Origin of the sequence: Bradyrhizobium sp. 33ap4 (assembly GCF_032654765.1) — a bacterium.
In the GTDB taxonomy this organism is placed as follows: Bacteria; Pseudomonadota; Alphaproteobacteria; order Rhizobiales; family Xanthobacteraceae; genus Bradyrhizobium; species Bradyrhizobium australafricanum.
This window is the reverse complement of the sequence record NZ_JAUMTJ010000034.1, coordinates 52,778-99,328: the sequence shown is the minus strand read 5'-3', so window position 1 is coordinate 99,328 and position 46,551 is coordinate 52,778. Positions and strand designations below refer to the sequence as shown.

General features: G+C 64.7%; 46 protein-coding genes and 1 pseudogene. 27 read left to right on the top strand and 20 right to left on the bottom strand.

What is annotated here, in order from left to right:
* Window positions 1-238 precede the first annotated feature (238 nt).
* Window positions 239-2,206 carry a hypothetical protein gene (locus Q2M23_RS25495; protein ID WP_375166471.1) on the bottom strand — a complete coding sequence of 656 codons (1,968 nt, stop codon included), beginning with the start codon at window positions 2,204-2,206 and terminating at the stop codon, window positions 239-241.
* 104 nt (window positions 2,207-2,310) lie between these two features.
* Window positions 2,311-3,387 carry a YbhN family protein gene (locus tag Q2M23_RS25490; protein ID WP_316397433.1) on the bottom strand — a complete coding sequence of 359 codons (1,077 nt, stop codon included), beginning with the start codon at window positions 3,385-3,387 and terminating at the stop codon, window positions 2,311-2,313.
* A 586-nt stretch (window positions 3,388-3,973) separates the two neighbouring features.
* Between Q2M23_RS25490 and Q2M23_RS25485 the strand changes: the two genes are divergently transcribed.
* Both Q2M23_RS25485 and Q2M23_RS25480 read left to right on the top strand, forming a co-directional pair.
* A complete protein-coding gene (locus Q2M23_RS25485; protein WP_410469763.1) occupies window positions 3,974-5,392 on the top strand; it encodes an MFS transporter in 1,419 nt (472 codons plus the stop codon).
* A gap of 147 nt (window positions 5,393-5,539) precedes the next feature.
* Entirely contained in the window at window positions 5,540-7,942 is a 2,403-nt protein-coding gene (locus Q2M23_RS25480; protein ID WP_316397432.1) for an EAL domain-containing protein, read from the top strand.
* 14 nt (window positions 7,943-7,956) lie between these two features.
* Here Q2M23_RS25480 and Q2M23_RS25475 read toward each other — a convergent pair whose 3' ends face one another.
* On the bottom strand, window positions 7,957-8,391 hold the full coding sequence (locus Q2M23_RS25475) for a hypothetical protein (protein ID WP_016840859.1): 435 nt from the start codon (window positions 8,389-8,391) through the stop codon (window positions 7,957-7,959).
* 44 nt (window positions 8,392-8,435) lie between these two features.
* Here Q2M23_RS25475 and Q2M23_RS25470 point away from each other — a divergent pair, with 44 nt between their 5' ends.
* Window positions 8,436-9,083 (top strand): hypothetical protein, encoded by a 648-nt coding sequence (locus tag Q2M23_RS25470; RefSeq protein WP_410469762.1) that lies wholly within the window; start codon window positions 8,436-8,438, stop codon window positions 9,081-9,083.
* A gap of 86 nt (window positions 9,084-9,169) precedes the next feature.
* The gene (locus Q2M23_RS25465; RefSeq protein ID WP_316397430.1) at window positions 9,170-9,526 is read left to right on the top strand and encodes a hypothetical protein; all 357 of its coding nucleotides are present in this window, start codon (window positions 9,170-9,172) and stop codon (window positions 9,524-9,526) included.
* Between the two features lie 90 nt (window positions 9,527-9,616).
* On the opposite strand, the gene Q2M23_RS25460 is transcribed toward Q2M23_RS25465, so the two are convergent.
* A complete protein-coding gene (locus Q2M23_RS25460) occupies window positions 9,617-10,960 on the bottom strand; it encodes a PLP-dependent aminotransferase family protein (RefSeq protein ID WP_229159674.1) in 1,344 nt (447 codons plus the stop codon).
* 183 nt (window positions 10,961-11,143) lie between these two features.
* Between Q2M23_RS25460 and Q2M23_RS25455 the strand changes: the two genes are divergently transcribed.
* Window positions 11,144-11,380, top strand: a complete 237-nt coding sequence (locus Q2M23_RS25455) for a DUF1127 domain-containing protein (RefSeq protein WP_057016744.1) — start codon at window positions 11,144-11,146, stop codon at window positions 11,378-11,380.
* Between the two features lie 267 nt (window positions 11,381-11,647).
* Window positions 11,648-14,188 (top strand): EAL domain-containing protein, encoded by a 2,541-nt coding sequence (locus Q2M23_RS25450; protein WP_316397427.1) that lies wholly within the window; start codon window positions 11,648-11,650, stop codon window positions 14,186-14,188.
* Between the two features lie 124 nt (window positions 14,189-14,312).
* Here Q2M23_RS25450 and Q2M23_RS25445 read toward each other — a convergent pair whose 3' ends face one another.
* Both Q2M23_RS25445 and Q2M23_RS25440 read right to left on the bottom strand, forming a co-directional pair.
* The gene (locus Q2M23_RS25445; protein WP_410469764.1) at window positions 14,313-15,953 is read right to left on the bottom strand and encodes an arylsulfatase; all 1,641 of its coding nucleotides are present in this window, start codon (window positions 15,951-15,953) and stop codon (window positions 14,313-14,315) included.
* Between the two features lie 13 nt (window positions 15,954-15,966).
* Window positions 15,967-16,905 (bottom strand): formylglycine-generating enzyme family protein, encoded by a 939-nt coding sequence (locus Q2M23_RS25440; RefSeq protein ID WP_316397424.1) that lies wholly within the window; start codon window positions 16,903-16,905, stop codon window positions 15,967-15,969.
* Window positions 16,906-17,441: 536 nt separating this feature from the next.
* Between Q2M23_RS25440 and Q2M23_RS25435 the strand changes: the two genes are divergently transcribed.
* Together Q2M23_RS25435 and Q2M23_RS25430 are read left to right on the top strand one after the other, a co-directional pair.
* Complete coding sequence (locus Q2M23_RS25435) at window positions 17,442-18,887, top strand: porin family protein (RefSeq protein ID WP_316397422.1); 1,446 nt, start codon at window positions 17,442-17,444, stop codon at window positions 18,885-18,887.
* 86 nt (window positions 18,888-18,973) lie between these two features.
* Window positions 18,974-20,059, top strand: coding sequence for a transporter (locus tag Q2M23_RS25430; protein ID WP_316397420.1), 1,086 nt, complete (start codon window positions 18,974-18,976; stop codon window positions 20,057-20,059).
* A 401-nt stretch (window positions 20,060-20,460) separates the two neighbouring features.
* Here Q2M23_RS25430 and Q2M23_RS25425 read toward each other — a convergent pair whose 3' ends face one another.
* Window positions 20,461-20,886 (bottom strand): universal stress protein, encoded by a 426-nt coding sequence (locus Q2M23_RS25425; protein ID WP_016840840.1) that lies wholly within the window; start codon window positions 20,884-20,886, stop codon window positions 20,461-20,463.
* Between the two features lie 157 nt (window positions 20,887-21,043).
* Window positions 21,044-21,586 carry a histidine phosphatase family protein gene (locus Q2M23_RS25420; RefSeq protein WP_316397418.1) on the bottom strand — a complete coding sequence of 181 codons (543 nt, stop codon included), beginning with the start codon at window positions 21,584-21,586 and terminating at the stop codon, window positions 21,044-21,046.
* Window positions 21,587-21,681: 95 nt separating this feature from the next.
* Between Q2M23_RS25420 and Q2M23_RS25415 the strand changes: the two genes are divergently transcribed.
* From Q2M23_RS25415 to Q2M23_RS25395, 5 genes are all read left to right on the top strand, one after another.
* On the top strand, window positions 21,682-23,178 hold the full coding sequence (locus tag Q2M23_RS25415; RefSeq protein WP_316397417.1) for an FAD-binding oxidoreductase: 1,497 nt from the start codon (window positions 21,682-21,684) through the stop codon (window positions 23,176-23,178).
* 75 nt (window positions 23,179-23,253) lie between these two features.
* Window positions 23,254-23,754 carry a peptide-methionine (R)-S-oxide reductase MsrB gene (gene msrB, locus Q2M23_RS25410; protein ID WP_316397416.1) on the top strand — a complete coding sequence of 167 codons (501 nt, stop codon included), beginning with the start codon at window positions 23,254-23,256 and terminating at the stop codon, window positions 23,752-23,754.
* 183 nt (window positions 23,755-23,937) lie between these two features.
* Window positions 23,938-25,770: a flagellar hook-basal body complex protein gene (locus Q2M23_RS25405; RefSeq protein ID WP_057016673.1), complete on the top strand. Its 1,833-nt coding sequence runs from the start codon at window positions 23,938-23,940 to the stop codon at window positions 25,768-25,770.
* Window positions 25,771-25,816: 46 nt separating this feature from the next.
* A complete protein-coding gene (flgK, locus tag Q2M23_RS25400; protein ID WP_316397415.1) occupies window positions 25,817-27,694 on the top strand; it encodes a flagellar hook-associated protein FlgK in 1,878 nt (625 codons plus the stop codon).
* 7 nt (window positions 27,695-27,701) lie between these two features.
* Window positions 27,702-29,585 carry a flagellar protein gene (locus tag Q2M23_RS25395; protein ID WP_316397413.1) on the top strand — a complete coding sequence of 628 codons (1,884 nt, stop codon included), beginning with the start codon at window positions 27,702-27,704 and terminating at the stop codon, window positions 29,583-29,585.
* 137 nt (window positions 29,586-29,722) lie between these two features.
* Here Q2M23_RS25395 and flbT read toward each other — a convergent pair whose 3' ends face one another.
* Window positions 29,723-30,154 carry a flagellar biosynthesis repressor FlbT gene (gene flbT, locus Q2M23_RS25390; RefSeq protein ID WP_316397411.1) on the bottom strand — a complete coding sequence of 144 codons (432 nt, stop codon included), beginning with the start codon at window positions 30,152-30,154 and terminating at the stop codon, window positions 29,723-29,725.
* Window positions 30,155-30,381: 227 nt separating this feature from the next.
* Complete coding sequence (locus Q2M23_RS25385) at window positions 30,382-30,534, bottom strand: hypothetical protein (RefSeq protein ID WP_159109478.1); 153 nt, start codon at window positions 30,532-30,534, stop codon at window positions 30,382-30,384.
* Here Q2M23_RS25385 and Q2M23_RS25380 point away from each other — a divergent pair.
* The 3 genes from Q2M23_RS25380 to Q2M23_RS25370 all read left to right on the top strand — a co-directional run bounded on the left by Q2M23_RS25380 (window position 30,515) and on the right by Q2M23_RS25370 (window position 32,657).
* A complete protein-coding gene (locus tag Q2M23_RS25380) occupies window positions 30,515-31,690 on the top strand; it encodes a flagellin (RefSeq protein ID WP_410469761.1) in 1,176 nt (391 codons plus the stop codon). The two genes, Q2M23_RS25385 and Q2M23_RS25380, sit on opposite strands and share 20 nt — an antisense overlap.
* Before the next feature lie 207 nt (window positions 31,691-31,897).
* Complete coding sequence (gene flaF, locus Q2M23_RS25375; protein WP_016846762.1) at window positions 31,898-32,263, top strand: flagellar biosynthesis regulator FlaF; 366 nt, start codon at window positions 31,898-31,900, stop codon at window positions 32,261-32,263.
* A gap of 28 nt (window positions 32,264-32,291) precedes the next feature.
* Window positions 32,292-32,657 (top strand): hypothetical protein, encoded by a 366-nt coding sequence (locus Q2M23_RS25370; RefSeq protein WP_016846761.1) that lies wholly within the window; start codon window positions 32,292-32,294, stop codon window positions 32,655-32,657.
* A gap of 18 nt (window positions 32,658-32,675) precedes the next feature.
* Here Q2M23_RS25370 and Q2M23_RS25365 read toward each other — a convergent pair whose 3' ends face one another.
* The 4 genes from Q2M23_RS25365 to Q2M23_RS25350 all read right to left on the bottom strand — a co-directional run bounded on the left by Q2M23_RS25365 (window position 32,676) and on the right by Q2M23_RS25350 (window position 35,226).
* Window positions 32,676-33,062, bottom strand: a complete 387-nt coding sequence (locus Q2M23_RS25365) for a hypothetical protein (protein ID WP_316397406.1) — start codon at window positions 33,060-33,062, stop codon at window positions 32,676-32,678.
* A 160-nt stretch (window positions 33,063-33,222) separates the two neighbouring features.
* Window positions 33,223-33,726 (bottom strand): hypothetical protein, encoded by a 504-nt coding sequence (locus Q2M23_RS25360; RefSeq protein ID WP_057016670.1) that lies wholly within the window; start codon window positions 33,724-33,726, stop codon window positions 33,223-33,225.
* A gap of 19 nt (window positions 33,727-33,745) precedes the next feature.
* Window positions 33,746-34,102, bottom strand: a complete 357-nt coding sequence (gene flgJ / locus Q2M23_RS25355) for a flagellar assembly peptidoglycan hydrolase FlgJ (RefSeq protein WP_028337696.1) — start codon at window positions 34,100-34,102, stop codon at window positions 33,746-33,748.
* Complete coding sequence (locus tag Q2M23_RS25350) at window positions 34,102-35,226, bottom strand: flagellar basal body P-ring protein FlgI (protein ID WP_316397405.1); 1,125 nt, start codon at window positions 35,224-35,226, stop codon at window positions 34,102-34,104. The genes flgJ and Q2M23_RS25350 overlap by 1 nt, the downstream gene beginning before the upstream one ends.
* 268 nt (window positions 35,227-35,494) lie before the next feature.
* Between Q2M23_RS25350 and Q2M23_RS25345 the strand changes: the two genes are divergently transcribed.
* Window positions 35,495-35,908 carry a flagellar assembly protein FliX gene (locus Q2M23_RS25345; protein ID WP_316397403.1) on the top strand — a complete coding sequence of 138 codons (414 nt, stop codon included), beginning with the start codon at window positions 35,495-35,497 and terminating at the stop codon, window positions 35,906-35,908.
* Between the two features lie 51 nt (window positions 35,909-35,959).
* On the opposite strand, the gene Q2M23_RS25340 is transcribed toward Q2M23_RS25345, so the two are convergent.
* Window positions 35,960-36,346, bottom strand: coding sequence for a winged helix-turn-helix transcriptional regulator (locus Q2M23_RS25340; RefSeq protein WP_168854996.1), 387 nt, complete (start codon window positions 36,344-36,346; stop codon window positions 35,960-35,962).
* Between the two features lie 104 nt (window positions 36,347-36,450).
* On the opposite strand from Q2M23_RS25340, the gene Q2M23_RS25335 reads away from it, so the two are divergent.
* From Q2M23_RS25335 to Q2M23_RS25325, 3 genes are all read left to right on the top strand, one after another.
* The gene (locus Q2M23_RS25335) at window positions 36,451-37,062 is read left to right on the top strand and encodes an NAD(P)-dependent oxidoreductase (RefSeq protein ID WP_316397402.1); all 612 of its coding nucleotides are present in this window, start codon (window positions 36,451-36,453) and stop codon (window positions 37,060-37,062) included.
* A gap of 210 nt (window positions 37,063-37,272) precedes the next feature.
* Window positions 37,273-37,638, top strand: a complete 366-nt coding sequence (gene dksA, locus Q2M23_RS25330; protein WP_170991616.1) for an RNA polymerase-binding protein DksA — start codon at window positions 37,273-37,275, stop codon at window positions 37,636-37,638.
* 238 nt (window positions 37,639-37,876) lie between these two features.
* Entirely contained in the window at window positions 37,877-38,683 is an 807-nt protein-coding gene (locus Q2M23_RS25325) for a phytanoyl-CoA dioxygenase (RefSeq protein ID WP_316397401.1), read from the top strand.
* A 30-nt stretch (window positions 38,684-38,713) separates the two neighbouring features.
* On the opposite strand, the pseudogene Q2M23_RS25320 reads toward Q2M23_RS25325, so the two are convergent.
* Window positions 38,714-39,120: pseudogene (locus tag Q2M23_RS25320) on the bottom strand (winged helix-turn-helix transcriptional regulator).
* Between the two features lie 116 nt (window positions 39,121-39,236).
* Between Q2M23_RS25320 and Q2M23_RS25315 the strand changes: the two are divergent.
* A complete protein-coding gene (locus tag Q2M23_RS25315) occupies window positions 39,237-40,265 on the top strand; it encodes an SDR family oxidoreductase (RefSeq protein ID WP_057016666.1) in 1,029 nt (342 codons plus the stop codon).
* Window positions 40,266-40,373: 108 nt separating this feature from the next.
* Entirely contained in the window at window positions 40,374-41,159 is a 786-nt protein-coding gene (locus Q2M23_RS25310; RefSeq protein WP_057016665.1) for a 2-keto-4-pentenoate hydratase, read from the top strand.
* Window positions 41,160-41,271: 112 nt separating this feature from the next.
* Here the strand turns inward: Q2M23_RS25310 and Q2M23_RS25305 are convergent, their stop codons facing one another.
* On the bottom strand, window positions 41,272-42,024 hold the full coding sequence (locus Q2M23_RS25305) for a carbonic anhydrase (protein ID WP_316397398.1): 753 nt from the start codon (window positions 42,022-42,024) through the stop codon (window positions 41,272-41,274).
* Between the two features lie 781 nt (window positions 42,025-42,805).
* On the opposite strand from Q2M23_RS25305, the gene Q2M23_RS25300 reads away from it, so the two are divergent.
* The 5 genes from Q2M23_RS25300 to Q2M23_RS25280 all read left to right on the top strand — a co-directional run bounded on the left by Q2M23_RS25300 (window position 42,806) and on the right by Q2M23_RS25280 (window position 45,012).
* Window positions 42,806-43,129 (top strand): ArsR/SmtB family transcription factor, encoded by a 324-nt coding sequence (locus Q2M23_RS25300; protein ID WP_016846748.1) that lies wholly within the window; start codon window positions 42,806-42,808, stop codon window positions 43,127-43,129.
* Window positions 43,126-43,557, top strand: a complete 432-nt coding sequence (locus Q2M23_RS25295; RefSeq protein ID WP_057018633.1) for an SRPBCC domain-containing protein — start codon at window positions 43,126-43,128, stop codon at window positions 43,555-43,557. Before Q2M23_RS25300 ends, Q2M23_RS25295 begins: the two co-directional genes overlap by 4 nt.
* A gap of 198 nt (window positions 43,558-43,755) precedes the next feature.
* Complete coding sequence (locus Q2M23_RS25290) at window positions 43,756-43,989, top strand: hypothetical protein (protein WP_076825666.1); 234 nt, start codon at window positions 43,756-43,758, stop codon at window positions 43,987-43,989.
* 59 nt (window positions 43,990-44,048) lie between these two features.
* Window positions 44,049-44,480, top strand: a complete 432-nt coding sequence (locus tag Q2M23_RS25285) for a DUF1801 domain-containing protein (RefSeq protein WP_076825664.1) — start codon at window positions 44,049-44,051, stop codon at window positions 44,478-44,480.
* A gap of 34 nt (window positions 44,481-44,514) precedes the next feature.
* Window positions 44,515-45,012 (top strand): GNAT family N-acetyltransferase, encoded by a 498-nt coding sequence (locus Q2M23_RS25280; protein WP_076825662.1) that lies wholly within the window; start codon window positions 44,515-44,517, stop codon window positions 45,010-45,012.
* Window positions 45,013-45,042: 30 nt separating this feature from the next.
* On the opposite strand, the gene Q2M23_RS25275 is transcribed toward Q2M23_RS25280, so the two are convergent.
* From Q2M23_RS25275 to Q2M23_RS25265, 3 genes are all read right to left on the bottom strand, one after another.
* Window positions 45,043-45,363, bottom strand: a complete 321-nt coding sequence (locus Q2M23_RS25275) for a hypothetical protein (protein WP_050387610.1) — start codon at window positions 45,361-45,363, stop codon at window positions 45,043-45,045.
* A 251-nt stretch (window positions 45,364-45,614) separates the two neighbouring features.
* The gene (locus tag Q2M23_RS25270) at window positions 45,615-45,908 is read right to left on the bottom strand and encodes a hypothetical protein (protein ID WP_028337177.1); all 294 of its coding nucleotides are present in this window, start codon (window positions 45,906-45,908) and stop codon (window positions 45,615-45,617) included.
* A 96-nt stretch (window positions 45,909-46,004) separates the two neighbouring features.
* The gene (locus Q2M23_RS25265) at window positions 46,005-46,337 is read right to left on the bottom strand and encodes a hypothetical protein (RefSeq protein ID WP_375166679.1); all 333 of its coding nucleotides are present in this window, start codon (window positions 46,335-46,337) and stop codon (window positions 46,005-46,007) included.
* Between the last annotated feature and the right edge of the window lie 214 nt (window positions 46,338-46,551).

Sequence of the window (46,551 nt, the reverse complement as noted above, 5' to 3'; positions counted from 1 at the left end):
CGTTGAATCTCCCTTAATATGCGATTCTCAACCCTCCAGATCGCGGCTTTCTGACTCAGTAAGACTAAGGCGCGATGGGATTGGGTTGAATCGTCATCGCGCTTTAGTTCTTTGTTTGAGCATGATCTTTTCGGAAAACCGCTTCGCACTTTTCCGGATCATGCTTTAGCACTTCTCTCTGGCTAACGCTCCGATCTGTGCGCGCTCATGCTCCGCTCTTGCGTGGCAGCGTGAGCGTTCAGCGCTGTCCCGTCGGTGCAATCGGCATCGGCAGTGGCGCGACCGGCTCGGTAATCACCTCGGGCACAGCGGTGTTCAACTGCAGCACGGTGGCGGCCGCGGGGACCGCGGCATCGGCCATCGCCGCATGGCCTTCGGCGCTCGGATGCACCGCGCCGCCATACACCGCCGACAGGATGCCCCATGTCGCGTCGTGGATGTCGCTTGGCTGCATCGAGGACGGCAGGCCCTGCGGGTAGGTCATCGCCGTGAAGTAGCTGTCATTGGCGTCGCGGATCCAGCGCGCGCGCGGCAGGTAGGCGCGGTATTCGCCGGCGCTGCGGCCGCATTTGAGCGGCTGGTTGGCGGCGGCGACAATGTCCGACACGAAGCTGTCGCCATTGGCGGCAAAGCAGTCGCGGTCGAATTCCGGATCGGTCGACGCACGTGCGCAGAAGCCATGGCTCGCAAACGCGTCCTGATGCGCATCGACGAAGGTCATGCGGTCGGCCTGCGGATTGCGGCAGATGATGCCGGACTGGCACTGCGCGATCGCCTTGAGCTGCGGCAGGAACTCGTTCTGCACGAAGCTCGAGACCGACGCGAGGCGGTTGGGATCCGCGTTGAACGAGGGATGGATCTCGAAGCCGGCGCGGCCGCCGGGGCAGGGCGCGCCGCCATTGGCCAGCGCCGGATTGGCATAGGCCGTGTAGATCACGTGCGAGAGATCGCCGCCGACCAGCGGCTTCAGCGCGTCGCGCAGCTTGGCAAAATCGGCCGGCAGGTCGCGCGCCAGCGCCGAACGGGCATCGTCGACGCTGGCCATCGAGCCGCCGCGGCTGAACAGCGTGCGCTCGGTCGGCGTGTCGACGATCACGTTGGCGACGAGGCCGGAGAAGTAGATGTCGTTGGCGCCGATCGACAGCAGCACGAGGTCGAGGGTGCGGTCGGGCTGACGGCGCTTGGCGGCGGCGAGTGCCGTGCGCAGCTCCGCGATCTGGCCGTTGACGGTGCCCGAGCAGGTGTTGGCTGTCTTCGTCGGCAGGCATTCCCGCGCCTGCTGCGAGCCGAGCAGGCCGTCGGCGATGCTGGCGCCGGTGCAGGCCAGCGGCAGATAGGTCACCGCGATGTGCGGATATTGCACGGCGAGCGCGAGCGCGGTGCGGGTCTGGTAGCTGTACAGCGACCGGTGACAGGCCGAGTTGAGCCAGAGCGCGCTCTGGCGTTGCCAGTTGGTCAGGGTGTCCGGTGCTTCGCAGGCGCGGCCGCCTTTGTAGCCGGCGCGGCTCGGCCGGTAATATTGCGCCCCGCCGAGATAGGAGCGGAAGCAGAAGCCCTCGTCGGAGAGCGCAATCGCGCGGTCGGGATTGCCCTCGCCGGATGCGATGCTGTCGCCGAGGCCCGCGATCAGCAGGTCGCGCACCTCGATCTGCGTCGCCACACGCTGGTTGGCGTCCGAGCCGCTTGCGACGTCGACGGTCGCGACCGTGGTGCGGCCGTAGCGGACGCGCAGGTTGATCGGCTCGGCGCAATCGAATGTCGAGGATTGCGGCCCGTCGCCGTCGTCGAACGACCAGGCACAGGTCGCGCCGACCGGAACCGGGCCGGTGAGCCGCACGACGATCGGATGATCGATCGGCGTCAGATAGCTTTCCTTGACGTTGTCGCGCGTGCAGGGCTCGCTGACGCGGCCCTGCAGGTCGATGCAGAGCCGGTTCACGGTGTTGCGCGCCCAGCCGCGGCCGTCGCTTTGCAGTTCCAGCGTCTGTTCCGAGGCCAGCACGGTGCGGCCAAGCCCGCTTTCGACATGCAGGCGGAAGTCGCGTTCCTCGCGGAACAGGCGGAAGCGGTTGCGGACCTCCCAGGAGATCTGCAGCTGGTTGTCCTGCGCGTCCGCGGCCGATGCGAACACCGCGGCCAGCGCGCTGCCGAGCAGCACGCTGCAGACCGTCACCCGAAACGAAAATCGAACCAAAAAGCCAATCATGGCGCGGTTTGACGCGAGCGGTACGGCGAAAATAAGAGAAGCGGCCGCGAGGATCGAAAATCCGGGGTCGAGGGGCCCGCACAGGGGGCCGATAACGTTGTCCGTTACCGTTTCAGCTGCCTGACCCGCTGCTGCCGGCTTTCGATCGGTTGCCGCACGGTCGCCGAAGCCGTGCAGGCTTGGCTTAGTCGTTTCCGCTCTTGCCAGGGCTGCACCACGTTGAGCCAGAGCTCGCGCATGCCCATGATCGAGATCGAAATCCCGAACGGGATCAGGAAGTAGAGGATGCGGAACACGACCAGCGTCGCCAGCAATTGTTCCTTGCTGAACTCCGGCAGCGCCACCAGCATCGCGGCATCGAACACGCCGATCGAGCCGGGGGCGTGGCTGGCGAAGCCGAGCAGCGTCGCCAGGATGAACACGACCGCCAGCGAGACGAAGTCGATATGCGGCTCGGTCGGCATCAGCAGGTACATTGCGAGCGCGCAGAAACCGAGATCAACCACGCCGATCAGGATCTGCAACAGCGTCAGCTTGGCCGAGGGCAGCACCACCTTCCAGCCGTTCTGGCCGAGCTCGCGGCGCTTCTCGCCGGTCAGGAGCCAGACGAAATAGGCGCCGATGCCGGCAAGGCAGCCGAGCGCGATCAGCCGGTTCATCGCCGGCGGCAGCAGGTCCATCGCCGACGCCGCCGCCGGGTGCCAGGCCATGCCGAAGCCGAGCACGAACAAATTGCCGAGCCAGAAGGTCAGGCCCGACAGAAAGCAGATCTTGGCGACGTCGATCGCGGAGAGGCCATAATCGGAATAGATCCGGAAGCGGATCGCGCCGCCGGTGAAAACCGTGGCGCCGATATTGTGGCCGATCGTGTAGCTCGTGAAGCTCGACAGCGCTGCGATGCGGTAGGGGACATGGATCTTGCCGATCGTGCGCAGCGCGAAGAAGTCGTAGAAGGTCAGCGTGCAGAACGCCCCGACCACGCAGAGCGCCGCCAGCGCGATCCGGTGCGGCGCGATGTTGGTGAGCGCGGAGAGAATGATGCCGGTATCGACGCCCTTCAGAGTGTGAACAAGCGACGTGATCGCGAACGCGATGATCAACACACTCGCGGCGATCCCGAGCCGTTTCCAGCCGATCTTTTCCTTGAAACCACGCCCGAGCGTGGTCAGCAGCCGAAGCATTCATCCTCCCGGCGGGGCGGCAAATTTCAGTGGGACCCGATCACGGACGGCGACGGGGGACGGGCAAACGCACCGTACGCGATGACCCATAAGGCAAAACCGATGCGTTGTGCAGCCCTTGACAAGCCAACCTTCGGCCCTCGTCCAGCGTCATTGTCATATTGGCTACATATGTTCTCGCTCTGCGAAATGTGAGTCGCAGGACCGCGATGGGGCCACTGCATGTTCCGCCGTTTCAGGCGGTTTCGCCGGCTTTTTTGCCGATTTTGCGGCCGTCCCGGCGTCGATGCGGGTTCATTGGCGCGAAGCGAATGGACGATATGCGTCAGCATGGGGACGGCTGAGCCGGCTGTGAGTTTACCAAAGTGTGAAGTCGGCGCGCGCATGCGCATGATCCGCCCTGCGCTCGGGCCGGTGAGCCGCGCGAGGGCGGTCCGTAGGTCTATTGAGGCAAAACGCCGCGCAAGCGGGCCGCCGTCGGACAGATCGGCCAGGCACGCGATTTCACACTTCGATCCGTGGCGAAGTGTTGCGGCGAAACGAAGGCCTATGTCTCGCATTGGTTGCCGAGAGCAAGGACAAGACCATGCAACAGACCTCCCTGAACGTCCGGCACATGCCGGACCGCCGCGCTGCATCGCATCGGCAAACGAGCGGGCTCGCGGCGACGTTGACGCTCGCCGCGATGAGTCTCGGCTATGGCGTCGTGCAGCTCGACGTCACCATCGTCAACACGGCGCTCAACGCGATCGGCGCCTCGCTCGGCGGCGGCGTTGCCGAACTGCAATGGGTGGTCAGCGCCTACACGATCGCCTTTGCGGCCTTCATCCTGACCGCGGGCGCGCTCGGCGACCGGATCGGCGCCAAGCGCATCTTCATGGCCGGGTTTGCGATCTTCACCGCGGCATCGGTTGCCTGCGCGGTCGCGCCTGATGCGACGACGCTGATCGCCGCCCGCTGCGTTCAGGGGCTGGCCGCCGCCATCCTGGTGCCGAACTCGCTGGCGCTGCTCCGCCATGCCTATGAAGACGAGAAGGCGCGGGGACGGGCGGTCGGTGTCTGGGCCGCGGGCGCGAGCCTTGCGCTGACCGCCGGCCCGTTCGTCGGCGGCGGACTGATCGCGCTGGTCGGCTGGCGCGCGATCTTTCTGGTCAACCTGCCGATCGGCCTCGCCGGCTTGTGGCTCGCCTGGCGCTTTGCCAGCGAAACCACGCGTCATCAGCAACACCGGCTCGATCTGCCGGGGCAGGTCGCGGCGATCGCCGCGCTCGGCACGTTGGCCGGCGCGCTGATCGAAGGCGGCACGCTCGGCTGGGGCAACCCGTTCGTGATCGCAGGCTTCGCTCTCGCCGCCGTCTTCTCCGTGCTGTTCGTCTGGCGTGAGTCGCGCGCGCCGCAGCCGATGCTGCCGCTCTCGCTGTTCCGCCACCGGATGTTTGCCCTGACCTCGCTGGTCGGCCTCCTGGTCAATGTCGCGTTCTACGGCCTGATCTTCGTGCTCAGCCTCTACTTCCAGCAGGTCAACGGGCTGTCGGCGTTCGCCACTGGCCTCGCGTTCGTGCCGATGCTCGGCGCCGTGCTGCCCGCCAACCTGATCGCACCGCATGTCGCGGAGCGGATCGGCGCGCCGGCGACAATCGCGCTCGGCGCCGCTCTCTCCGCCACCGGATGTCTTGCGCTGCTGTTCATCGGCCCCGGCACCAGCTACCTCGCGATCTGCCTGCAATTGCTGGGCATGAGCGGCGGCCTCGGCCTGCTGGTGCCGCCCCTGACATCGGCGCTGCTCGGCAGCGCCGAGCCGCAGCATGCCGGCATCGCGGCCGGGGTGTTGAACGCGACCCGGCAGACCGGCAGCGTGCTCGGTGTCGCGCTGTTCGGCTCGATGGTCAGCCGGTCCGCGGCCTTCATCACCGGCCTGCATGCGGCCCTCGTCATCTCCGCCGGCGTGTTGCTGGCGGCGGCTGCGCTGATCTGGATCGGCGCATGGTCACAGGCTCGGCGCTGAGACGAACCGCAGCGAGGCATCTCCGCGTTGCCCTGACCCGATCGCCTGCATTCAAGGCTTCTTGACCATGCGTGGAACCTTGCTGCGGTGCGGTTACCGTTCCTACACGAATGCGTCTGTTCTTATAGGTCCATAAAGGGGGCCTATATGTATCGCGTTCTGACCTGTCTCACTTTGGAACATGACTGGCGGTTGGTCGCCCTCGGCGGGGTGATCTGCCTGCTCGCCAGCGCCGTCGCGATCAGCCTGTTTCACCGTGCCCGCGCTGCGCAGGGGCGGGCCCGCGAGATCTGGATCGGCCTCGATGCGGCGGTCGGCGGTTGCGGTATCTGGGCCACCCATTTCGTTGCCATGCTGGCGTACGATCCCGGCATCGAGGCCGGGTACAACATTCCCATCACGCTGCTGTCGCTGGTGCTCGCGGTTGCGATCCTGGCCGTCGGATTGGCCGTCGCCACGCTCGATGGACGCTGGCAGACGGTTGCGGCCGGTGGCGCGATCGTCGGCGCCGGTGTCGCGGCGATGCATTACACCGGCATGCTCGGGCTGGAGCTGCCCGCGCGCATCGTCTGGTCGCCCGGCATCGTCGCCTCGTCGATCGCGTTCGGAAGCCTGTTCGGCGCGCTCGCGCTCGTCGTTGCCACCCGTGGCGAACGTTTCGGCACCACCGCCGCCGCGACCGGTCTTCTGACCGTCGCGATCGTCTCGCATCATTTCACCGCGATGGGCGCGGTGACGCTCGTCCCGGATCCGACCATCGTTTCCGGCGGACTTACGGTCTCGCCGCGCGTGCTCTCGTTCATGACCGCCGTTGCGGCCTTCGCGATCCTCGGCCTCTCGCTGATCGCCTCGATCCTCGACCGTCGCGCCAAGACCGAACTTCACAAGCAGAAGGTGGTGCTCGATACCGCGCTCGAGAACATGTCGCAGGGGCTGTGCATGTTCGATGCCGACGGCCGCATCATGCTGTTCAACGAGCGCTACAGCGAGATGATGGGGCGCAGTCGCATACCGCTGCAGGGACGCCTGCTGATCGATGTCCTGCAGGACCTCCATTCCATCGGCGAGTGGGACGGCGATCCCGAGGAGTTCTGCAATGCTCTCGTCGCCGAGGCAAAGGCCGGCCACAGCGCGACGCGGATCGTCAGCCGCAACGAGCGCGCGATCCGCGTCGTCGACCAGCCGATGAAGGGCGGCGGCTGGGTCGCGACCTTCGAGGACATCACCGAATGGCAGCAGGCACAGGAGCAGATTTCGCACATGGCGCGGCATGACGCGCTGACCAATTTGCCGAACCGGACGCTGTTCCGCGAGCAGCTCGAGAAGGCCTCGAGACTGGCCAAGCGTTCCGACCAGCTGGCCGTGCTCTGTCTCGATCTCGATCATTTCAAGGAAATCAACGACACGCTCGGACATCCGATCGGCGACGCGCTGCTGCGCGAAGTCGCGCGCCGGCTCGGCGAATGCGTCACCGAGCACGACACCGTGGCGCGGCTCGGCGGCGACGAATTCGCCATCGTGCAGTTCTGCAGCAATTGCGAGCCGTCCGTCGTGTCGTCGCTGGCAAGTCTCGTGGTCGAGCGGATCGCTGCGCCCTACGAGATCGGCGGCCATCAGCTCGTGATCGGCGTCAGCATCGGCATCTCGCTCGCGCCCGAAGACGGCAAGGATCCCGACGAATTGCTGCAAAAGGCCGATCTCGCGCTGTACCGCGCCAAGGCCGACGGCCGCGGTACCTATCGCTTCTTCGAGACCGGGATGGATGCGCGTGCGCAGGCGCGCCGCCTGCTGGAGCGCGACCTGCGGCTTGCGCTCGAGCATGACGAGTTCGAGGTCTACTACCAGCCGATCCGCGATGTCGCGGGCGATCGGATCGTCGCCTTCGAGGCGCTGGCGCGCTGGAACCATTCGCTGCGTGGCCTGATCGCGCCGAACAATTTCATTCCTGTCGCCGAGGAAACCGGGCTGATCGTTCCGCTTGGCGAGATCGTGTTGCGCAAGGCCTGCGCGGATGCCGCGGGCTGGCCCGAGGCCGTCGCGGTTGCCGTCAATCTCTCGCCGGTGCAGTTCAAGAACCCGAACCTGGTGTCGTCGGTGAAGGCGGCGCTGGAAGCATCGGGCCTGTCGGCGGACCGGCTTGAGCTCGAGATCACCGAATCGGTGCTGCTGCAGAACAGCGAGGCGACGCTCGCGGTGCTGCATGAGCTGCGCGGCTTCGGCGTCCGCATCTCGCTGGACGATTTCGGCACCGGCTATTCCTCGCTGAGCTATCTGCGCAGCTTCCCGTTCGACAAGATCAAGATCGACCGGTCCTTCGTCACCGACCTTGCGACACGCGAGGACTCGATGGCGATCGTGCGCGCGGTCACCGGCCTCGGCAAGAGCCTCGGCATCGTCACGACCGCCGAAGGGGTCGAGACCGATACCCAGTTCGACCTGCTGCGTCGGGAGGGCTGCACGCAGGCGCAGGGCTATCTGTTCAGCCCGCCGCGGCCGGCAGCCGACGTCGCCAAGATGTTGCGCAGGACGCCGGAACGGTCGGTCGCCTGAGTTGGAGGGCTAGCTCAGCTCTTGCGCAGGGCAAAATAGGCGCCGCAGAACGCCATCACTGCGCCGAGGCACAGGGCGGCAAGGCCGGCGAGCACGGCGGAAATGGTCGAGACCGTGCTCGGCGCCGACGCGGCCTGGCCGGCACCGGCCAGCATCAGCACGCCGACGACGATCAGGAAGTTACGCATCCGCTGCGGGATCTGGCCGGCCACCGCGCTGTGCATCAGATTGGCGGTGAAGTAGCCGCCCGAAAATCCGACGGTCGCGATCAGCCACCACGCAATCGCGGCGCCCGCCGGCATGAACTCGTGGCTGTCGGAGCGCCACAGGCCGCCGAGATCGAGCCCATAACGCGCGCCGAGCATGTGCACGGCAAGCGCCAGCAGCACGCCGGATATCATCGCGCCGCCGAGGATGAGGTAGCGCGGAAAATAGGTCGTCTCAGGCATGGCTCGCTTGTAGGATAGCCGTGACGTCCCGCGCAAGCGCGTGGATGGATTTGGACGGGTGGAACGGCGGCTTGCCAACAACGTTGCAGGATCGATCGGAGGCAGGCGAGGGCTCGCCGCTGCGCTATGCCTACAAGGCCTCATTGATCGGCTCGGCGCACCAGTTCGAGCTGACCGAGGACGGGCTGGCGTGGCGGATCGCCGGCCGGTCGGGCGTGTGGGACTATGCCGACATCTCCGCGGTGAAACTGTCCTATCGCCCGGTCTCGATGCAGCAGCAGCGGTTTCGCGCCGACATCGACAACGCCAAGGGCGGGCGGATCGCGATCCTCTCGACCACCTGGCAGACCGCGACGCTGGTGGCGCCGCAGGGCCATCTCTACCGCGACTTCATCGTCGAGCTGCATCGCCGGATGCAGGCGGCGGGCAGCAACGCCAGGCTGGTCGGAGGCCTCGGACCGAAGACGTACACCGCCGCGCTGACGCTGCTGGCCTGCCTTGCGGTGGCAATGATCGGATTGCTGCTGACGGCGCTGCTGACCTCGAACTGGATGGGGGCGCTGTTCCTGGTCGGCTTTGCGGCGCTGTTCACTTGGCAGGTCGGCGGTTTCGTCACGCGCAATCGGCCGCGGCGCTACAGCTTCGATCAATTGCCCGATGCGCTGCTGCCGAAGGCGGTTCGCAATCGGTGAAGCGGTTCGCGCGGCCGGACTGTAAGCGGGTTGTAAGCAACGCGCTGTAAACTCGGCGACGGATTTGCTTTTGGCTGGAGCGTCAGATGACAATCCGGACCCCATTTTTGGCTCTGTGCCTTGTGCTTCTGAGCATCCCGCCGGCTCTTTCCAAGGGCAGCGTGGGCAACAAACATGATCCGCTTGATCACAATCACGTCGACAATCTGCCGCCCGACGTGCGGCGATACGTTGCCGGAATTTGCAAGGGAACGCCGGTCGCGCAGCACGACTTTGCGACCTACTCGCCGCAAGAAAAGCGCTGGCGGATAAACCTCGAATATCTGCAGTGCGGCGTGATCGGGGAGTATCGCAAAGGCAACCAGTGCATGGATGTGGACTTCGTAGCCGAGGGCGCGCATTTTCGTGTCGTGAGAAAGACGTATGCGGCCTGTGGCTTTTGATGCCCTGGCGCTCACTGGAAATGGGCCGCTGCGAGTGCCACTCCTATCCAATTCTGGACTGCGGCGCTGCTTCGGAGTGAACGTGCGATGTCACTCCGTCGAGTCAAAATCCTCTTCGGTCGCGCTCAGCATTCCCGCCAGTGTCCGCAGGCCGAGGTCGAGTTGCTCCATCGGCGGTGCGGCCAGTGCGAGCCGCACCGCATTGGGCGCGTGCCCCGGCGTGGCGGCAAAGGTCGTCGACGGCGTCAGCGCGATGTCGCGGCGCGCCGCGGCGGCGACCAGTGTCTGCGAGCGCCAATGCGGCGGCAAGGTCAGCCAGAGATGATACGACTTCGGATTGGTCTGGATTTCGAAATCGGCCAGATGCTTGGCCGCCAGAAGCTGGCGGCGGCCGGCATCGATCCGTTTCAGCCGTGACAATTCGGCGGCGGTGCCGTCGGCCATCAGCCGCTGCCCCGCGGCGAAGGCGTAGCCCGACGCGGTCCAGCCGCCCGAGCGCACCGCGGCCATGATGCTCTCGCGCAGCCGCGGCGGCGACACGATGAAGCCGAGCGCGAGGCCCGGCGCGACCTTCTTCGACAGGCTGTCGAGCACGATGCAGCTGTCGGGCGCGAGCGCGGCGAGCGGCGCCTCATCGTCGAGGAATCCGTAGACGCCGTCCTCGATGACGATGAGGCCGAGCTTCTCCACCACGCGCAACAGCTCGGCGCGGCGCTCGGCCGGCATGGTGATGCTGAGCGGGTTCTGGATCGTGGGCTGGACGTAGATCGCGGACAGGTGCGCCTCGCGATGCGCCTTCTGCACCGCATCCGGTCGCACGCCGTGTTCGTCCATCGCGAGCGGCACCAGCGAGATGCCGAGCCGCGCCGCGATGCCCTTGACGAACGGGTAGGTCAGCGCCTCGACGCCGCAGCGTCCGCCGGGCGGCACCACGGCGGCGAGCGCGGCGGCGATGCATTGCCGGCCATTGGCGGTGAACACGATCTGGTCGGGATTTGGCGTCCAGCTTTTGCGCGCCAGAAATTCCGAGGAGATGGTGCGTGCCGCCCGCGTGCCAAAGCTGGTCGCCGGCCGCAGCGCGCCCTCGAGCACCTCGGGCCGCTCCAGTCCTTCGAGGCTCTTGGCGATCATCGTCGCCTGGTGCGGCAGCAACGGATAGTTGAACTCAAGGTCGATGCGGGCGCCGCGCGGCTCGGTCGGGGCCGTGATGCCGCGGCGTGCCTCGCCGGACACGAAAGTGCCGCGGCCGACTTCACCGACTACCAACCCGCGCCGCAACAGTTCGGTGTAGACCCGGCTCGCCGTCGAGACGGCGATGTTGCGGTCATAGGCGAAATGACGCTGCGGCGGCAGCCGGTCGCCCGCCTTCAGCGCGCCGCTGGCGATCTCGGCGGCCACCGCATCCGCCAGCTTCAGATATTCGAACCTCGACATTATTGCACCGAGAGCAATGTTTTACTTGCTCCGAGCAATGTACCGGATCATTTAAGAGGGAACAAGCCCATGATTGCACCGAGGAGTGCGCAAGCAATCCGAGGTCCCGGCGGCGCAGGCGCTGAAACAGCATTTGCGTCAACGGCGTAGCTTTTGTCTATGGGCAGCGAAGGAGAGATGACAATGTCAGCGATATCCTCAGCCGCCGCAGCGCCCGCGCGGCCTAGTACATTGGGCGGATTGCTCCGATTGCTCCGAGTGTGGGGCGATGCGCTCGCGACCTATTGGGTGCGCCGCGAGGCGATCAAGACGCTGCGCCAGCTCGATGACCGGGCGTTGCGCGATATCGGACTCTCGCGCTGCCAGATCGAGACCGCCGTCACCGGCGACTTCGACCTGGAGCTGGTGCGGATCCGTTAAGATGCCGGTGCTGCGCTAATGCATGATCCGGAAAAGTGCGAAGCGGTTTTCCAAAAAGGTCATGCTCAAACAAAGAGCTAAAGCGCGATGACGATTCAACCCAATCACGTCGCGCCTTAGGGCCGGGCGCCGACTGCCGGTTGCAGAATTCACCGAAACTACACCAAAGAAGCGGAAGAGCTCCATCTCGTCACCGCCGTCGCTCCAAGGTTGTGACGCTCTATGCTAGCCTGTTAGCTGCGTACGCTAGCGTTGAGTTGGGGACCGATGGCCGCTCGCAAATTGTCGCAAGGGCAGGCCCCGACCCGGGAAGCGCGTCGCCGCTGGCATGAGGAGCGATCGCTGCGCTGTGCGATCCGGTTGGCCCGCATGGGCTACTGGGAGTCGCAGAGTGCCGCCGCGACCGATCTCTGGATATCGCCCGAGCTCGCCGCCTTCTACGAATTCGACACCGCCGACGGCTACATCCCCATCGCCACGGTGCGTGAGCGCTATTTGCCTGAAAGCCGGAAGCTCCTGGAGGCGCATTACGCGGCCTGCTGGGCGGAGGGGCGGCCCTATGCGGTGCGCGCGAGACTCCGCAGTTTCGATGGCAGCCTGCTCGACTGCGTGGTGCATGGCGAGCCGGAATTCGACGCGGACGGCCAGGTTCGACGCGTGTCCGGCATCGTCCGCGACGTCACGGAGGAGACCTCCGCGCTGCGGCGCCTGGCGGAGAGCGAGCAACGGCTGGCCGATTTTGTCTCGACCGCCTCGGACTGGTGCTGGGAGAGCGACGCCGAGCATCGGCTGCTGCCCTATCCCAAATCGCTTGCCGGCAATGCGGCGTTCCAGACGGTGGCCGCTGGCAGGAAGGCGCGCTGGGAGCTGACTTATGCGCCCGAGGACGGCGAGGCGATGGCGCGGCACCGGGCCGATATGGAGGCCCATCGCCCTTTTCGCGACTTCACCTATACGCTGATCGGCAAGGACGGCTCGCGCGTCAGTATCTGCACCAGCGGCAAGCCCATCTTCGCCGATGACGGCAGCTTTCTCGGCTATCGCGGCACCTCCAGCGACATCACCCAGCTCAGGGCGGCCAAGGCGCTGCTCGACCAGCGCACGCGGGCGCTGGAGGAGGCCCACCGCCTCGGCAAGATCGGCACCTGGAGCTTCCGGCTGGACAGCGGCCGCACGATCTGGGCGCCCGAACTCTACCAGCTTCTCGGCTTGCCCGACACGTTCGAGCCGACCGATGAGAACATGAGGCCCTATTTCCTGGACGGCGACGCCGACCGCTTCCGGGATGTGCAGAAACGGGTGCTGCGCACCCGCCGGACCGAGGCCACCGACCTGCGCATCCTGCACGCGGACGGTATGCCCCGCGATCTGGCTGTGATCTGCAAGGCGGAGGTTGCCCACGACAAGGTCATCGGCATCATCGGCACCGTGCAGGACGTCACCGAGCGCAAGGAAGCCGAGCGCCAGCTCGAGCAGCTCGCCTACAGCGATCCGTTGACCGGCCTTGCCAATCGCGCGCTGTTCACGCGCCAGCTCGCCGCCCTGACCGAAGGCTGCGCCCGGGGAGGCCGGACTGGTGCGCTGCTGCTCATCGACCTCGATCGCTTCAAGGAGGTCAATGATTCCCTCGGCCATGCCGCCGGTGACGAATTGCTGATCAAGGTGGCGGCTGCGTTGCGGCAGGACTTGGGGCCGCGCGCCTTCATCGCCCGGCTCGGCGGCGACGAATTCGCCGTGCTGGCGGATGGATGCGACACGTCCGACGCCGCGCTGACCGGGCTTGCCGATCGGCTCGTCGGCAAACTGTCCGGCCCCGTCGATCTCGCCGAGGGCGAGGCCTCGGTCGGCGCCACCATCGGCATCGCCCGCCTGCCGGAGCACGGCGCGACGGCGGAGACCGCCGTGCGCAACGCGGACCTCGCGCTCTACATGGCCAAGGAGGCCGGGCGCGGCCGGGCGCAACTGTTCGAGCCGGTCTATGCGCAGGCGGTCGATGAACGGCTCGATCTCGGTCGCCATTTGCGCCACGCGGTGGAGGCCGGCGCCCTCGAGGCCCATTACCAGCCGCAGGTGGACCTGAAGACTGGCCGCGTCTCCGGCTTCGAGGCGCTGCTGCGCTGGGCCCATCCCGAGCGCGGGCCGATCTCGCCGGCGGAGTTCATTCCGATCGCCGAAAGCTCCGGCCTCATCGTCGACCTCGGCCTGTGGGTGCTGCGCGAGGCCTGCCGGCAGGGCCGCGCCTGGCTGGATGCCGGGCTGCCGCCGCGCTCCATCTCGGTCAATGTCTCGCCGGCGCAGATCTGGAGCGTGGATTTCGAGACCGCAGTCGCGGCCGTGCTGGCGGAGACCGGCTTTCCGGCGAAGCTCCTCTGTCTGGAGCTCACCGAAAGCCTGTTCGTGGATCATACCGAGCAGCGGATCAGTCGCACGCTGACGGCCCTGTCGGGTCTCGGCGCCCGGCTGGCGCTCGACGATTTCGGCTCGGGCTATTCCTCGCTCGGCTATCTGACGCGCCTGCCTTTCGACTGCCTGAAAGTGGACCGGGCCTTCGTGGACGGCATTTCCACCGCGCCGGAGAAGCGCAAGCTGCTGGGCGGCATCATCGCCCTGTCGCACGGGCTCGGCATGACGGTCGTGGCGGAGGGCGCCGAATTGTCCGCCGAACTGGACGTGCTCGGCGGGCTCGATTGCGATGTGGTGCAGGGCTTCGTGTTTTCCCCGCCCATCGCCGCCGACAAGGCGCCGCTGGTCGCCGCCAGTATCGAGCGCGAGGTGCGTCGGATGCAGCCGCAACGGAATCGCCTCTAGGCGAACACCGCTCTTGGCCCGCTCCACTCCCGGAAGCGGATTTCGGTAAACCGACCTGCGATATCGAAAGGCTGAAGGAGACGGTGTTGGGCGGCATGGACGCCGCCCAACACGATCATGAATCTCATTTTGCCATTGCCGTCCTGGCGGCCTCGATTTTCGCCTTCACGGCATCGAGGTTGAAGCTCGCGCCCTTCTGCATCGGCGGAAACTCGATCGCGGTCATGGCCAGCTTCTCGACCTCCTGTTGAACGAACACGAAGCGCCAGAACTCATATTTGAACCAGTCGAAGTATTGTTGGGCGCCGTCTTTGGTCCCGCTCTCGGGCCAGCCCGTTCGCTCGAACGGATCAAGGCGGAGGTTGATCAGGTAGGGGACGTCAACTTTGGTTTTTGCACCTAGCCAGCCAGCGGGCTGGTCGATGAAGCGATACTTGTAGTCGTCGATGCGCACGGCTCCCAGCTCGCTCTCGCCGAAGTACCAGATTTCGTGTCGATTCGACGGCCCCTTGCCGGTGATCATGTCCATCTGATTATAGCCATCCAGATGGCACTTGTAGTTGCGATCCCCGATTTGCTTGCCCTTCTTCAGTTCCTCGGCAATGTTCGGATTGCCGGCAGCCGCCAGCAAGGTCGGGAACCAGTCCAGACCGGAGATGATGCCGTTCTCGACCTTGCCCGCCGGCACCTTGCCCGGCCAGCGGATCATCGCCGGCGCGCGGAAACCGCCTTCCATGACCGTACCTTTGCTCTGCGCGAAGGGTGTCTGTCCGCCATCCGGCCAAGTGAAGACCTCGGTGCCGTTATCCGTGGTGAAGATGACAATGGTGTTGTCATCCACGCCCATGTCCTTGAGTTTTTTCATGACGAGGCCGACATCGTCGTCGAGCTGCGCCATGCCGGCTTCATGAATCGACCAGCCGTTCTTGGAGTTGCGCATCGCCTCGTACTTCGGCGACAAATGCGTGACGATGTGCATGCGGGTCGGATTGAGCCACAAGAAGAACGGCTTGTTATCGGCCTTGGCCCTTTCAATGAACGACAAGGCGAAGTCTCGGATCTCATCATCCACCGTTTCCATCCGCTTGGGATAGAGCGTTCCGGCGTCTTCAATCCTCTGCTTACCGACCTTGCCCCAGCGGGGATCCACGGTGGCGTCGTCCACATTGGTCGCCCATGAATGGATCATGTTGCGCGGGCCGACCTTGTTCAACAGCTCCTGCGGATAGGCAGGGTGAGCCGGATCTTCCATCGCGTCGAGGTGATACAAATAGCCGAAGAACTCGTCGAAGCCGTGCACGGTCGGCAGAAATTCGTTCTTGTCGCCAAGGTGGTTCTTGCCGAATTGGCCGGTGGCATAGCCCATGCCCTGGAGCGCGGTGGCAATGGTCACAGCCTCCGCCGGCAAGCCTGTGGGGGCGCCGGCCTGGCCGACCGTTGTCATGCCGGTGCGGATCGGCAGCTCGCCGGTGATGAAGTTGGCGCGGCCTGCGGTGCAACTCGCCTCGGCGTAATAATCGGTAAACAGCATGCCTTCTGCGGCGATCTTGTCGAGGTTCGGCGTCCTGCCGGCCATCATGCCACGATGGTAAGCACCGATATTCCAGATGCCGATATCGTCCCCCATGATGACGACGATATTGGGCCGCTGGCCGCTCGGTGCCTGCTGCGCCTGGGCCAGTGCCTTTTCGACCGATGCGGCGGCGCCTAATGCGGATGCCGCCGCCAGGCTTGTCGTCGCGAGCAAAACATTTCGACGGCTCATATCGCGTGAGGCGTTATCCTGGTCGTCGCTCATCACTTGCTCCCTTCCTTATGATGCATCGAAAGCCAACATGGCTCGTGGACGTGTCCACCGCTTCCGCATGGCGCGCAGCCGGGCGATAGCGACGGCAGTAGTTCGGCGCGCAGAGATGCGAGCCGCCTTTGAGAACCTTGCGGGGAATCTTGATCTTGGGCAGAGACGGATCGTGGCTGTCTTGCTCTCGCCCGCCGCGTGGATCCTGAGGAACGCAACACGCCTTGGCCGCGTCGGGCGCATGCCTGGTGGACCACCAATCGGTGGTCCACTCCCAGATGTTGCCGATCATGTCATGAAGGCCGTAGCCGTTCGGCGGGAACGCCATCACCGGCGAGGTGCGCGCGTGACCATCGTCAGTAAGATTCTGGTATGGAAAAACACCTTGCCAGGTATTAGCCATTGGCCTGCCGCCGGGCATCAGCTCGTCGCCCCAGGCGAACTCGGCGCCGTCGAGGCCGCCGCGCGCGGCAAACTCCCATTCGGCTTCGGTCGGCAAGTCCTTGCCAGCCCATGTCGCGTAGGCCTCGGCATCGCGATAGGCAATGTGGACCACGGGATGATCGTCGAGGCCGCTGATCGAACTGCGGGGGCCATATGGCCGGCGCCAGTTGGCGCCAAATTTGAAATTCCACCATTGCGACCAGTCGCGCAAATCGACCGGACGCTTCGGCGGCGTGAAAACCAGCGAGCCTGCCTTGAGCATGTGCGGCAGTGCGCCTGGATAGTCCTTTGCGTCAGGCCGCGTCTCCGCTGACGTCACGTAGCCTGTTGCGTTGACGAACTTGCGGAAATCGCGATTGGTGACCGGCGTCCGGTCCATCCAGAAGCCGCTCACCGAGACGCGATGGACCGGCGCCTCTTCGGCATAGTGCCGGTCTGAGCCCATGCGGAACGTGCCGCCCGGAATCCAGACCATACCCCCCTCACTGGGCCCATCCGACAAAGATACGCCTGCCGCAACGCCAACGTCGTGCATGGGCTACTCGCAGTGAACGAGTTTCAAAATTACGAGCGTCGCCCCCAGGAATCTCTCGGCAGCTTCCTAGCGTCGATTCTGCCGGGGAGGAGCGCGGCTTAACACCTTAGTTGGTCAACATGACAATCGAACATCTGACGCGGTGGCACGTTCGCAGCGGCACAACCTTCTTATATTGATCTAGATCAATCGAGCCAGGTCGCCTTTTCCTTGTCGGGAGCCCTGAGGACTATGCAAAAAGTGCAAGGGCTGTGGCGTCATGGATACAACCCTTCAATAAACCTCCGGCTGTACGCAAGTATGCCGATTTCGCATGGACGGACGGCGGCGTCAGCTTATTCTTTCCGAGTTTCTACCCCGCCGGAGCGATGGCGGGCTCGCGAGCGTCGGGGATCGGCGATGCGGTGCTTTGGACCGGGTTTGGGACGCAGATTTTTTTCGCAGTGGCAGCATCATTCCCCTTTTGGGGAGGCTCCATGAAATCATTCCTTGCAAGCGTTGGTCTGTTTGCAGTCTGCGTGAGTCTCACAGCGCGTGCCGCAGACTTGCCGGTGAAGGCTCCGCCCGCTTTACCGCCACCCTACAATTGGTCGGGATTTTATCTCGGTGCAAATCTCGGTGGCTCGTGGACGAGCGGCAGCCTGCCTATTTCTGGTAACAACTTGTATGGCGGCATCACCGAATTCATCGGTGGTGTTCAGGCCGGCTACAATTTTCAAGCCGGCCATCTCTTGCTTGGTGTGGAAGGGGATTTCGATGGGGCGACTTTTGGTCATCCCGTACTTCCGACTCCGGCTCTCGGCTCGGTGAGGCCGAATTGGATCGGAACGGTGGCAGGCCGCGTCGGCCTCGTCGAGGATCGTTGGCTTGGCTACGGCAAGTTTGGCGGTGGCTGGGTGCAGAGCACTGCCTCGTTGAATTTTCCCGGCGTCACTTGGCAGGGCTCCAACACGAGCTCTGGCTGGCTGGGCGGCGTGGGCATCGAGTACGGCTTTAAATCGCATTGGACGATCAAGCTCGAATACGATTACATTGGGCTGGGACACTGGACTTCGGCCACGGTCCCGGCGATCCCCCTGAACCGCGACCTCCAAATGGTCAAGTTCGGTGCGAACTATAAGTTCGAGAGCGGGCTTCCCGATACGGTCGCGCCGGCACGTACCGTGCATTCTGCCGTGCGCTCCGAAGGCTCCGAAGGCGAAGACCTAGCCAAGAAATCGCAGAACCCTATCGCCGATATGGTCAGCGTTCCGTTCCAAAGCAACACGAATTTCAACGTCGGGCCGTACAACCGCACCCAGGAAGTTCTCAACATTCAGCCGGTCATTCCGCTGCGCATCAACGCGGACTGGAACGTGATCTCGCGCACCATCATGCCCGTGATCAGTCAACCTAGTCCGCTTTTTAACAACAACACGAATGGAATTGGGGACATTACTCAGCAGTTCTTTTTCACCCCCGCCCATCCTGGCTCTCTAATCTGGGGCGTCGGTCCCGTCTTTACGGTGCCGTCCGCGACCGATCCGATTCTCGGAACCGGTAAGGTGTTGTTCGGTCCGACCGCCGTTGCCCTCGTAACGCCCGGACATTGGGTGATCGGCGTACTGGTTAACAATCAGTGGTCAGTTGGCGGCAATCCGTTGCGGCCGCCCGTGAACGAGTTTCTCGCGCAGCCGTTTGTCAACTACAACATGGCGCACGGGTGGTACCTGACAAGCTCACCAGTTATTACCGCGGACTGGCTGGCGGCGCCGGGTCAGCAGTGGACCGTACCGATCGGTGGCGGCTTTGGTCGAATCTTCAAGCTCGGCGACCAGCCAGTGAGTGCAAATATAGCCGGCTATTACAACGTCGTTCGTCCAACCGGCGCGCCAAACTGGCAATTGCGAGCCCAATTGTCTCTACTGTTCCCGGAGAGATAGAAGCCGTCTGCAACGAGTGAGATTCGGAAAATTTCTGGTCGTGCAACCTCGGTCCGTTACAGGCCGTGGAGGGTGGGAGATCCGCGATGAAGGGCAGGAAATCGATATCGAGGACTAGTTTCGTTTTGCGGTTGGGCGCGGCGGCAGTCGCCGCCTTACTTGGGCTCCCCATTGATGCGGCTCGCGCCGATGAAAATGGCATCAGCTTTTGGATACCCGGATTTTTTGGCAGCCTCGCGGCTGTTCCTCAGCAGGCGCCGGGCTGGTCGGTGAGCACGGTTTATTATCACACCTCTGTTTCCGCCGGCGGTGACGTGGCGCGGTCGCGCGAAATCACGCTTGGTCGCTTTCCCGCGAATCTGACGGCCAACGTGAACGCGAGCGTCAATGCGAATGTGAACCTTGGACTTGTCGCCGGGACCTACACCTTTGCAACGCCGGTGCTGGGCGGTCAGGCCTCTGCCAGCCTGTTGGCGACCTACGGCTCCAACTCCACGTCGCTGGCGGGATCGCTCGTCGGGACATTGACGGGACCGGGCGGCGGCACGTTCCCCTTCTCCCGGTTTGACAGCATCGACAGCTCGCTCATTGCATTCGGCGACCTGATCCCGCAGTTCGCGCTGCGCTGGAATGCCGGTGTCAACAATTACATGACGTACGTTACCGCCGACCTTCCGGTCGGCGCCTATCAGTCGGGCCGCCTGGCGAATTTGGGGATTGGGCACTGGGCGGTCGACGCGGGCGGCGGCTACACCTATTTCGATCCAAAGACCGGGCATGAATTTTCGACGGTGCTGGGATTCACCTACAACTTCGTCAACCCCTCCACCCAATATCAAAGCGGCGTCGACATGCACCTCGACTGGGGCGCATCGCAGTTCCTGACCAAGCAGTGGCAGGTCGGCCTCGTCGGTTATCTCTATCAGCAGCTCGGCTGCGACAGCGGCTCCGGCGATCGCGTCGGCTGCTTCCGGTCGCGCGTGGCCGGCGTCGGCCCGCAGGTCGGCTACATTTTCCCGGTCGGAGACATGCAGGGATACCTGAACCTGAAGGGCTATGGCGAATTCGCCAATGAAAATCGGCCAGCAGGCTGGAACGTCTGGCTGACGTTCAATCTTCAGCCCGCGGCGCCAACGCCGCCGACATCCACAAGGCCGAGATTCACGAAATAGCAATAGCGGTGACGCTGCCACCGGTGCCGTGCTGAAGGCTCAATCTGGCGCGGCGGTAGCGACGCAATCAGCCAATGGATACTCCGCGAGCGTGCGGACATGTCCGGGTTGGGGCCCTGGTTGGATTAAAGCAGGCTGAGATTAGATTAGGCTGCGACCGCAAATAGGGCGCGTCCCGTCTCCCGCCTGGCGGCGAGGGGGACGCGGGAGCGATTTCGGAATACTAGAAGAATATCCCTGAGTTGCCCGACGTGTCAAGTTGTCTGGTCGGGCGTGTCTGGTCGGGCGTGCCTGGTCGAACGTTACCTGGTCGAACGTCGGCCGCCGCCGGCTACTTTGCATGGGGTTGTTTTCGATATTTTGGCAGCGCCGCCTGCGGCGGCCCCGTAACTCATCCCGCTTTAGTGCCGCACCACCAGCACCGAGCATTTGGCGTAGCGCACCACGTGCCCGGCATTCGAGCCGAGGAAGTAGGTGCGCATCGCCGGCCGGTGCGAGGTCATCACGATCAGGTCGGCCTTCATGGTCGCGGCCTCTTCGAGGATCTCGTGATAGATGCCGCCCTGGCGGACCACGCCCGAGATGCGGGAGGGTGCGATGCCGGATTCGCGCGCGACGATCGCAAGCGCCTCTTCCGACGTCTCACGCTGCTGGCTGTCGAAATCCGCCGGCACGTATTCGGCGAGCATCACTGGCGTCATCGGCAGCACGTTGAGCAGACGCACCGTCCCGTTCCATGTTTGCGACAATGTTGCAGCTGTTGCGATCGCCGGTTTCGCCAGGTCGGTATCGGCGAGGTCGATCGGAACGAGAATGGACTTGTACATCTGCGCCTCCTGTCCGCGATTGGTCTGGAGCCGTTTGGTCCCTGTGCCCGGGACGCGCGCCTTCTTTTTCTTGAAGTCGGTCTGGTATCGACGCGAACCGGTCCCCCTGTCGCGCAGACGTCAATATAGCATGGCGGCGCGGCGCTGTCCGCTTGCGTCAGCTGCGCGAGGCCTGCTTCAACAGTTTAGGGCTGACGAACAGGACGAGCTTGCCGCGCCGGAACGAGACGTCGTTCCAGTCGTCGGTCGCGAAGTCGAAAACGGCGAGCCCCGAGGTCGGCAGATTGTCGCCGAGCGCGCGCTTTGCGGCCTCGTCGCCGCTGCCGGTCAAGGTCAGCGCGAGCTCGTGCATGCCGGGGTTATGGCCGATCAGCATCAGCCGCTTCGGATCGGTGACCGAAGCCATCCGGATCGCGGTCAGCAATTGCGCCGGATCGGCGCCGTAGAGGTCCGGCACGAATTCGACTTTCGGCGCATGCCCGGCGCCCTTCAGCACCTCGCGCACGATCTCCCAGGTCTGCCTGGTGCGGACCGCCGGCGAGACCAGCGCCAGATTGGGCAGGGGTGGATGACGGGCGATCCAGCCGCCGATCTCCGCCGCGTCGCGGTGGCCGCGCTCGTCGAGACGGCGGTCCTGGTCGTGCCCCGAAGGCGCGTCGTGTTCGGTTTTGGCGTGACGCAGCAGCAGCAAACGGCGCATGGACTTCCATTCTCGATTCGGTCAGGTCGAATTAATTCTACAGGCTCATGCCCTGGACAAGGTGACAAGCGCCGCAGCGGTCCGTAAGAAACGCCATGAGCGAGAGTTCCACAAGTGCGGCGGACGGCCCCGATCAGGCGGCCTCGCCGTTCCGCGACCGTCTGGCGTTCGACCTCGACGTCGACATTTGCGTGGTCGGGGCCGGGCTGGCCGGGCTGACCGTGGCGCGTGAGGCGGCGCGGCTCGGTGCGAGCGTTGCGGTGCTCGAGGGCCGCCAGATCGGCTGGAACGCCTCCGGTCATCATCTCGGCACCGTGATGCCGGGATTCGGCCTGCCGATATCAGATGTGATCGAGCGCGTCGGCCTCGACGATGCCCGCGAATTGTGGGCGCTATCGAAGGAGGGCGCCGATTATGTCCGCGCCACCGCTACCGAGGATTTGATCCCGGGCATCAAGCCGAGCGACGGCGCGCTGGAAGTCTCCAATGTCGATGTCGGCGAGGCGCTGATCGGCCGTCTGCAGACGCTGGGCGAGGATTTCGCGACCGAGGTCGAGGGCTGGCAGGTCGATCGCGTGCGCAGCGTGCTCAGGACCGGCCGCTATTTCCACGGCATCTATTATCCGAAGGCGCTCCAGATCGATGGCCGCAAATATGTGCACGGCCTCGCCGCGCTGGCGACGCGGGCAGGCGTGCGGATCTTCGAGGAGACGCCGGTCGTCAGCATCGATTTTTCGGGCATCCGCAAGCGCATCGTGACGCCGACGGCGCGGCTGCGGGCCAACCATATTGTCCTCGCCGGCAATATCCATCTCGGTGCGCCGTTGAAGCGGCTGTCCGATACGCTGCTGCCGGTGTGGCGCTACGCGGCGTTGACCGAGCCGCTCGGGGAGCGGCTGGCGGAGTCCATCGCCTTTCCCGGCTCGGTCGTCGACAGCGACGGCATCGACCATTTCCGTGTCGTCGATGGCGATCGGCTGTTGTGGGCCAGCCCCGAAACCACCTGGAACGCACGGCCGGAGCGCCTCGGCGCCGCAGTGCAGCGTCGCGTCGCCACGGTGTTTCCGCAACTCGGCAAGGTTCCGGTCGCGGAGATGTTCGGCGGCGCGGTCGGCGTTACCGTGCACGGCATGCCGCAGATCGGCCAGTTGCGCCGAGGCCTGTGGGTGGCGAGCGGCTTCGGCCGGCAGGGACTCAACACCTCGGCGCTCGCCGGGCAGCTGATCGCGCGCAGCATCCTGTGGGGCGACGATCGCTGGCGGCTGTTTTCGCCGTTCGAGCTGGTCTGGGCCGGCGGCGCCACCGGCCGCGTCGCCGGTCATTTCGTCAGCCTGTGGGCGAGGGGGGCCTCGTCCGTGGCGGGTGTTCTGGCGCGCTACCGCGAGGGTGCGCGTGCGAAGGAGCGCCTGCGCGAGGCGCGGCTCGCCGAGGCCAATCTCAGGGCGGGAACCAGGGGACCTGCACCCCGCCGTCCACCCCCGTCGGCCGTGCGGCCGGCGCGGCCGCCCGCGCCCAGGCAGATTGACGACGGTGAGGCGCCGTATCCGGATGCCTCGCAAGAAAGTGAGCGGATCTCCGACGGACGGATGTAACGTCCGCCGGCGGGGTTCGTATCTCTTGACGAACCTCGGGCGCGCCCCCTGAGCCGTCCGCACCGGAGATGATTGATGATCGATCGCCGCATCCTGCTTGCTTCCGTCGCCGGTCTGTTCGGCTTCGCCGCCTTCCGCTGGCTGCGCGCCTCGCCGGCGCAGGCCGCCGAGAAATTCGAGATCGAGAAGACCGACGCCGAATGGCGCGCCCAGCTGACGCCGCAGCAATACGAGATCCTGCGCAACCAGGGCACCGAGCGGCCGGGATCGAGCCCGCTGCTCAAGGAGCACCGCAAGGGCACCTTCGCCTGCGCCGGTTGCGACCTGCTGCTGTTCTCGTCCGAGACCAAGTATGAGAGCGGCACCGGCTGGCCGAGCTTCTACAAGCCGCTGGAGAATGCGGTCGGCACGACGTCGGACCGCACCTTCGGCATGGTGCGCACCGAGGTGCATTGCCGCCGCTGCGGCGGCCATCTCGGCCACGTCTTCGACGACGGCCCGAAACCGACCGGGCTGCGCTACTGCATGGACGGTTTCGCGCTGGTGTTTCACCCGGCGGCGCCATCGGCGACCTGACATTCCTTCCCGGCAATTGTTGCCGCTCCCGGCAAATGTGCCCCGGTCGAACGACCGGGGCATTTTTTTCAAGCGGATGATTTTGTTACGTTTTGTTTCGTGGCACGACCTTTGCGACATGCTGCGCCGATGCGGCCATTCCTGTGATTGCCAGCCGCCGGGAATCGAATTGGAGAACATGTCATGGGTATCTTCGGCGCTCTCACGACGGCTGTCGGTGGCTTGCGCGCAGGGTCGTACGCGCTCGAGAACATCTCCGGCAACATCGCCAACTCGCAGACCACCGCCTTCAAGCGCATCGATACCTCATTCCTTGACCTCGTGCCGCAGACCGCGCTGACCGCGCAACTTGCCGGCGGCGTCACCGCGCAGTCCCGTTCGACCAACTCGGTCCAGGGCGACGTCCAGTCGGCATCGGTCGCGACCTTCATGGCGATCAACGGCAACGGTTTCTTCGCGGTGCAGAAGCCCGGCAGCTTCACCGACGGCGCCCCGGTGTTCGACGGCGTCGACCGCTATACCCGCCGCGGCGATTTCCAGCTCAACAAGGACGGCTATCTCGTCAACGGCGCCGGCTACTATCTCGAGGGCGTGCCGATCGACCCGACCACCGGCAACCCGGCAGGCTCATCGCCGCAGGTGCTGCAATTCAAGAACGACTTCCTGCCGGCGCAGCAGACCACCAAGATCGACTATCGCGCCAACCTCGCGTCCTATCCCTTGACCACGGCGCACGACACCTCGGTTCCCGGTTCCGAGCTGATCCGGCCGGGCGCGTTCAGCAGTGGAAACAATCCGTTGGTGCTGGGCACGCCGGCTGCGCCGTATACCGATTCCGCCATCACCGGCACCGCGCAAAACAACAAGGCGACGCCGTCGGTGGCCATTACCGCCGCGACCCTGCTTTCGGGCGCAGCCGGCACCGATTCGATCAATACCAACTTCAGCGCCGGCTCTGCGGGCCCGCCCGTCGTGCCCGCCGACACGATCACGGTCAACGGCACCGTCATCACCTTTGTGGCGTCGGGGGCGACCGGCAACCAACTCAACGTCACCGATAGCATCGGAACGCTGCTTGCGAAGATCGACGCGATTACCGGTACCACGACGCCATCGACGATCAGCGGCGGCAAGATCACCCTGCACTCCGGCAAATTGGCCGATCTCAACGTGACGAGCTCGAACGCGACCGCCTTTGCGGCGCTCGGCTTCACCGGGTCGGCGGTCGCGGTTCGCGGCGGCGGCGGCACGGTCGGCACCGGCCAGGTTATCGGCAACGACAACTCGACCTTCCTGAACGAATCCGTCTCGGGCGGCGCCGTCACGGCCTACGACGTCTCGGGTGCGCCGGTGAACCTGCAATTCCGCTGGGCCAAGACCGACAGCTCCTCGCTGGGCAGCGGACATACCGACACCTGGAACCTGTTCTATCAGGTCAATCCCAATGCGACCGGCACGCAGGTCTCCTGGCAGAACGTCAACGTCAACTTCACCTTCGCCTCGAACGGCCAGATGTCGCCGGCGATCTCCTCGGTGGCGCTCACCAATGCCGTCGTCAACGGCGTGTCGCTCGGCAGCCCCGTGATCAATTTCGGCTCCGGCGGCGTGACCCAGTTCGCCGACGCCAACGGCAACGTTCAGGTCAACCAGATCCAGCAGGACGGTTTCCCCGCCGGCCAGCTGCAGTCGGTCAGCGTCTCCACCAACGGCCGTATCGTCGGCAACTACACCAACGGCCGCAACATCGACCTCGCCGAAATCTCGGTGGCGACCTTCAACGGCACTAACTTCCTCAAGCGCATCGACGGCGGTGCGTTCGAGGCGACCGACGAGTCCGGTGCGGCGCTGTTCGGCAAGGCCGGCACCATCGTCGGTTCCTCGCTCGAGAGCTCGAACACCGATATCGCCGACGAATTCACCAAGCTGATCGTGACCCAGCAGGCCTATTCGGCAAACACCAAGGTGATCACCACAACCAATTCGATGGTGCAGGATCTCCTGAACGTGGTGCGCTGATCGCATCGTTGCTGCACGTGTGAAGAAGTAAAGGCGAGTACACATCATGGGTTTGAGCCAAGCCCTTTCCACCGCGATGTCGGGCCTGCGCGCCACGCAGGCCTCGCTCTCGCTCGTGTCGTCGAATGTCGCCAACGCGGAGACGCCCGGCTACGTCAGGAAGACGCTCAATCAGGTCACCGGCACCACCGGCCAGTACGGATCGAGCGTCCTCATCACCGGTGTCAACCGCCAGCTCGACGAATTCCTGCAGACCCAGCTTCGCACCGAGACGTCGGGCGCGGCCTATGCCGACGTCCGCTCGGATTTCCTGGCCAATCTGCAGGGCGTGTACGGCAATCCCGACTCCACCGGCACGATCGAGGACGCCTACAACAAGTTCCTGACCGCGCTGCAGGGGCTGTCGACCAGCCCGGAATCGCAGTCGGCCCGCATCGGCGTGATCAATGCCGCGCAATCGATGGCGCAGCAGCTCAACGCGACTTCGCAGGGAATCCAGACGCTGCGCGCCAACGCCGAGGCCGGCATCAGCGACTCCATCAACAGCGCCAACAATGCGTTGCAGCAGATTGCGCGCCTCAATGTCCAGCTGGCGGCCAATGGCGGCACGACCGATGCCTCGACCGCAGCATTGCTCGATCAGCGCGACCGCTACGTCACGCAGCTCTCGCAGCTGATGGACATCCGTACCGTCACCAACAGCCAGAACCAGGTGAGCGTGTTCACCAATTCCGGCGTGCAGCTGGTCGGCACCGAGGCCGCGACGCTCAGCTTCAACGCCCAGGGCACGATGACGCCCAACACGTTGTACAATACCGACCCGACCAAGAGCACGGTCGGCACCATCACCATCACGTTCCCGCATGGCGGCACCTATGACATGGTGTCGACCAACTCGATTCGCTCCGGCAAGATCGCCGCCTATCTCGAGTTGCGCGACAACACGCTGGCGCAGGCCCAGACACAGATCGATCAGTTCGCGGCCGCGATGTCGAGCGCGTTGTCGGACAAGACGACCGCGGGCACCGCGGCGACGGCGGGGGCGCAGTCCGGCTTCGACCTCGATCTCTCGGGGCTGCAGAACGGCAACACCATCCACGTCTCCTACAAGGACAACACCACCGGCCTCACGCATAATCTGTCGATCATGCGCGTCGACGATCCGAGCGTGCTGCCGCTGAGCAATACCGCGACCGTCGATCCGAACGACGAGGTGCTGGGCATCGATTTCTCAGGTGGCATGAGCTCGGTGCTGTCGCAGCTCAACGGCGCGCTCGGCGGAACCGGCCTGCAATTCTCCAACCCATCCGGATCGACGCTGCGCGTGCTCGACGACGGCGCCGCCAACAAGGCCGATGTGACCGCGGCGTCGGTCACCACGACGGTTTCGTCGCTGACCTCGGGCGATCCGCACCTTCCGCTGTTCACCGACAATGGCGGGCTCTACACCGGCGCGACCACCGCGAACGGCTCGCAGACCACCGGCCTTGCCGCGCGCATCAGCGTCAACACCGCCCTGATCGGCGATCCCTCGCGCATGGTCGTGTACTCGACCAATCCGCAGACGCCGGCCGGCGACACCACGCGCGCCAACCTCGTCCTGAACCAGCTGTCGAACGCCTCGTACAGCTATTCGCCGCAGACCGGCCTTGGCACGTCAGGCGCGCCGTTCACCGGTACGCTGCTCAACTTTGCCAAGCAGTTCATCAGCCAGCAGGGCGAGTCGGCGACCGCCGCCAAGCAACTGGCTGACGGCCAGGACGTCGTGCTGAACACGCTGCAGACCAAGATGGACTCGACCTCCGGCGTCAACATGGACGAGGAGATGGCGCATCTGCTTTCGCTGCAGAACGCCTATTCCGCCAATGCGCGCGTGATGTCGTCGATCAAGCAGATGTACGACGCGCTGCTGCAGCTCACGTGAGGGTAACATGTCGATCGACGGCGTAAGCGGCAGAACTTCCTATATCGGCACCACGATCCTCAACCTGCGGAATCAGCTCAATGACCTGACCACGCAGCTTGCGACCGGCAAGGTATCGACGACCTATGCGGGGCAGGGGCTCGATCGCGGTTTCGCGCTCAGCCTGCGCGCGCAGATCAGCGGCATCAACGCATTCTCCGATACCGCCACCAACCTCAACACGCGCCTGAGTGTCGCTAACCTCACCCTGCAGGGCCTGTCCGACGTCGGGACCCAGGTGAAGAACGCCGCGACGACGGCGACGCTGACGCTCAACGACAGCGGCCAGACCTCGGGCCAGATCACGGCGCAGGCGGCCTTCGCCAACGCGGTCGCGATGCTGAACAGCCAGTCGGGCGACCGCTATCTGTTCTCCGGCCGCGCGATGGATACGCCGGCCACGGTGTCCGCCGATACCATGCTCAAGGGCACGGCAACCCAGGCCGGCCTGACGCAGCTCATCAATGAGCGCAAGCAGGCCGATCAGGGCGCCGGCATGATGGGACGCCTGAGCGTCTCGTCGCCGCCGGCGACCACGACGGTCACGAGTATCGCCGAGGACGGCTCGCCGTTCGGCCTGAAGCTCTTGTCGGTGCAGTCGTCGCTGACGGGTGGCGCCACGGTGACGCAGCCGGCCGGCACGCCGAGGACCGCGTCGGCTGATCTCGGCGCCGTCAATCCGAAGGACGGCGACAAGATCAAGTTCAACTTCACGCTGCCCGACGGCACCACCGAAGCGATCGAACTCACGGCGACGACGACGAACCCGCCGCCCGCCGGCTCGTTCCTGATCGGCGCCGACACCGCGGCGACGACGGCCAACCTGCAATCGACGCTGACCTCGTCGATCAAGACGTTGAGCGACACGTCGCTGGTCGCGGCGTCCGCGGTGGCGGCGTCGAACAATTTCTTCAATCCGGTCGCAACCGTCTCGGGTGCGGCGGTCAACAACCAGAACACGCCGCCGGCGCCGATCAGCGGCGCCACGGCGCTGTCGGGGACGGCGGGCACCGACTCGCTGTCGACGAGCTTTGCCGCCGGCGATACCATCACGGTGAACGGCACGCCGATCACCTTCGTGGCCTCGGGCGCCACCGGCAACCAGGTCAACGTCACCGACAGCGTGCAGACGCTGATGGCCAAGATCGACCAGATCAGCGGCACCAAGAACCCGTCGACCATCAGCAACGGCGCGATCACCCTGCACGGCGCCGACGGCGAGAGCCTGTCGATCTCGAGCTACAACACCGCCGCGCTCGGCGCGCTCGGCATCGCCAACAACACCACCGCAGCGCCGGCGCCGCTCAGGGTAGGAGGACCGCCGTTCGACACCGCGACCAACCTGGTCGCGGGCACGCCCGGCAACACCGTCTACTGGTACACCGGCGAGAATGGCCCGGGGTCGGCGCGCGGCACCGCGGTCGCCCAGGTCGATCAGTCGATCACCGTGCAGTATGGCGCGCGCGCCAACGAGCAGGCCTTCCGCTATTTGCTGCAGAACGTCGCGGTGTACGCAGCCGTCACCACCAATGCCAGCAACCCGAATGCGAGCGCGCAGGTGACGGCGCTCGCGCAGCGCGTGAGCGGCAACCTCGCCCCGCAAAACGGTCAGCAGCAGATCCAGGACGTGCAGGCCGAGTTCGCCGGTGCCCAGACCGCGACCAAGGCGGCCACCGATCGGCAGACCCAGCTGAAGGGGATGGCGGAAACGATGCTCGACTCGGTCGAGGGCGTCAATCAGGACGAGGTCGCGACCAAGATCCTGGCGCTGCAAACCAGCTTGCAGGCGTCGTACCAGACCACGTCGATGCTGTATCAGACGACGCTCCTGAAATACCTACCGATCAGCTGATCGCGCGCTCCTCATCTCCAGCCAGCAAAAAGGCCTCCGCGCGGAGGACTTTTTCGTTGAGGCGAGTGGGGCTGGAGCGTTTTCAAGCGAAGCGGACGCCGGTTCGCGCAAAAGAAAACGCGTCAAAACAAGAAGCTCTATGCGCTCTTGCGTGTGTCGTCCTGCTCGGCGTTCTGCTGGTCGCGCGCGGTTTCCAGCAGCTTCTCTTCGTGTGCGATCAGCTTCTTGGATTCCTTCAGCGCGTGATAGAGGTCGCCGTTGAGGATGAAGTTGTTGACGTTTTCGATGAAGGGCCATGCGCTCGGCATCGCGGTGATGATGTCGCGCACCAGACTGAAATAGGTCGGGTGGTGCGCCATCGGGTCCGGCGATAGATACATCAGCTGCACGGCGAGATAGATCAGCTTCGCCGGCGTGTCCGCGGTCTCGGGCGTCAGGATATCCTTCTCGCGCAGGATCGGGATGCGGTCGCCGTCGATCAGCAGGCGGGCACGCTGGTCGGTGTTGGTGATCACGCAATTGCCGACGATGATGCGTTCGTTCGGTTTGAGTTCGACCTTCAGGGCCATGACCGTTCTCCTTTGCCTGCAGTCGCGCGATGTCTTCGCTGGCGGAGCGAAGTGGTTCGGCACTGCTTAGCAGCCGCCGTTGCGGGCAGGGGCCGATGCGACAGCGATCCTTTCCCATGATGGTTAATGCTTGGTGAACGAGGGGCGGGCGCTAGCGTCGTTATCTAGCCGGAATTGTCAGTCGTCTCAGTAGTTTTCGGGGCGAACCTCGCCCAATGGCGACAATTTTATTCTTCGGCCTTTGTCTCAAATACCGTGCCGGAGATTTCTTTTTCCTTCGCGGCCAGACCGCAGGATCGGCCATCCGCCCGATCAGAAAGGATTGGAGCGGCTTTTTCCTCAGTTTCACACCAGAAAGGTATGAAAATGTCCGATATCATTCTCTCCTCCTCCGTTCGCCAGAACCTCCTCTCCCTCCAGTCCACCGCCGATCTGCTCTCCACGACGCAGAACCGCCTTGCCACCGGCAAGAAGGTCAACACGGCGCTCGACAACCCGACCAACTTCTTCACCGCGCAATCGCTCGACAACCGCGCCAGCGACATCAACAACCTGCTCGATGGCATCGGCAACGGCGTGCAGGTGCTGCAGGCCGCCAACACCGGCATCACCTCGCTACAGAAGCTGGTCGATACCGCGAAGTCGATCGCCAACCAGGTGCTGCAGAGCCCGACCGGCTACACCACCAGGTCGCAGGTCGCTTCGACTGCGGCGCTCGGCGGCACGTCTGCCAACCTCGTCGACGGCACCACGATCAAGAGCGGTGACGTGCTGGCGATCGCGGCTTCGGCCGGCCAACCCGCCTTCAGCTTCACCTTCGGGGCCAGCACGTCACTGGCGCAGCTGAACACGTCGCTGGCGGCCAGCAACCTGACGGCGAGCCTCGACAGCTCCAACAAGCTTGTCATCACCACGACCAATGACGCGGCGTCCTCGACGATCGGTGCGGTGACCTTCACCAACACCGGCGGCGGCACCGCGACGTTCAGCGCGGCCGGCACGGCCCCGGTCGCCGACCAGGCCTCGCAGTCGGCGCGTGCCGCTCTGGTGACGCAGTACAACAACACCATCGCGCAGATCACGACCACGGCGCAGGACGCCTCGTTCAACGGCATCAACCTGTTGAACGGCGACAGCCTGAAGCTGACCTTCAACGAGACCGGAAAGTCGACGCTCAGCATCACCGGCGTCACCTTCAATGCCAGCGGCCTCGGACTGAAGGCGCTGACCGCCGGCACCGACTTCCTCGACAACAACTCGGCGAACAGCGTCATCTCGTCGCTGAGCTCGGCGAGCTCCGCGTTGCGCAGCGAAGCCTCGACGCTGGGTTCGAACCTGTCGATCGTGCAGATCCGTCAGGACTTCTCGAAGAACCTGATCAACGTGCTGCAGACCGGTTCGTCCAACCTGACGCTGGCCGACACCAACGAGGAAGCGGCCAACAGCCAGGCGCTGTCGACCCGCCAGTCGATCGCGGTCTCCGCGCTGGCGCTCGCCAACCAGAGCCAGCAGAGCGTGCTGCAGCTGCTCCGCTAAGCGCGCCGGCAAGTGCTTCGAGAACGGCGGGGGAAACCCCGCCGTTTTCTTTTGTCTCCGGGATATTACGGTGTCTGTCCATGCCGTCAGAATGACGCATTTCGTAACGCCTGCTAACCATATTTAAAGGCGCCGGATGCATAAATATCGGGCGCTAGAATTGCGTCTTCGCGGCTCGAGAAATCCGCATCCCATCGAGGTCATTGAATGTCGAATGCAGCCCAGGCCTACGCTCGTACCTCCACGACGACGGCGTCCCCACGTGAAATCGAAGCGCAGGCGCTGTTGAAGGCCGCGCGGCAGCTGCAGGAAGTCCAGACGAACTGGAACGGTCCCGACAAGGCGCTCGATCACGCGTTGCTGTTCAACCGCCGGCTGTGGTCGATCTTTCTCAGTGCCGCGCAGGGCGACGACAATCCGCAGCCGCTCGAGATTCGCCAGAACATCGCCAATATCGGCGTGTTCGTGATGAAGCAGACCGTCGACATCCAGATGAATCCGGATCCGGCGAAACTGAAGTCGCTGATCGATATCAATTGCAATATCGCCGCCGGCCTCTCGGGTCGCGGCTGATCGATCGATTCCTGACGGAGCCCTCGGCATGGCCGACGTGTTGAGCATCCTATCGGCCAACTACAAGGCCGCCGGCCTGACGGTCCCGTCGAAGACGCCCTATGTGGCCGTCGATCCGAACCTCTATGAGGGCAGCTGGAGCGGCAAGTACGCCAACAACAAGTCGTTCAACATCTCGGTGTCGAACGTCGATGGCTTCCGCGCCAAGGTCCACTACCAGAGCGACGGCACCAGCAAGTATCAGGACGTGCTGATCAAGGATGGTGGGTTCCGGATCGGCGATACCAAGTTCGCGCTGGTGCAGCAGGGGACGGCGTTGATCGCCAATGTCGTCACCGATCCGGCCACCGGGGCGACCTATCTCGACAAGGCCTACGCCACGCAGAAGACCTGAGCGGTCGTTGGTCCGCGCCTAGGCGCGGCGATCGGTGGCACGCACCCGCGTCGGCGCGTCCTTGCTGAGATCGAGCGCGTGGAAATAGGCGCGGCGGCGCAATACGGCTTCTTCCGGAAACTGCCTCACCACCAAATTCGTGCGATTGTCGACCACCTGATAGACCACGGCGCGCGCGTCGCGGTCGATGATGACCTGGTCGCTGACCGACGGAGCCTGATTTGAAATCGATGCGTTGACGGCGTCGGGATCGATGGTGACGCGCACGCTCGGCTCCGGAGCGGTGACGGTCTGGCTCGCCGGCAGTTCAGTCTTGACCGCCTTCTGCGCCGTATCGCTCGTGGGAGAGACCATCGGCGCCGCGACCGGTGCCCCCACCGGCTTGATGTTGAAATCTGTACTCATGGCAGCCTCGTAGTGCACAGGCACTAGTTTGCTTGAGTCAAATCCCAACCCCTCACGGTCCGCAACTCTACGGGGAACCTCTCAACAGGCTGTTAGAAAACACGCTGAATGCCGCGCTGCCTGGGCGGCGTCGAATTGAGCTAAATTGTAAGCGTAGGCGTCAGAGCGTGCGGCTGACCGCGATCGGCGTCATGTTGCGGGGGCCCGGCGTGGCGCGCTGTCCGCTCGCGGTATAGGTGTTCGGAATGTTGCGGCGCTGCACCTCGGCATTGACGCCGCGCACGATGCCTTCGGAGACGGCGTGCGCCGTTGCGAGCACGGTCAAATTGACCTGCAGCATGGCGCGGAATGTCTCGTGATGACGGCGCAGTGTCGCGAGCAGCTCGGGATCGGTCTGCGACAGCATCTTCTGCATCGATTTCAGATGCTCCACCGCGAGCATGTAGCGCCGCGACAGCTCGGACTTCTGCGGCTCGAGCCGCATGCTCTCGCGGATCTTGCCGGCGCGGACGAACTCGGTCTCCTGCTCGATCACGGCAAGCAGGCCGCTCATCACTTCGGTCAGCTCGTTGGCGAGACGCGCGACGTCCGGCGGCGTCGACGTCGCGGACCGCGCGGCGGAGGCGGATGCTACTGGCCGCGGCTGCTGTGGACGCTGGTTCATCGCGCTGCTCCTTGAAACCCTAGCTCTTGTTCGCCTGCTGCAGGATCAGCGAGCGGAACACTTCGTTGGAAATGCCGACGCCGCCGGCCTTGGCGAAATTCTTCGAGTATTCGTCGGTCAGCATCGACCGCCACGCGCCGGTGCCGACGGTGTCGCCGTACGGGCCATCGCCCTTCAGGCCGGTCGTCATCTGCGAGAACATCGAATTCAGGAACATCGATTCGAAATCGGTCGCGGTCGCCTTCGCCTTGGCGGCCTGCTGCGGCGTCACCTTCTTCAGCGCGTCCTGCAGTACGGGATCGGGGCGGCCGTTGAACATCGGCATCAACGCCTTGTTCGGCATGCTGCCGGTGGTGCTGTTGATCAGGCTCGCCATCACATCACCTCGATGTCGGCTTCGATCGCGCCGGCGGCCTTGATCGCCTGCAGGATACTGATGAGGTCGCGCGGTCCGATGCCGAGGCCATTGAGGCCGTCGACCAGCTGCTGCAGCGAGACGCCGTCCTTGACCACGGCGAACTTCTTGCCGTCCTCGCTGACGCCGACGCTGGTGCGCGGTGTCACGACTGTTCGGCCGCGCGACAGCGGATTGGGCTGGCTGACCTGCGGACTCTCGGAGATCGAGACGGTGAGATTGCCCTGCGCGACCGCGACGGTGGCGACGCGGACGTCGCGGCCCATCACGATGATGCCGGAACGCTCGTCGATCACGATCTTCGCCACCAGATCGGGATCGACCTGCAGCTGCTCGATCTCGGTCAGGAAGGCGACGACGTTGCCCTTGAACTCCGTCGGGATCGAAAGCTGCACCGTGGAGGGATCGATCGGCTCGGCGGTCTTGACGCCGAGATAGTCGTTGACGGCGGCGGCGATTCGCTTGGCGGTGGTGAAATCGGCGTTGCGCAGCGCGAGGCGCACATTGGGCAGGCGGTTGAGCGCGAATTCGATCTCGCGCTCGATGATGGCGCCGTTGGCGATCCGGCCGACGGTCGGCACGCCGCGCACGACGCTGGCGGCGGCACCTTCGGCCGCGAAGCCGGCGACCGCCACCGATCCCTGCGCCACCGCATAGACATTGCCGTCGGCGCCGAGCAGGGGGGTGACGAGCAGGGTGCCGCCCTGCAGGTTCTTGGCATCGCCGAGCGCCGAGACGGTGACGTCCATGCGCGTGCCCTGGGTGCCGAACGCCGGCAGATTGCCGGTCACCATCACCGCGGCGACGTTGCCGGTGCGGATGGTGGCGCCGCGGATGTTGACGCCCATGCGCTCGAGCATCGCTTGCAGCGATTGCTTGGTGAAGGGGATGTTGTTGAGCGTATCGCCGGTGCCGTTGAGGCCGACCACGAGGCCGTAGCCGATCAGCTGGTTCTGGCGCACGCCCTCGATATTGGCGAGATCCTTGATCCGCGACGTCGCGGCCGCCGGCATGACGGAGGTCGCCAGCGCCAGCAGCGCGGCGCAGGCCACTCCGAACAGATTTGCGATGCGGATGCCGGGCATCCCGATGCTCCCCTCGAACTGAACTCGCGGATCGCGCGACACTCCCATGACGGCGATCCGCCATTAACCATGCGAGCTGCGTGCCACTCTGCTTCGCTTGGGCAATGTGTTGATATATTTATCGAAATTGTCGGGTCGTCATTTTGCTCCGGTTCGCCAGGGAGCGCGAAACTGCCGCGCGGCGGCAGAAATTGCCGGGTCGTTTACGCGCCGTTAACCATAAAACAGCGATGCTCGGCCCATTCAGGCCTGCGGGATCATCACGACGATGCGCATCTACGGACCGAACGGCACCACGCTTGGCACGTCCACCAGCGCCTCGCGGCGCACCTCGTCGAGCGGCTTCTCGCTGCCGGTTGCGACGACCGCGCAGGAGGAGGTCCGCTCCACCGCGGCGCCGAAGGCCGCCGCCAGCCTCGATGCGCTGCTCGCGCTGCAGGGCGTCGAGGACCCGACCGAGCGCCGCAAGCGCTCGGTGGCCCGCGGCAAGGGCGCGCTCGACGTGCTCGATGCGCTCAAGCTCGGTCTGCTGTCCGGCAATTTCGATTCCTCCACGGTGAACCGGCTGCGTGACGCCGCGGCGAGCCTGAAGGAATCTTCCGGCGATCCCGGTCTCGATGCCGTGCTCGGTGAGATCGAACTGCGCGTCGAGGTCGAGCTCGCCAAGGCCGGGCAATACTAGGCTCCTCCCGATCAACTCACCTGTCCGACGCCGCTGGTGCCTGCAGGTGCCTCAGGCCGCCAGCGTCTTGCGCTGCGCGTCGTAGCGGCGCTGCGCGGCCAGCACGTCCTTCAGATTCCGTTCGGCCCAGTCGCGCAGCGGGTCGACGGCTTCGGCGAGCGTCGATCCGAGCGGCGTGATTGAATACTCCACCGTCACCGGCACCGTTGCGATTGCCCGGCGGCGCAGCAGCCCGTCGCGCTCCAGGCTTTTCAGCACCTGCGACAGCATCTTCTGCGAGATGCCTTCGATGGCGCGTCGGAGCTGGTTGAAGCGCATCGGCTCGCTGCGTAGCAGCAGCAGGATCAGCACCGCCCATTTGTCGCCGACCCGGTCGAGGATCTGGCGCGTCGGGCAATTGGCGGCATAGGCGTCCGGCTTGAGGCTCGTGGCTTTCATCGCGGTTACTCCGGCGTGATCAGGTGAGGCGAGAGTGCCTTCTTCACACCTACATCCTTTTCGCTATCTAGTCACCATTGGAAACCATCAATTGGAGACTTGAGATGAAGATCGCCATCGCCGGCGCGTCCGGCCAGGCCGGCTCGCGCATCACCGCGGAACTCTCCCGCCGCGGCCACGCCGTCACCGCCATCGCCCGCAACCCTGAGAAGATCGCCAGCCTGCCCAATGTCGCCGCCCGCAAGGGTGACGCGAACGACCAGGCCGCCCTGGCCGCGCTGTGGGCCGGCCACGATGCCGCGATCAGCTCGATCCATTTCCTGGTCAGCGACCCCGCCAAGCTGATCGGGGCGGCCAAGGCATCCGGGGTCGGCCGCTATCTCGTGGTCGGCGGCGCCGGCAGCCTTGAGGTGGCGCCGGGCGTCCGCCTGGTGACCACCCCCAACTTTCCGCCCCAATACAAGGCCGAGGCCTCCAAGGGGGCTGAATTCCTGGACCTGCTGCGCCAGGAGAAGGACCTGAACTGGACCTTCTTGTCGCCCTCGGCGCTGTTCGTGGCCGGCGAGCGGACCGGCAAGTTCCGCCTCGGAACCGACCAGCTCCTGACCGCCGCCGACGGCAAAAGCTCGATCTCCTTCGAGGATTTCGCAGTTGCACTCGCCGACGAAATCGAGCGCCCGGCCCATATTCGCCGGCGTTTCACGGTCGGCTATTGAGGGGCAGGGGCCGTCCCCGGGCAGGGCGGATAAGTTTGCCTGTGCAAGGCCTTGGGGGCGGCCCGCCTTTCGCGGTGGCAGATATTGTCTGTCACATGACGTGGCTATATAAGGCGCCGCGCGGAGGAGTTGTGTTCCCTCCGCCTGACAGGGACATGGCTGCCTTTGGAAAAGCTGAAGAACTACCGGCCGACTGAAAAAGAGCCTTTCATGAATGAGCGGCAGCGCGATTATTTCCGCGCTAAGCTGCTGGCCTGGAAGGATGAAATCCTCCGCGAATCGAAGGTCACGTTGCAGACGTTGCAGGAAGAGAACGTCAATCATCCCGACCTCGCGGACCGAGCGTCCTCGGAAACCGACCGCGCGATCGAACTTCGTGCCCGCGACCGTCAGCGCAAGCTGATCTCCAAGATCGACGCGGCGCTCCAGCGCATCGAAGACAACACCTACGGCTATTGCGAAGAGACCGGTGAACCGATCTCGCTGAAGCGGCTCGAAGCCCGCCCGATCGCAACGCTGTCGGTGGAGGCGCAGGAACGCCACGAGAAGCGCGAGAAGGTCTATCGCGACGAATAGTGGCGACGGATCGCCACGGATTGCTGCCGGCGCGTACCGGTTGTACGTTCGCGCCGCCATGATGACACGCACTCTCAGCATCGCTTCGGTGTTTTTGCTGGGCTGATCCCGCTTCCTCCTGGAAGCGCTGAGTGGCCCCACGAGCTTTCGCTCCTGGGATTCCAGTGAAACCGAATGAGCCGGTCAGGTTCCGCGCATCGCGGAGCATCGATGGCTGGCGACAGTTTGAGAGACAATCATGACCCATCGAAACGACGCGCGTGCGCTTGACGGCGCGCAGATCGAGCAATTCATCCAACAGGGCTTTGTCCGGATCGACAGCGCCTTTCCCCGGGAACTCGCCGACCGGGGACGCGCCATCATGTGGCGCGACCTGCCATGCAGCGAGCACGACCCTTTGACTTGGACCCAACCGGTGATCCGGTTGCCGGGGTACGGCGGTACGCCGTTTCGCGAAGCGATCAACACGCCGCTACTGCACCGGGCGTTCGATCAGATCGCCGGTCCCGGCCGCTGGCGTCCGCGCGACGACATCGGAACCTTTCCGGTGCGCTTCCCGCATCCGGACGATCCCGGCGATGCTGGCTGGCACATCGACGTCAGCTTCCCCGGCGAGGATTGCGACCCGAACGAGCGCAGCGACTTCTCCGCCTGGCGGGCCAATGTCGTCTCGCGCGGCCGGGCGCTGCTGATGCTGTTCCTGTTCTCCGACGTCGGCGAGGACGACGCGCCGACCCGGATCAGGGTCGGCTCGCATTGGCCGATGGCGCGCCACCTCGCGCCGGCGGGCGAGGCCGGGCGCGCACGCATGGTGCTCGACGATGTCGGCGCCGACTGCGAGGTCGCGCTCGCGACCGGCGAGGCCGGCACGGTCTATCTGTGTCATCCGTTGCTGGTGCATGCCGCGCAGAAGCATCGGGGCACGACGCCGCGCTTCATGGCCCAGCCGTCGCTCGCTGCCGGCGAACCATACCGGCTGGAACGCGCGGATGGCGCGTATTCGCCGGTCGAGATCGCGATCCGAAAGGCGCTTGGCATGGATTGATCGGACGCCGATCTGAAGGCGAGGCGATATTCAGGCCAACCCGGCTCCGAGTATCGCCTCGCTTGCCTCCGCCTGACGGCGCGGGCCGAACGTCTTCGACCATGCCAGCAATTCGCGGAAAGCCGGCGTCAGGCTCCAGGCCGAATCCGTCAGTATTCGACCTGCAGCGGCTTCTCGGCGAGCACCCTGCGCGCCACCAGGCCGTCGCGCTCGAGCTCGCGCAGCTGCGCAGTCAGCATGTGCTGGGTGATCGGCGCGAGCGCGCGGCGCAGCGCGCCGAACCGCACACCGCCATTCATCAGCGTGAACAGGATCTCGAGCTTCCATTTCCCCCCGAGCGCATGGATCGCGTGCTTGAATTCGATCAGCACATTGGGGTCGCTGGGGCAGCTCTCGCATTCACCGCCGTCACACATATCGCTGGTATTGTTTTCCATAGCGGTCTCGAATTTCAGCCTACTTGTCCAAGATCAGATAGTGACCAGATGCGGCCTGTGCAGGGCGGGCAGTGCAATGTTGGGCCCATCCGCCGAACCATGAAGAGGGCAGGGACATGAGCACGGTTTTGGTCACAGGCGGATCGGGATTCATCGGCGTGCATACGATTCTGCAGCTGCTCGCCGACGGGCACGCGGTGCGAACGACGGTGCGCAATCCGGGTCGCAGCAACGACGTGATCGCGATGCTGCGCGAGGGTGGCGCGCTGGCGCCCGACCAGGTCGGCTTCGTCACCGCCGACCTGCTGCGCGACGATGGCTGGCGCGAGGCGGCCACCGGGTGCGACTACGTGCTGCATGTCGCATCACCGCTCGGCGCCTATGTGCCCGAGGACGAGAACGAGCTGATCGTCCCGGCGCGGGAAGGCACGCTGCGGGTGTTGCGCGCCGCGCGCGACGCCGGCGTCAAGCGCGTGGTCGTGACATCGTCGTTCGCGGCAATCGGTTACGGCCATCCGCCGCAGGCGGCGCCGTTCAACGAGACAGTATGGTCCAATCTCGATGGCGAGGGCGTGCAGGCCTATCCGAAATCCAAGACGCTGGCCGAGCGCGCCGCCTGGGATTTCGTGGCGCGCCAAGGCAATGGCCTCGAGCTTGCCGTGGTCAACCCCACCGCGGTGTTCGGCCCGGCGCTCGGTGCCGATTTCTCCGAGTCGATCGGCATCATCAAGGCGCTGCTCGACGGCGCGATGCCGGCGGTGCCGCGGATCCATTTCGGCCTCGTCGACGTCCGCGATGTCGCCGACCTGCATCTGCGCGCCATGATGTCGCCCGAGGCCAGCGGTGAGCGCTTCCTGGCGGTCGCCGGCGAGACCATGTCGATCCTCGGGGTCGCCCGAGTGCTGCGCGCAAAACTCGGCAGCAAGGCGCGGCGCGTGCCGCGGTTCCAGGCGCCGGACTGGATGATGCGGCTCGCCGCACGGCGCAACCCGATGGCCCGTGCCGCGCTGCCGCTGCTCGGCAAGGTGCGCCGCGCGACCAGCGCCAAGGCGCAGCACCTGCTCGGCTGGCGCCCGCGCGGCAATGAGGAGATGATCGTCGCGACCGCCGAGAGCCTGATCCGGCTCGGCCTCGTCAAGGCCTGACGGCAGCTCCCGTGCAGCGTGCTTGCCAGACGCGTCGGCGAGTGCTGAATTGCAGCGAGCAGACGGAGGCGCCACCGCGCCGCCGAGAACACCAGGGAGGCTGCGCAGATGGATCGGGTCCTCGCGGCCGCAAAGGCGATCGCCAGCGCGCGCCGCAGCCGGGCGCCGCTCAAGGCGCTTCCGAAGGACGTGGTGCCGCGCGACGAGGCCGAAGGCTATCAGGTGCAGTACGCGTTGCACGCTCTGATGCAGCCACACGTCGGCAGCCTCGTCGGCTACAAGATCGGCTGCACCAGCGCGGTGATGCAGGAATATATCAACATCCCGCACCCCTGCGTCGGTGGCGTGTTCGAGAAGGTCGTGCATGACAGCGGCGTGCGGCTGCCGGCGGCCGAGTTCGTCCATGTCGGCGTCGAGTGCGAGATCGCGGTGCGGCTCGCCCGCAATCTCGCTCCCAGCGAGGCGCCGTTCACCGCCGAATGGGTCGCGGAAGCGATCGATGCCTACTATCCCGCGATCGAGATCGTCGACGACCGCTACGTCAAATGGGAGACATTGGGCGCGCCGACGCTGATTGCCGACGACTTCTTCGCCGCCGGTTGCGTGCTCGGGGAGGAGGTGCCGCGCATCACCGTGCCCGATTTGCGCGCGGTCGCGGGACGCGCGATCGTCAACGGCAAGGAAGAAGGCCGCGGCACCGGCGCCGACGTGCTCGGGCATCCCCACAACGCGCTCGCCTGGCTCGCCAATCATCTCGCCACTGAAGGCCGTGGCTTGCATGCCGGCCAGATCGTACTGACCGGCAGCCTGGTCAAGACGGTGTGGCTGAACGCGGGCGACACGGTCGTGATGGAGCTCGACGGCCTCGGCAAGGTGGAAGCGGCCTTTACGTGAGGTGACGTTGTGCGAGCCTGCCTCCACATAAGGACGTCGTCCCTGCGAAAGCAGGGACGACACCGAGTGTGTTGCGCGACCTTGACCTGACTTTACTGAATTCACCTGACTTTCAAGTCGCCGGGCGCTTGGCGTCCGTGACCAGTTCGACCTTGCCGTCGGTCAGCCGGTAGACCGCGCCGACCACCTTGAGCTTGCCCTGATCGACCGCGGCGCTGAGGATCGGCGTTGCCGATTTCAGCTTCGCGACGTTGTCGATGACGTTCTGCCTGATGGCGTTGGCGAGCCGGTCGCCTCCCTTGCCTTCGGTCGCCTTCACCGCCGGTGCGATCGCATTGACCAGCGAGGGCAGATGACCGGGCAGGGTGGTGTTGTCCTTCAGCGACTTGATGGCGGCGTCGACTGCCCCGCAGCTGTCGTGGCCGAGCACCATGAACAGCGGCACGTTGAGCACGGCCGATGCATATTCCAGGCTCGCGATGGTCTCGTCGCTGGCAAAATTGCCCGCGATGCGGCAGACGAACAGATCGCCGCGGCCGGTGTCGAAGGCGTATTCCGGTGCGATGCGGGAGTCCGCGCAACTCAGGATGCCGGCGAACGGATTCTGTCCGCCGGCCAGCGCCTCGCGCTCGTGCTTGAAATCATGCCGCCGCGAGACGCCTTCGACATAGCGCAGATTGCCCTTCACCAGCCGCTCCAGCGCCGCGTCCGGCGCCAGCACATTCTGCGGCTTCGGCGGCGATTTGGTTTCCCTGGCGGAAACCGGCGGGGCAAGGGCGAGGCTGGCGGCGGTGCAGGCCGCGGCAGCGAGGAAGCGGCGCCGGGAGGTCTGGGTGGGAGCTGGGATTTCGCAAAGCTGGCACATCAAAAATCTCCGTAAAATTATCCGAGACTAGCAATCGTGTCCGTGCAAAGGTTGTAGATCATGCGCAGTGCCACCGCAACGACACGGTTTCATGCTCGGTCCCTGCTCCCATGTGCAATTGCGCACAAGGCAGGGATGACGGTGAGGACGAGTCGCAATTCAAGATGTCAAACAGCGCGGTGTGATGACCCGCTAAAGCGAAAGCGGGTGATCCAGTATTGCAGAGACGGCTGTGCTTGAGCCGAGCGGCCGCGGCGTACTGGATCGCCCGGTCCCGTCTTCGCCAAGGCTTCGACGAGGCCGTGCATCCTTGGCGCGCCGAAGCTTCAGCGGAGGCGGCGAGCCGGGTGATGACAGAGCGGATTCCACACACACACACGATCGTCGTCCTGGCGAAAGCCAGGATCCATAACCACCGCACTTGATGATGAGCGGGATCGTGGCCCCAGCATCGCGCAACAACTCTCATTTGGGGTAATGGGTTCTGGCTTTCGCCAGGACGACATGGAATGTGTTGCGCGATCTGTGAGTCAAACTTCCGCATTCTCGCGACATGATTTGCCCGAGCTTTGCTCTTCGTTCCGCCCTGAGTTGCCCGACGGGCCGATCGGTGCCACCGGATAACCTGCGGGTTATGAAAGGCGCGGGCGGTCTTGGTGTGCCATCGCGCCGGAAAGCCTCAGGTGGCGCGGCCGCTGTCGAGCCGCCGAAGTTTGCGATTGACTCATCCATAGCTGGTTGGTTATACGTCAATCCATAACCAATGGGTTATTGATCGCAAATGCCTGACGCTCACGACATCCTGTTTCGAACCCTTGCAGACCCGACCCGCCGGGCCATCTTCGAGCGCCTGTGCCGCGAGGGCGAGCAGACCGTCGGCGCGCTGACGGCCCGCGCCAGGATCTCGCAGCCGGCGGTGTCGAAGCATCTCGGCGTGCTGAAGCAGGCCGGGCTGGTGCGCGACCGCCATGAAGGCAGGCAGACCCATTACAGCGCGCAACTCGGCGCGCTGGCGCCGCTGATCGACTGGACCAGCCAGATGGCGGGCTTCTGGCAGAACCGGTTCGACCACCTCGAAGATCTCCTCAAAAGGATGGACCAATGAACAAGACCACCGCTGAAACGCGTTCCGCGATCGTCGAGCGTGAATTTCCTCATCCGCCGGAAAAGCTCTGGCGCGCGCTGACCCAACCGCATCTGATGGAGGAGTGGCTGATGAAGAACGACTTCAAGCCCGAGGTCGGGCACAGCTTCAACCTGCGCGGCGAGTGGGGCGGCGTGCTGGACTGCAAGGTGCTCGCTGTGGAGCCGCACAGGACGCTGTCCTACACCTGGAATTTCGTGCATGCGGATGCCGCCTACAATCTCGAGAGCGTTGTGGTCTTCACGCTGACGCCGACGGCGACCGGCACCCATCTGCGCGTCGAGCAGTCCGGCTTCCAGCCGCATCAGAAGCAGGCCTATGGCGGCGCTCATGCCGGATGGAAGCAGTTCCTCGAGAATCTCGATCAGCTGATGGCGCGGCAAGGTTGACGGTCTCTCTCTCTCGTCATTGCGAGCCAACGGGTCGGCGCATAGCGCCGCCCGATGACAGGCTCCGCGAAGCAATCCATCGTGCCGCATACACGGATAGATGGATTGCTTCGTCGCTTCAGCGCAAAATTGCTCTGCAATTTGTCGCGAGCTCCCCGCAATGCCGCTGGATCATTCACTCACCAACAGGAGGTCACATTGAACTGGAACAACTGGATCCGGCAATCGCACCGCTGGCTCTCGATCGCCTTCACGGTCGCCGTCATCATCAACATCGTCGCCATGGTCCTGCAGCAGCAGGCGGTCTGGATCGGCTTGCTAGCGCTGTTCCCGCTGATCTTCATGCTGCTCAGCGGCCTTTATCTGTTCGCGTTGCCATATCTGTCGCCGCGGCGTCAGCATGGGGGATCGACGTCCGCGTCCCAAGTGTGATTGCATGACGTGACGACTTGACGTGACGACTTGGGGCGGATGAGGCGCGAGAGACAGCAATGACGGCATCGGAACGTATCGACCGGATGATCGAGGACCTCACCGACTGGCGCGGCAAGACGCTCGCCAGCCTGCGCAAGAGCATCCTCGCCGCCGATCCTGAGATCATCGAGGAGTGGAAGTGGATGGGCAGCCCGGTGTGGTCGCGCGACGGCATCATTGCGGTCGGCAACGCCCACAAGGGCAAGGTCAAGCTGACCTTCATGTATGGCGCGCAGCTGCCCGACCCCGACAAGCTGTTCAACACCGGCTTCGAGGGCAATGCGCGGCGCGCGATCGATCTGTTCGAGGGCGACAAGATCAACGCCCCTGCGCTGAAGACGCTCATTCGTGCTGCGATCGAACTCAACCAGGCCAAATCCAGGAAATCTGCGAAGAAGCCGGCAAAGAAGGCCGCAGGTACCCGCGCGACCGCAAAGAAGAAGGCGTGAGCTGCGCCGCCATGGTGCTCGCGATCCATCCGCGATGATCAAGACCAGGCTCGCCACATTGTCCGATGCGGACGCCATCTCCGCGCTGTTGACGGCCAACAACGGGGAGCACGGTGGCATGCTGCTCGGGCAATGGCCGCGCGACGTGATCGAGACGCGCATTGCAAGCGGGCAATCGATCGTCGTCGCGACCGACGATGAGGGCAGACTGCTCGGCGCGCTCCTGACGTCGGAGAAGGGATATGGCGAGGCGCCGCCGGTGCAGGCCATGCTGAAGGCCTGGCCGGGGCGGGCAGATGCGTATGTTTATGGTCCGGTGTGCGTCTCGCGGGACGCGCGCGGCCTTGGCGTGCTGGATGCGTTGTACGCGAAGCTTCAGGCGACGTTCCCCGGCCGCGAGGCAATCCTGTTCATCAGGGAAGACAACCCGCGTTCGCTCAAGGCGCATCTGCGGCTCGGCATGCGCGAGGTCGCGCGATACGACTTCGGCGGCAAGGTCTTCATTGTCCTGAGCGACAGGCCCGACGCGTGAATGCGGCCGTCGCGCTCCCGCGCAGGCAAGCTAGGCCGAGATGTCGACCGCCTGGCCGGCCTTGCCGGCGTTCTTCTGGAACGCCTGCTCGATCAGCTCCTTGATCTTCTGCTCGACCGCGGCGCGCTGATCCGGCGTCATGTTCTTGAGATCTTCTTCCGACATGCCCATGCTTTTGAGGATGTTCGCGCGCATCCGGTCCATCGGGCTCATCTGCGCATATTTGAGAAACTTCTGCTCGACGGTGTCGCCGAGCGAGCTGCCGCCGGTGGCGTCGGCGGTCAGCGGTTTCTTCAATGTGCCAGTCGTCATGCTGGCGGTGACCGATCCAAGGGCCGAGATCGACGTCATCTGCGCGCGCAGTCCCCATTGCAATGCTGCAATCGTGGAGCAAATGGCGTGCCATCCGTTGCAGCCGTGATTTCAACGGGATCGCGACGCCGCCACGCGCGCACGACGCGCAGCCGGCAGCTTTTGCCGGGCGAAGTTTGCCGGTTGCGGCCTTCAGGCTATGGTATGCACGATCACTGGACCCGCAACCCGGTTGCGGCCGTTATGCCTTGGTATGCACGATCACCGGACCCGCAACCCGGTTGCGGCCGTTATGCCTTGGTATGCACGATCACTGGACCCGCAACCGCGGTGGCCTGGCCGACCAGCAATGGGCCGAGATTGTCATCGATCCAGGCCAGCGCGCGGCGGTTGGCCTCTTCGGCGCCGGCATGGTTGTTGAAGACGCTGATCGCGGTGACGGTATCGTCGCCGGCATAGACCACGTAATAGGCCATGAAGCCTTCAACGTCGCTGATGATCGGGATTGCGCCTTCCTTGATCCGGCGCGCGAGTTCCTCGGCGCTACCAGTCTTCGCCTTGGCGTGACGGATGGCGGCATACATGCGTTCCTCCTTCCGGCTGCATCGATCGGGCTGCGCTTCGCGCATGCGCGATCGTACGCCGGACCGGGTGGCGACGCCATCGGGATTGCGGACGGATTAGCTGAAACGCCTGCTCACGACCGTCGTGCGCCGGCCGGGGAGCTTCGGCAGCCTCGCCACACCCGCGCGTGTTGTCGTGGTCCTTGGGCCGGGGGCGGGCTCCGGCTCCTGTTGCTGCAGAAACAGGGTGGCTTCGAACAGCACGCCGGGGGCCTGCTTGGCCGTGCCCGAGCACACCGCCCGGTTGCCGTTGAACGAGCCGGTCAGCTGCGCCTCGACCTCGTCGCATCCGAACACGGTGGTGAACGGGCCGTCGGCATAGCGGTGCGTCGTCAGCGTCGCCGTGAAGCGGTCCTGATCGAGTTGATAGGTGCCGCCATAAATGAACATGGCGTCGCCGCCCGAGATCCTGCCATTTGCAAGCTGGACTATTCCGGTGCCTTCGCCCCGCGGCGTCCGGAACCACGCCGCATATCGTCCGTCTCTTTGCATGACCGTCATACAAACAGAAAACCCTGCGTTGTCGTCTCCCTACGTTGCAAGCGCCGGGACTTCTACTGCGCGCTGCTGCGAGGGTTAACGAACCGACAAGGCGATGGCGGGA

Excerpts from the sequence above, each read along its gene's own strand:
- Q2M23_RS25430 (WP_316397420.1), top strand. The coding sequence starts at position 18,974 with ATGAAGGGCAGGAAATCGATATCGAGGACTAGTTTCGTTTTGCGGTTG.
- Q2M23_RS25345 (WP_316397403.1), top strand. The coding sequence starts at position 35,495 with ATGCGCATCTACGGACCGAACGGCACCACGCTTGGCACGTCCACCAGC.
- Q2M23_RS25325 (WP_316397401.1), top strand. The coding sequence starts at position 37,877 with ATGACCCATCGAAACGACGCGCGTGCGCTTGACGGCGCGCAGATCGAG.
- flaF (WP_016846762.1), top strand. The coding sequence starts at position 31,898 with ATGTCGAATGCAGCCCAGGCCTACGCTCGTACCTCCACGACGACGGCG.
- Q2M23_RS25450 (WP_316397427.1), top strand. The coding sequence starts at position 11,648 with ATGGCCGCTCGCAAATTGTCGCAAGGGCAGGCCCCGACCCGGGAAGCG.
- Q2M23_RS25305 (WP_316397398.1), bottom strand. The coding sequence starts at position 42,024 with ATGTGCCAGCTTTGCGAAATCCCAGCTCCCACCCAGACCTCCCGGCGC.
- Q2M23_RS25415 (WP_316397417.1), top strand. The coding sequence starts at position 21,682 with ATGAGCGAGAGTTCCACAAGTGCGGCGGACGGCCCCGATCAGGCGGCC.
- Q2M23_RS25470 (WP_410469762.1), top strand. The coding sequence starts at position 8,436 with ATGGATTTGGACGGGTGGAACGGCGGCTTGCCAACAACGTTGCAGGAT.
- Q2M23_RS25300 (WP_016846748.1), top strand. The coding sequence starts at position 42,806 with ATGCCTGACGCTCACGACATCCTGTTTCGAACCCTTGCAGACCCGACC.
- Q2M23_RS25350 (WP_316397405.1), bottom strand. The coding sequence starts at position 35,226 with ATGCCCGGCATCCGCATCGCAAATCTGTTCGGAGTGGCCTGCGCCGCG.
- Q2M23_RS25465 (WP_316397430.1), top strand. The coding sequence starts at position 9,170 with ATGACAATCCGGACCCCATTTTTGGCTCTGTGCCTTGTGCTTCTGAGC.
- msrB (WP_316397416.1), top strand. The coding sequence starts at position 23,254 with ATGATCGATCGCCGCATCCTGCTTGCTTCCGTCGCCGGTCTGTTCGGC.
- flbT (WP_316397411.1), bottom strand. The coding sequence starts at position 30,154 with ATGGCCCTGAAGGTCGAACTCAAACCGAACGAACGCATCATCGTCGGC.
- Q2M23_RS25265 (WP_375166679.1), bottom strand. The coding sequence starts at position 46,337 with ATGTTCATTTATGGCGGCACCTATCAACTCGATCAGGACCGCTTCACG.
- Q2M23_RS25435 (WP_316397422.1), top strand. The coding sequence starts at position 17,442 with ATGAAATCATTCCTTGCAAGCGTTGGTCTGTTTGCAGTCTGCGTGAGT.
- flgK (WP_316397415.1), top strand. The coding sequence starts at position 25,817 with ATGGGTTTGAGCCAAGCCCTTTCCACCGCGATGTCGGGCCTGCGCGCC.
- Q2M23_RS25420 (WP_316397418.1), bottom strand. The coding sequence starts at position 21,586 with ATGCGCCGTTTGCTGCTGCTGCGTCACGCCAAAACCGAACACGACGCG.
- Q2M23_RS25440 (WP_316397424.1), bottom strand. The coding sequence starts at position 16,905 with ATGGTCTGGATTCCGGGCGGCACGTTCCGCATGGGCTCAGACCGGCAC.
- Q2M23_RS25365 (WP_316397406.1), bottom strand. The coding sequence starts at position 33,062 with ATGAGTACAGATTTCAACATCAAGCCGGTGGGGGCACCGGTCGCGGCG.
- Q2M23_RS25280 (WP_076825662.1), top strand. The coding sequence starts at position 44,515 with ATGATCAAGACCAGGCTCGCCACATTGTCCGATGCGGACGCCATCTCC.
- Q2M23_RS25490 (WP_316397433.1), bottom strand. The coding sequence starts at position 3,387 with ATGCTTCGGCTGCTGACCACGCTCGGGCGTGGTTTCAAGGAAAAGATC.
- Q2M23_RS25295 (WP_057018633.1), top strand. The coding sequence starts at position 43,126 with ATGAACAAGACCACCGCTGAAACGCGTTCCGCGATCGTCGAGCGTGAA.
- Q2M23_RS25285 (WP_076825664.1), top strand. The coding sequence starts at position 44,049 with ATGACGGCATCGGAACGTATCGACCGGATGATCGAGGACCTCACCGAC.
- Q2M23_RS25370 (WP_016846761.1), top strand. The coding sequence starts at position 32,292 with ATGGCCGACGTGTTGAGCATCCTATCGGCCAACTACAAGGCCGCCGGC.
- flgJ (WP_028337696.1), bottom strand. The coding sequence starts at position 34,102 with ATGGCGAGCCTGATCAACAGCACCACCGGCAGCATGCCGAACAAGGCG.
- Q2M23_RS25340 (WP_168854996.1), bottom strand. The coding sequence starts at position 36,346 with ATGAAAGCCACGAGCCTCAAGCCGGACGCCTATGCCGCCAATTGCCCG.
- Q2M23_RS25485 (WP_410469763.1), top strand. The coding sequence starts at position 3,974 with ATGCAACAGACCTCCCTGAACGTCCGGCACATGCCGGACCGCCGCGCT.
- Q2M23_RS25455 (WP_057016744.1), top strand. The coding sequence starts at position 11,144 with ATGTCAGCGATATCCTCAGCCGCCGCAGCGCCCGCGCGGCCTAGTACA.
- Q2M23_RS25405 (WP_057016673.1), top strand. The coding sequence starts at position 23,938 with ATGGGTATCTTCGGCGCTCTCACGACGGCTGTCGGTGGCTTGCGCGCA.
- Q2M23_RS25315 (WP_057016666.1), top strand. The coding sequence starts at position 39,237 with ATGAGCACGGTTTTGGTCACAGGCGGATCGGGATTCATCGGCGTGCAT.
- Q2M23_RS25495 (WP_375166471.1), bottom strand. The coding sequence starts at position 2,206 with ATGATTGGCTTTTTGGTTCGATTTTCGTTTCGGGTGACGGTCTGCAGC.
- dksA (WP_170991616.1), top strand. The coding sequence starts at position 37,273 with ATGAATGAGCGGCAGCGCGATTATTTCCGCGCTAAGCTGCTGGCCTGG.
- Q2M23_RS25380 (WP_410469761.1), top strand. The coding sequence starts at position 30,515 with ATGAAAATGTCCGATATCATTCTCTCCTCCTCCGTTCGCCAGAACCTC.
- Q2M23_RS25385 (WP_159109478.1), bottom strand. The coding sequence starts at position 30,534 with ATGATATCGGACATTTTCATACCTTTCTGGTGTGAAACTGAGGAAAAA.
- Q2M23_RS25445 (WP_410469764.1), bottom strand. The coding sequence starts at position 15,953 with ATGAGCCGTCGAAATGTTTTGCTCGCGACGACAAGCCTGGCGGCGGCA.
- Q2M23_RS25270 (WP_028337177.1), bottom strand. The coding sequence starts at position 45,908 with ATGTATGCCGCCATCCGTCACGCCAAGGCGAAGACTGGTAGCGCCGAG.
- Q2M23_RS25360 (WP_057016670.1), bottom strand. The coding sequence starts at position 33,726 with ATGAACCAGCGTCCACAGCAGCCGCGGCCAGTAGCATCCGCCTCCGCC.
- Q2M23_RS25335 (WP_316397402.1), top strand. The coding sequence starts at position 36,451 with ATGAAGATCGCCATCGCCGGCGCGTCCGGCCAGGCCGGCTCGCGCATC.
- Q2M23_RS25310 (WP_057016665.1), top strand. The coding sequence starts at position 40,374 with ATGGATCGGGTCCTCGCGGCCGCAAAGGCGATCGCCAGCGCGCGCCGC.
- Q2M23_RS25395 (WP_316397413.1), top strand. The coding sequence starts at position 27,702 with ATGTCGATCGACGGCGTAAGCGGCAGAACTTCCTATATCGGCACCACG.
- Q2M23_RS25460 (WP_229159674.1), bottom strand. The coding sequence starts at position 10,960 with ATGTCGAGGTTCGAATATCTGAAGCTGGCGGATGCGGTGGCCGCCGAG.
- Q2M23_RS25275 (WP_050387610.1), bottom strand. The coding sequence starts at position 45,363 with ATGACGTCGATCTCGGCCCTTGGATCGGTCACCGCCAGCATGACGACT.
- Q2M23_RS25480 (WP_316397432.1), top strand. The coding sequence starts at position 5,540 with ATGTATCGCGTTCTGACCTGTCTCACTTTGGAACATGACTGGCGGTTG.
- Q2M23_RS25425 (WP_016840840.1), bottom strand. The coding sequence starts at position 20,886 with ATGTACAAGTCCATTCTCGTTCCGATCGACCTCGCCGATACCGACCTG.
- Q2M23_RS25475 (WP_016840859.1), bottom strand. The coding sequence starts at position 8,391 with ATGCCTGAGACGACCTATTTTCCGCGCTACCTCATCCTCGGCGGCGCG.